Source organism: Paenibacillus sepulcri (assembly GCF_042647105.1).
GTDB classification, from domain to species: Bacteria; Bacillota; Bacilli; order Paenibacillales; family Paenibacillaceae; genus Paenibacillus_Z; species Paenibacillus_Z sepulcri.
This window is the reverse complement of sequence record NZ_JBHRUP010000002.1, coordinates 346,029-403,699: the sequence shown is the minus strand read 5'-3', so window position 1 is coordinate 403,699 and position 57,671 is coordinate 346,029. Positions and strand designations below refer to the sequence as shown.

42 protein-coding genes and 2 pseudogenes (2 of these 44 cut by a window edge) are annotated in these 57,671 nt (G+C 51.4%); 16 read left to right on the top strand and 28 right to left on the bottom strand.

What is annotated here, in order from left to right; genetic code table 11:
• Positions 1–895, bottom strand: the 5' portion of a protein-coding gene (locus tag ACFOLF_RS36785) for an acyltransferase family protein (protein WP_210040052.1). The gene continues 230 nt to the left of window position 1, outside the view; the window shows 895 of its 1,125 coding nt (coding positions 1–895); its start codon is at positions 893–895; its stop codon lies beyond the left edge, outside the window.
• Between the two features lie 213 nt (positions 896–1,108).
• Here ACFOLF_RS36785 and ACFOLF_RS36780 point away from each other — a divergent pair, with 213 nt between their 5' ends.
• Positions 1,109–1,759 (top strand): response regulator transcription factor, encoded by a 651-nt coding sequence (locus tag ACFOLF_RS36780; RefSeq protein ID WP_210040053.1) that lies wholly within the window; start codon positions 1,109–1,111, stop codon positions 1,757–1,759.
• Positions 1,760–1,792: 33 nt separating this feature from the next.
• Here ACFOLF_RS36780 and ACFOLF_RS36775 read toward each other — a convergent pair whose 3' ends face one another.
• Positions 1,793–3,742 (bottom strand): sensor histidine kinase, encoded by a 1,950-nt coding sequence (locus tag ACFOLF_RS36775; protein ID WP_379113259.1) that lies wholly within the window; start codon positions 3,740–3,742, stop codon positions 1,793–1,795.
• 439 nt (positions 3,743–4,181) lie between these two features.
• Between ACFOLF_RS36775 and ACFOLF_RS36770 the strand changes: the two genes are divergently transcribed.
• The 3 genes from ACFOLF_RS36770 to ACFOLF_RS36760 are packed head-to-tail and all read left to right on the top strand — an operon-like array spanning position 4,182 to position 7,685.
• Positions 4,182–5,000: a sugar phosphate isomerase/epimerase family protein gene (locus tag ACFOLF_RS36770; protein ID WP_210040055.1), complete on the top strand. Its 819-nt coding sequence runs from the start codon at positions 4,182–4,184 to the stop codon at positions 4,998–5,000.
• 20 nt (positions 5,001–5,020) lie between these two features.
• On the top strand, positions 5,021–6,595 hold the full coding sequence (locus ACFOLF_RS36765) for an FAD-dependent oxidoreductase (RefSeq protein ID WP_210040056.1): 1,575 nt from the start codon (positions 5,021–5,023) through the stop codon (positions 6,593–6,595).
• Between the two features lie 22 nt (positions 6,596–6,617).
• A complete protein-coding gene (locus ACFOLF_RS36760; RefSeq protein ID WP_379113167.1) occupies positions 6,618–7,685 on the top strand; it encodes a Gfo/Idh/MocA family protein in 1,068 nt (355 codons plus the stop codon).
• Positions 7,686–7,878: 193 nt separating this feature from the next.
• Here the strand turns inward: ACFOLF_RS36760 and ACFOLF_RS36755 are convergent, their stop codons facing one another.
• The 8 genes from ACFOLF_RS36755 to ACFOLF_RS36720 all read right to left on the bottom strand — a co-directional run bounded on the left by ACFOLF_RS36755 (position 7,879) and on the right by ACFOLF_RS36720 (position 23,350).
• Positions 7,879–12,738 carry an S-layer homology domain-containing protein gene (locus ACFOLF_RS36755; protein WP_210040297.1) on the bottom strand — a complete coding sequence of 1,620 codons (4,860 nt, stop codon included), beginning with the start codon at positions 12,736–12,738 and terminating at the stop codon, positions 7,879–7,881.
• A gap of 99 nt (positions 12,739–12,837) precedes the next feature.
• The gene (locus ACFOLF_RS36750) at positions 12,838–14,346 is read right to left on the bottom strand and encodes an extracellular solute-binding protein (protein WP_210040057.1); all 1,509 of its coding nucleotides are present in this window, start codon (positions 14,344–14,346) and stop codon (positions 12,838–12,840) included.
• A gap of 130 nt (positions 14,347–14,476) precedes the next feature.
• Entirely contained in the window at positions 14,477–15,400 is a 924-nt protein-coding gene (locus tag ACFOLF_RS36745) for a carbohydrate ABC transporter permease (protein ID WP_210040058.1), read from the bottom strand.
• An 18-nt stretch (positions 15,401–15,418) separates the two neighbouring features.
• Positions 15,419–16,375 carry an ABC transporter permease gene (locus ACFOLF_RS36740; RefSeq protein WP_210040059.1) on the bottom strand — a complete coding sequence of 319 codons (957 nt, stop codon included), beginning with the start codon at positions 16,373–16,375 and terminating at the stop codon, positions 15,419–15,421.
• Between the two features lie 188 nt (positions 16,376–16,563).
• Complete coding sequence (locus tag ACFOLF_RS36735; RefSeq protein WP_210040060.1) at positions 16,564–18,177, bottom strand: response regulator; 1,614 nt, start codon at positions 18,175–18,177, stop codon at positions 16,564–16,566.
• A 53-nt stretch (positions 18,178–18,230) separates the two neighbouring features.
• Positions 18,231–20,015, bottom strand: a complete 1,785-nt coding sequence (locus ACFOLF_RS36730; protein ID WP_210040061.1) for a cache domain-containing sensor histidine kinase — start codon at positions 20,013–20,015, stop codon at positions 18,231–18,233.
• Positions 20,008–21,504, bottom strand: a complete 1,497-nt coding sequence (locus tag ACFOLF_RS36725; protein WP_210040298.1) for an extracellular solute-binding protein — start codon at positions 21,502–21,504, stop codon at positions 20,008–20,010. The genes ACFOLF_RS36730 and ACFOLF_RS36725 overlap by 8 nt, the downstream gene beginning before the upstream one ends.
• Positions 21,505–21,937: 433 nt before the next feature.
• The gene (locus ACFOLF_RS36720; protein WP_210040062.1) at positions 21,938–23,350 is read right to left on the bottom strand and encodes an MDR family MFS transporter; all 1,413 of its coding nucleotides are present in this window, start codon (positions 23,348–23,350) and stop codon (positions 21,938–21,940) included.
• Positions 23,351–23,554: 204 nt separating this feature from the next.
• On the opposite strand from ACFOLF_RS36720, the gene ACFOLF_RS36715 reads away from it, so the two are divergent.
• Entirely contained in the window at positions 23,555–23,935 is a 381-nt protein-coding gene (locus ACFOLF_RS36715; RefSeq protein ID WP_379113169.1) for a winged helix-turn-helix transcriptional regulator, read from the top strand.
• A gap of 111 nt (positions 23,936–24,046) precedes the next feature.
• Here the strand turns inward: ACFOLF_RS36715 and ACFOLF_RS36710 are convergent, their stop codons facing one another.
• From ACFOLF_RS36710 to ACFOLF_RS36700, 3 genes and pseudogenes are all read right to left on the bottom strand, one after another.
• Positions 24,047–24,475, bottom strand: a complete 429-nt coding sequence (locus tag ACFOLF_RS36710; protein ID WP_210040063.1) for a GtrA family protein — start codon at positions 24,473–24,475, stop codon at positions 24,047–24,049.
• A 216-nt stretch (positions 24,476–24,691) separates the two neighbouring features.
• On the bottom strand, positions 24,692–25,660 hold the full coding sequence (locus tag ACFOLF_RS36705; RefSeq protein ID WP_210040064.1) for an SDR family NAD(P)-dependent oxidoreductase: 969 nt from the start codon (positions 25,658–25,660) through the stop codon (positions 24,692–24,694).
• Between the two features lie 123 nt (positions 25,661–25,783).
• A pseudogene (locus ACFOLF_RS36700) lies at positions 25,784–26,279 on the bottom strand (TetR/AcrR family transcriptional regulator).
• 135 nt (positions 26,280–26,414) lie between these two features.
• On the opposite strand from ACFOLF_RS36700, the gene ACFOLF_RS36695 reads away from it, so the two are divergent.
• The 7 genes from ACFOLF_RS36695 to phnE (ACFOLF_RS36665) all read left to right on the top strand — a co-directional run bounded on the left by ACFOLF_RS36695 (position 26,415) and on the right by phnE (ACFOLF_RS36665) (position 34,137).
• A complete protein-coding gene (locus ACFOLF_RS36695; protein WP_210040065.1) occupies positions 26,415–28,211 on the top strand; it encodes a helix-turn-helix domain-containing protein in 1,797 nt (598 codons plus the stop codon).
• Between the two features lie 310 nt (positions 28,212–28,521).
• The gene (locus ACFOLF_RS36690) at positions 28,522–29,535 is read left to right on the top strand and encodes an ABC transporter substrate-binding protein (protein ID WP_210040066.1); all 1,014 of its coding nucleotides are present in this window, start codon (positions 28,522–28,524) and stop codon (positions 29,533–29,535) included.
• A gap of 37 nt (positions 29,536–29,572) precedes the next feature.
• The gene (locus ACFOLF_RS36685; protein ID WP_210040067.1) at positions 29,573–30,334 is read left to right on the top strand and encodes an IucA/IucC family C-terminal-domain containing protein; all 762 of its coding nucleotides are present in this window, start codon (positions 29,573–29,575) and stop codon (positions 30,332–30,334) included.
• A 292-nt stretch (positions 30,335–30,626) separates the two neighbouring features.
• A complete protein-coding gene (locus ACFOLF_RS36680; protein WP_210040300.1) occupies positions 30,627–31,622 on the top strand; it encodes a phosphate/phosphite/phosphonate ABC transporter substrate-binding protein in 996 nt (331 codons plus the stop codon).
• 126 nt (positions 31,623–31,748) lie between these two features.
• A complete protein-coding gene (phnC, locus tag ACFOLF_RS36675; RefSeq protein ID WP_210040068.1) occupies positions 31,749–32,522 on the top strand; it encodes a phosphonate ABC transporter ATP-binding protein in 774 nt (257 codons plus the stop codon).
• On the top strand, positions 32,519–33,334 hold the full coding sequence (gene phnE / locus ACFOLF_RS36670; RefSeq protein WP_210040069.1) for a phosphonate ABC transporter, permease protein PhnE: 816 nt from the start codon (positions 32,519–32,521) through the stop codon (positions 33,332–33,334). Before phnC ends, phnE (ACFOLF_RS36670) begins: the two co-directional genes overlap by 4 nt.
• Positions 33,331–34,137 carry a phosphonate ABC transporter, permease protein PhnE gene (phnE, locus tag ACFOLF_RS36665; RefSeq protein ID WP_210040070.1) on the top strand — a complete coding sequence of 269 codons (807 nt, stop codon included), beginning with the start codon at positions 33,331–33,333 and terminating at the stop codon, positions 34,135–34,137. The genes phnE (ACFOLF_RS36670) and phnE (ACFOLF_RS36665) overlap by 4 nt, the downstream gene beginning before the upstream one ends.
• A gap of 162 nt (positions 34,138–34,299) precedes the next feature.
• Here phnE (ACFOLF_RS36665) and ACFOLF_RS36660 read toward each other — a convergent pair whose 3' ends face one another.
• Positions 34,300–37,593 (bottom strand): OmpL47-type beta-barrel domain-containing protein, encoded by a 3,294-nt coding sequence (locus ACFOLF_RS36660; RefSeq protein WP_210040071.1) that lies wholly within the window; start codon positions 37,591–37,593, stop codon positions 34,300–34,302.
• A 530-nt stretch (positions 37,594–38,123) separates the two neighbouring features.
• Positions 38,124–38,363 carry a spore germination protein gene (locus tag ACFOLF_RS36655; RefSeq protein ID WP_210040072.1) on the bottom strand — a complete coding sequence of 80 codons (240 nt, stop codon included), beginning with the start codon at positions 38,361–38,363 and terminating at the stop codon, positions 38,124–38,126.
• Positions 38,364–38,553: 190 nt separating this feature from the next.
• On the opposite strand from ACFOLF_RS36655, the gene ACFOLF_RS36650 reads away from it, so the two are divergent.
• Positions 38,554–40,092, top strand: a complete 1,539-nt coding sequence (locus tag ACFOLF_RS36650) for a multicopper oxidase family protein (RefSeq protein WP_379113171.1) — start codon at positions 38,554–38,556, stop codon at positions 40,090–40,092.
• 180 nt (positions 40,093–40,272) lie between these two features.
• On the opposite strand, the gene ACFOLF_RS36645 is transcribed toward ACFOLF_RS36650, so the two are convergent.
• The 3 genes and pseudogenes from ACFOLF_RS36645 to ACFOLF_RS36635 all read right to left on the bottom strand — a co-directional run.
• A complete protein-coding gene (locus ACFOLF_RS36645) occupies positions 40,273–43,857 on the bottom strand; it encodes a leucine-rich repeat protein (protein ID WP_210040073.1) in 3,585 nt (1,194 codons plus the stop codon).
• Between the two features lie 367 nt (positions 43,858–44,224).
• The gene (locus tag ACFOLF_RS36640; protein WP_210040074.1) at positions 44,225–45,664 is read right to left on the bottom strand and encodes an aldehyde dehydrogenase family protein; all 1,440 of its coding nucleotides are present in this window, start codon (positions 45,662–45,664) and stop codon (positions 44,225–44,227) included.
• Positions 45,665–45,806: 142 nt separating this feature from the next.
• A pseudogene (locus ACFOLF_RS36635) lies at positions 45,807–46,067 on the bottom strand (TetR/AcrR family transcriptional regulator); the annotation flags it as partial.
• Positions 46,068–46,294: 227 nt separating this feature from the next.
• Here ACFOLF_RS36635 and cdaS point away from each other — a divergent pair.
• The 3 genes from cdaS (at position 46,295) to wrbA (ending at position 48,310) form a co-directional block, all read left to right on the top strand.
• Entirely contained in the window at positions 46,295–46,912 is a 618-nt protein-coding gene (cdaS, locus tag ACFOLF_RS36630) for a sporulation-specific diadenylate cyclase CdaS (protein ID WP_210040076.1), read from the top strand.
• A 33-nt stretch (positions 46,913–46,945) separates the two neighbouring features.
• Positions 46,946–47,554, top strand: a complete 609-nt coding sequence (locus ACFOLF_RS36625) for a diadenylate cyclase (RefSeq protein WP_210040077.1) — start codon at positions 46,946–46,948, stop codon at positions 47,552–47,554.
• A 141-nt stretch (positions 47,555–47,695) separates the two neighbouring features.
• Positions 47,696–48,310, top strand: coding sequence for an NAD(P)H:quinone oxidoreductase (gene wrbA, locus ACFOLF_RS36620; protein ID WP_210040078.1), 615 nt, complete (start codon positions 47,696–47,698; stop codon positions 48,308–48,310).
• Between the two features lie 226 nt (positions 48,311–48,536).
• On the opposite strand, the gene rpmJ is transcribed toward wrbA, so the two are convergent.
• The 10 genes from rpmJ to ACFOLF_RS36570 all read right to left on the bottom strand — a co-directional run.
• Entirely contained in the window at positions 48,537–48,650 is a 114-nt protein-coding gene (gene rpmJ, locus ACFOLF_RS36615; protein ID WP_210040079.1) for a 50S ribosomal protein L36, read from the bottom strand.
• An 81-nt stretch (positions 48,651–48,731) separates the two neighbouring features.
• Positions 48,732–49,283 carry a flavodoxin family protein gene (locus ACFOLF_RS36610; protein ID WP_210040080.1) on the bottom strand — a complete coding sequence of 184 codons (552 nt, stop codon included), beginning with the start codon at positions 49,281–49,283 and terminating at the stop codon, positions 48,732–48,734.
• Between the two features lie 72 nt (positions 49,284–49,355).
• Positions 49,356–49,832, bottom strand: a complete 477-nt coding sequence (locus ACFOLF_RS36605; RefSeq protein WP_210040081.1) for a DinB family protein — start codon at positions 49,830–49,832, stop codon at positions 49,356–49,358.
• Between the two features lie 38 nt (positions 49,833–49,870).
• A complete protein-coding gene (locus tag ACFOLF_RS36600; protein WP_210040082.1) occupies positions 49,871–50,614 on the bottom strand; it encodes an SDR family oxidoreductase in 744 nt (247 codons plus the stop codon).
• Between the two features lie 317 nt (positions 50,615–50,931).
• Positions 50,932–51,774 (bottom strand): SDR family oxidoreductase, encoded by an 843-nt coding sequence (locus tag ACFOLF_RS36595; protein WP_210040083.1) that lies wholly within the window; start codon positions 51,772–51,774, stop codon positions 50,932–50,934.
• 323 nt (positions 51,775–52,097) lie between these two features.
• Positions 52,098–52,883, bottom strand: a complete 786-nt coding sequence (locus ACFOLF_RS36590) for a carbohydrate ABC transporter permease (RefSeq protein WP_379113261.1) — start codon at positions 52,881–52,883, stop codon at positions 52,098–52,100.
• A gap of 104 nt (positions 52,884–52,987) precedes the next feature.
• Positions 52,988–53,833, bottom strand: a complete 846-nt coding sequence (locus tag ACFOLF_RS36585) for a carbohydrate ABC transporter permease (protein WP_210040302.1) — start codon at positions 53,831–53,833, stop codon at positions 52,988–52,990.
• A 144-nt stretch (positions 53,834–53,977) separates the two neighbouring features.
• On the bottom strand, positions 53,978–55,300 hold the full coding sequence (locus tag ACFOLF_RS36580; RefSeq protein ID WP_210040085.1) for an ABC transporter substrate-binding protein: 1,323 nt from the start codon (positions 55,298–55,300) through the stop codon (positions 53,978–53,980).
• Between the two features lie 106 nt (positions 55,301–55,406).
• The gene (locus ACFOLF_RS36575; protein ID WP_210040086.1) at positions 55,407–56,588 is read right to left on the bottom strand and encodes a response regulator; all 1,182 of its coding nucleotides are present in this window, start codon (positions 56,586–56,588) and stop codon (positions 55,407–55,409) included.
• A 37-nt stretch (positions 56,589–56,625) separates the two neighbouring features.
• On the bottom strand, positions 56,626–57,671 hold the 3' portion of the coding sequence (locus ACFOLF_RS36570; protein WP_379113173.1) for an ABC transporter substrate-binding protein. Its footprint extends 226 nt past the window's final position; only the last 1,046 of its 1,272 coding nucleotides appear in the window; its start codon lies off the right edge, out of view; the stop codon is at positions 56,626–56,628.

Below are 57,671 nucleotides of genomic sequence, written 5' to 3'. Positions count from 1 at the left end.
GGAACCATACCAGAAGCACATAGGAGATCCCCAAACCAAGCAGCGGATCGATTATTGCATAAAAGGCCGCTTGCCAGCTCATTCCCCCCATGAATTGGGATATGTCGCCCTCCAATGCTCCTCCGAACGCCATCCCTGCAGGAAACAAGACGATCAGCAAAATGACGATCCCCCTCCACTTCCGGGCGGCGTTTTCGGTTAGCTGCTGCAGCCAATTTCCGCGACTGGCCGCAATGCCCGCCATGAACAAGCCGATATAGGCCGGAAAATATGCCAATTGCAAATGCATTACCTCGGTTCCAACGGGGTATGCCAAGCGCACGATAAAATTGACTGCCATGACAATTACGAGATATCCTGCAATAAGCCGCGGCGTTAGTTTGAGAGGTTTACGGAGAGGCTTGCCTGCGGTTATCTTACGAAAACCGGAATAGATGACGAAGAACAGCAGCAGCGCAACCAAATACCACAGCGGCCCTACTTCAAATTCAATCAAACCTCGAAGCGGATGAGGGATGATCTCCTCTTTCATATATATGCCCAATGAACCTTTATGCCCGTTCGCAACATATCCGAGAAGCGGAGCAATAACCAGCATATAGAACAACAACGGAATTCCGAACCGGAACAGGCGTGCCTTAAGGAATCTGCCTCCCCCTTGGCGGTCATAGGAAGCGGGGGTCACAAAACCGGAAATAAAAAAGAACAGTCCCATAAAAAACGATTGGTTGACAGCCGTAAATATCGTAAGCAGTGTATTTACCACAACATTGTCCTGATGCTCGTAATAAAACCAGCCTCCCGAACCGCCATAAGTAATTGCCGTATGGTGGAGTACGACCAGCACCGTCAAAAAAACTTTCAAGCGGTCCAGATAGATCAACCTCTTCTCCATTTTTGCATCCCCTTTCGTTCTCATGCACCAACAATAACACGGGAGTCATAGTAAGCTCACCGAAAGAAAGAGGAGAAACCGCGCAAATCGAGCTTCGGTACCGGGAGGCATTGCTTTCGGTCTCACTGCGGACGATTGCGGTGCCGCGGAGCTGCCGGTATAGTATAATAAAATCATTCATTCACTAGGAAAGTAGTTTGGGGGGAATCGATTGTGACCCATATTTTGTTGGTTGACGACCACCGGACCTTCTTGGCGGGAACGGCCATCATTCTCGAAAAAAACGGCTTTCGCGTGACGACCGCATCAAGCGGTGCATTTGCGGTGGATCTGATGGAACAATCTGTTTTTGATCTGTTCGTATTTGATCTGAAGCTGCCGGAGATGAACGGTTTCGAATTAACCGAAGCAGCTCTGCAGCGCCATCCGGAAGCGACTATCGTCATATTGACCGGTGAAGACATCTCGGAGCATTACGACAGGCTGATCGAGATTGGGGTAACCGGCATTCTGGAGAAATCTCTTGGCGAGAGGGAATTTATCGCCAGTCTTCAATTAGCTATCCAGCAATTAACGGTTCTGCCTGTCCATCTCGCCAGGCAGCTGAGAACCAAAGAAAGACGCCTCTCCGACCCAGGCGTGGATTCCGGGGGAGCGAACCGGACATTATCGGACAAAGAATTGGCCGTCTTGAAGCTGATTGCTCAGGGACATAAAAATAAAGACATTGCGGACCGGCTTTTCATGAGCCAGCGCAATGTCGAATATCTGATCTCGCATCTGTTCGGAAAATTGGGTGTGACCTCCCGGCAGGAGGCCGTGATGAAGGGCATCAAGCTGAAATGGCTGAACATGGACTTATAGCCTGTTTGCCGCTGCCCATAACGGCTCACCGCATCAGACCGGCACAGAACAATGGACCTTGACCCCTTGACCGGGCTCAGACTGCACCGACACTTCCCCTCCAACCATGTGAATCCGCTCCGCAATGCCCCTTAATCCAAACCGGTTCATGGAAGAAAAATCGATCCCGGTCTCCATGCCTTTGCCGTCATCCGCATACCGGATATATAAAGCGCTTTCCTTCTGTCCAACCTCCAATATGACCCGGGCCGCTTCCGAATGCTTGACCGCATTGTTAATCAGTTCCTGCACGACTCTGTAGACCGCCGTGGTTTGCTCGTCGCTGAGAGAAGCGGTTAACGGCAATGCATGGAATTCCAGCTGGAAATCAACCCGCAGCCGGGTTTTCTCCACCAGCCTGGAAACCGCGTGCAGCACGCCATGATCGGACAAAAACGACGGCATGAGCTCCCGGCATGTTTCCCGGATCATGAACTCGGCATTATCGAGACCCAGACGTATCTGCTCATTGTCCTCGTTCAGCCATTGTCCAGCGGGCATTCGATCAAAGGTACGGCGGATATGAAGCAATTCCTGCAGCACTTCGTCATGAAGGTCGGAGGCCAGACGCTTCCGTTCCTTCTCCGCTATTTGCATAAACAGCTTGGATAACCATGGCGACCGATCTGCCTGCCGCTGCTCCATTTCCCTTAGCCGGCTCTCAAGCAATTGAAAATATTCATAAAAGATCGATACGTATTTGGACATGAGCAATAAAGCGAACTTATCCCGTTCATCTACCAGGATCGGACCGCCATCTGACGAGCAAACGGCCAAATAAAGCCTTATCCCGTCAGTTCCGCCCGCCGATCCCAAAACCATCGCAGGAGCGACAATCGCCTCGCCAGCGGACATCCGGTTCCCTGTTGACCTCAGCATCCCGCCAATATCCTCTTCCCGGGAGGGAGGAGCAGCCTTTCCCTCGAATTGGACAAAATCTTTCGCTTCATCGTACTTTACCAGCATAAACGCATGCGGCTGGAAATATCGCTGCCCTTCCCGGATGACGCTCTGCTCCAAATCGGCGATCCGGTAAGTCCGAAGCAGTACGGTCAACAGTTGATCCAGCCGCTGCCGGGTATCAGCTTCCTGCTCCAGGGAGGTGTTTTTCGCTCGGAGCTCGTCGGCGATGGCTCTATTATCCTTAAGCGTCTGGATGAACCGGCGGAAAAACAGTATCCCAAACACGGTCAACAGCGCCAGCAGAGCCCAAGGGAATGTATCCTCCAGGCATTGCTCCCAATACACCAGACGGTATCCGAGATTGCGCCCGGCAATATCCTCCAGCAAATCTTTTCCCGGATCAGGCAGCAGGACCAGCGCAAACAAGACGAATCCGGACGCAATTAACCTTAGCTCCGCCTGATTCGCCTTGCTTCGCAGCAGGGTCAAAAATTGCGATATGCAGAGGGCCATGTTCAGGAAAACAAAACCCAGGAACAGCCGGCTCAGGACAATGAGCATAGAATCGCCGACAGGCAGCATCGAGGCTGCCGCAATGACGGCCCAAAGAAGTCCTCCCGCCCAGAGCAGCAGGCGGACGACGGGTCTATTTGAGGTTCCCAGCAGATAAGAGACAAAAGCGAAGGACAAGAACGCAACTCCGCTTTTGATGGCCAGCGAGTTGTATGGAATTTCCGGGAAAGGCCCGAACAACAACAATTTATCATCCCATTCCGCAAACAGCTGAAGCGACGTCAAGAACGAGATGAGCCCAAGATAAAGATAGCCGCGCTCCTGATTAAGAACGGCGAACATCGCCCAGAAGATGAACGCTACGAAAACAAACAGCAGGACGAATATGGCATCGTCCAGATGGTGGCGAAACTGGTTGAACACCTTCGCACCGCCGTCGAGCGGCTTCAACAGTGTATAATTGATCAGACCGTTCATCCCGAAGAGGAGGAGCGCCGCTCCTGATATCTTCGCCATCGTTTTCAGCATCGTCACGTCTGTTCTCCTTATGCCGATCCATATTCTCTATCCGCTTGCTGCCCATAATCGTCTGCTGTGAATCCGGAGCCTGCTAGTTTGTTCCAGATTATTCCTGCATATAAAACCTTCAGACGATGAATATGGAGAAAAGTTGCGGGTTACTCCAAATTTCCGGACGCAGCGGCAGCACAACGCCACTGCCTGATGACCCGTACAATCCCCCCTGCTTACCCCTACATGGCGTTTTTAACGATTTTCCTGTAATAACCGATTGTTAAGACTGCAAAAACGAAGTAAATCAAAACATACACAGCGATCATCAATAAACGCATCATTTTACCATAAAAGGTCATCCTCCTACCCTACTTTTTCATCCTGCCAGCTTCTACAATGAGAATAAGTCCGTACATGATTCATTGAATTGAATAAGAAGTGGAGGAATGCGAGGATGGAATTATCGTTGAGTATGTGGAGTGTCCACCGGACGGTGAGAGAACAAGGCTGGACCGTGATGGACTTCTTATCCTTCTGTTCCGGGGAAGGTATCAAGCGCGTGGAGCTGTTAAATGTGTTTTGGCAGGACTTAGAGCAGGAGCTCCCCCAGGTATTGAACTATATCCGGGACAATGGAATTACGGTGGTGAGCTACGCCGTAGCCAACGACTTTGTGCATGAATCAGCTGTGGAACGTTCAGCCGCATTAAAACAAATAACGGAGGCTTTTCCAACGGCCAACGTACTCGGCACCTCGATGATTCGGGTGTTTTCCGGCAATCTCAGCGGAAGCATCAATTATGAGACGGCGCTGGATTGGATTGTGGATGGGTTGTCTGAGGCCGCCCGGCAGGCAGAGCTTGCCGGAATGGTGCTTGGCCTCGAAAATCACGGCAAGCTGGCCGGCAGCGGTGAGCAGGTTCAGAAGATCATCGACCGTGTCGGTTCCCCCGCTCTTCGTTCCACCTTCGATACCGGCAATTTCCTTCTGGTCGGCGAGCATCCTACACATGCGCTTGAAGTGCTGCTGCCTCTTATTGCCCATGTTCATGTCAAGGATTTCTACCCAGATACAAACGGGCGGTACACGTCTCTTGGCGGCCAAGCCTATGAAGGAATTGCGCTGGGTAAAGGCGAGGTTGAGGTCAAGAAAATTGTGAACCGCTTGCGCGAGCATGGGTATCAGGGGGCCTTTGTCCTTGAATATGAAGGCTTGGGCAGTGAAGTGCAAGGAATCCTCGATAGCTTCGCGTATTTCAACTCTATCAAATAATCATAAGGGAGAATGGCAAAATGAAACGCGAATTCCATGCCGACATCATCATTATCGGAGGGGGAACCGGAGGCACCGCGGCTGCGCTGGCTGCGGCAAAATCGGGGAAAACCGTTATCATGACGGAAGAAACCTTGTGGATCGGCGGCCAATTGACGAGTCAGGCCGTGCCTCCCGACGAGCACCGGTGGATTGAATCATTTGGTTGTACGCGAAGTTATCGGCAGTTCCGTGACGGTATCCGTCAATATTACCGGCAGTTTTTTCCTCTCACTGCCGAGGCAATAGCGCTCCCCCATCTGAATCCTGGCAGCGGCATCGTCAGCCGCACTTCCCATGAACCGCGGGCGGCCGTTGCTGTCCTGCATGGTATGCTGGCCCCGTATATCCACAGCGGGCAGCTGCAGATTCTGTATCGTCATGTGCTTGTGGAAGCAGAGACAACGGGAGACCAGATCCGTTCGGTTACCGTAAAGTGCCTGGATACCGGCGATCAGCTGGTTTTGCTCGCTCCCATCTATGCGGATGCGACGGAATGCGGCGATTTGCTGCCCCTGGCCGGAATAGAGTATGTGACCGGAGCGGAATCCGCTGCCCAGACCGGTGAGCCCCATGCGGTGGAAGGCCCGGCGCAACCCATGAATATGCAGGGCTTCACCAGCTGTTTTGCGATGGATTACCGGGATGGCGAAGATTATACCATTGCCAAGCCTGAGCTTTATGAGTTTTGGCGGGATTACAAGCCCGATTTCTGGCCGGATCGGCTGCTGAGTCTGAGCGGAATAAAACCTTCCACTCTGGAGCCCATCCAATACGGGCTATTCGCGGATACCGATAAATTTCCCCTGTTTCTTTACCGTCAAATAGCGGATCACCGGCATTTTCGCGCAGGAACGTATCCAGGCTCGATATCGCTGGTGAACTGGCCGCAAAACGACTATTGGTTGGGGCCGATAATTGATGTCAGCGAAGAAGAGCGGGCCCGGCATTTGTATCAAGCCAAGCAGCTCAGCCTCTCTCTGCTCTATTGGCTGCAGACGGCTGCACCGCGGCCGGACGGCAAAGCGGGATATCCCGGACTTCGGTTGCGGCCTGATGTGGTTGGTACGGCAGATGGCTTGGCGATGTATCCCTATATTCGTGAATCCCGGCGAATACAGGCTCAATTCACCGTTCTTGAGCAGCATGTGGCCGCTGCATGCCGCACGGATGGCCAGGCCGAAAAGTTCCACGATTCAATCGGCATCGGCAGCTACCGCATTGATCTGCATCCGAGTACAGGCGGTCAGTCCTATATTGATATATCCTCTCTCCCCTTCCAGATTCCGCTTGGCAGCCTGATACCCAAACGGGTGAGCAATGTCTTGGCGGCAGGTAAAAACATTGGCGTAACCCATATTACCAATGGCTGCTACCGGCTGCATCCGGTGGAGTGGAATATCGGAGAAGCGGCAGGATATTGCGCCAGTTACTGCCTGGATCATAATGTCAATCCAACTGATATACGCAGCAGCGGGAAAGAGCTTGCGGACTTTCAAAACAGGCTGATTCAGGAAGGCATCGAGCTGGAATGGCCTTCCATTCACGCGGTCTGACCACTATAAGAATGAGGTGCTGATGATGAGCAATCCTATAAAAATTGGCGTGATAGGTGCCGGGACCATCTCGGAGATGCATTTGCGCTCCTATCATAATCACGCCGAAGCTGCACTCCATGCCATCTGCGACCTGCAGATCGGTCGCGCCCAGGCCAAAGCCGGGAAGTACAATATCCCCAACGTATATTCTGACTATAAGGAATTGCTGGCGGATCCCGAGATTGATGCTGTCAACATCTGCACCTGGAATAACTCCCACGCGGAGATCAGCATCGCCGCCCTGCAAGCAGGCAAGCATGTATTGGTGGAGAAGCCGCTCTGCAGGAACGTGCGGGAAGCCCTTGCCGTTCAGCAAGCGGTTCACGCTTCCGGCAAGATTCTTCAGGTCGGCTTCGTCCGCAGATACGCATCAAATACACGTATCGTCAAAGCCTTCATGGATGGCGGCGACATCGGACCCATCTATTATGCCAAAGCATCCTGTATCCGGAAATTGGGCAACCCCGGAGGGTGGTTCTCCGACCTGGAACGTTCCGGAGGCGGTCCTTTGATCGACGTTGGCGTTCATGTGATCGATTTATGCTGGTACCTCATGGGCAAGCCCAAGGTTAAGTCAATCAGCGGCAATACGTACAAGAAGCTGGGCAACCGCTCCAATGTCCAGAATCTGAAATCCTACAAAGCCGCGGATTACGACGCGGAGCATAATTCGGTGGAGGATATGGCCAATGCGCTTATCCGCTTTGATAACGGGGCATCTCTCCTGGTCGATGTCAGCTTCACGCTTCATGCCAAGGAGGATGAGCTGACGGTCAAGCTTTACGGGGAACAGGGCGGCGTAGAGCTTGAGCCGGAGCTCACGTTCATTACAGAGAAGCACAATACGATTTTGAACAGCACCCCTCAGATCGATAGCCTGACCTTTGACTTTGCAGCGGGCTTTCAGGATGAGATGAATTATTTCATTGAGGTTTGCCAAGGCAAAAAAACGACCTTAAGCCCCGTAGAGGACGGTGTGGAGATGATGAAGATCTTATGCGGCATTTATGAATCAAGCGAGCTGGGCCAAGAAATTTATTTCTCCTAGAACTTATGGATCGTATAAGGCCATAGAAAGAAGCATAAATAAGAAGAAGCGGCGTCCTTAAGCGGCGCTGTAAGTTTCTTCCCAAAAATATCAGAAAAGTATCGGCCAAATTTTTATACTTTCTGTTATTTAAAAAAAAGATGACTTCTGAATCATTCATCAGAAGTCATCTTTTTTCTCATCTTATCGTTATCTAACGGTTGATATACCCTGCGTGCTGGAGCATTCTCATCAGTACAACAGCGGCTTCGGCCCGTGTTGCTGAACCCTTGGGCACGAAGCCCGCAGCAGAGCGTCCTTCCATAATTCCCATATCGGTAACAGCAGCAACCGCTGATTCAGACCACGCTGAGATGGCTTCTCGATCCTGGTAGCGCTGCAGGGTCTCGAGCAGATTTCCTGCTTCTTGTTCCACTCCTGTCATTTGCAAAGCCCGCAGCAGCAGGACGCTTAATTGTTCGCGTGTTATCGGCTCATTGGGCCGGAACTCTTTGTCGTTGATGCCCTCTACAAGTCCCCTTGCGGCAGCGGTCCCTACTGCTCCTGCGTACCAGGCATCCCGGTTTACATCGCCGAATGTCGTTTGCTCCTCCCCATCTCTCCAGCCTAATGCGCGGACCAATAGCGTGGTGAATTGGGCACGGGTGATCGGCTCATTCGGCGTAAAATGAAGATCATCTGTCCCCTCGATGATTCGTTTGGAAGCCAGCAGACTTACCTCCTTGCTCGCCCAGTGGCCGCTCATATCATCAAATGTCTTCTCTGAGCTTGCCACAGAGAACAGACCCAGCTCGGATAATATCAACCGCACATCGGAATTCCCATCCTCTGCCTGTTCGACCAAAGCAGGAATGAAGAGGCTTTTCCCTTCTGCCGGGTCATGCGATAACGCTGACGTAAGAGAAGGATCGGCTTGCCCGGATAAATGAAAGGTAAATCCGGCTTTGGCGCCATCCAGGCTGGTAACATGCTGCTCTACGCCGCCTTGCTCCCATACCAGGCTGATATCAACGCTGTAGCCAAGCTTAGATGCCCCCTCCAGCCTGAGCCGGCGCTTGATTTGCTCCTCCTCCTCTTCGGGCAGCTTGCCGATTCTTATTTGGAGCATCTCTGCAGGTTTGGCTGCAGCCAGACCTGCCTGCAGTCCAGCCAGCGGCACTTCGAAGCGGCCCAGCGGAGAGCTGATGACCATTCTGCCTTTTGGCAGAGCCGCCAATGCTTTATCTAATCCGCTTACCGGGAGATTAATCAAGAGCACATCCTCCACCTCTTGAATGGAGTAATCCAATATCTGGTCAGAGATGTTCAACTGCTGCAGCTGTTCGATTTCCTTCAGCATAAGCTCCAGATTGACATCCACATCCGTCAGGAATTGCCCGTTTGATGCCGCTTCATACGTTGCCGACAAGCGTTCAGCCGAGGCTGCAGCCTTATCGGGTACGACTGGTGTATCTGGTGTATCTGGTGTATTTGGTGTATTTGGCGTTTCCGGTGTTTCTGGAGTCTCCGGTGTTTCCGGTGATTCTGGTGTTTCCGGTGTCTCCGGCACTGAACCATCGCCGCCCGGTGGCGAGTCCGTTCGAATGATCTCCAAGGTTTTGGTATTGGTTTTCAGCTCATCCACGTACACATCGATCGTTATCCCGTTGATCCCTACTGACAGCGGAATAGTGGCTGTGAAAGCACCGTTCTCCTCTACCGATGCGGATTGCCCGTTTAGTTTAACTGATGCTTCACCCGGACCCAGCACATCGACATGGCCTTCAATTTCCAATTGGCTGCTGCCGGTTTCCCGCCCTTCATCATCCTGCAATCCGCTCAGAACGGCGGCCCGCACCTGATCCCCTTCATCATAGGCATTAGCCACGAGCTGCCTGTTTGTTCGAATACCTGACGGGTCGAGTGTCGTAATGACGAATCCGCCAGACGGGATCACACTATTATTCATCTCCGGAACTCCCCAGCTCCAATTGATCGCCTGGTTCCGGTTAACCACCCGGGTTACCTCCCCGGAGTCGTTAACCACGACCTCAACGCCGAATTGGTTCGTTCCCGTGGAGTATCCGAATGCTTCTGTCAGCACATTGATATTTCCTTCAATCCGGTTGACATCATAATAATTGCCTTCCAGAAACGATTCAGGGCTGTCAGGCAGACTCATCCCCAATTGATAATCCTTGACATATTCTTCATCCCTGAGCGCAGCCGAAACCATCGGCCAGTTAACCTGAGAGGCGTCGAACAGCATTAGTCCATTCGTATTCTTAAGTCCCGCCTGGAATACCTCCCGCTGCATAGCCGGAATTTGCACATTAGTCAAAGCGATTCCTGCATACAGCGGAATTTCACCGTTAGTCGCTATATTGCCCAATGTAATGTATTTCTCGATTTCCTGACTTGTCGTTTGATAGGCGCCGATCATCAGGAAATCCAGGTACTCGATATAGGCTGTTTGATAATATTCCGGTGTATAAAGCGATTCATTGCCAATCCCCAGCCTGGGATCAAACCTAAAGTTGGTGCTGCCCCAGTTGACGCCGTTCAGATAATAGGTTTCGTACCAGGATCCCACATAGGAGGAGACCTGAATGCTTCTCCCTGTTGAGCTTTCATAGGATTCTATCAGGTCCTTCACTTCCTTGAAGAAGCTCTTGATTGTGCCGGAGCGAAACTCCCACCAATCCTGAATCAACGGTCCGTCCACCCGAACGTTTCCTGCAAATCCATAGACATCTGTTGGCCAATTCGCAAGCTGTTTGCCTCTGCTCTGCAGGAAGCTCTCGAATTTCGCCCGGGTCTCTTCGCTGAAGTCAGCTCCTTCATTATCATACCGGCTGCGGTCATGGACGACGCCGTCCACCTGATAATTTTTTATAATTTCTTCAAAGGTTTTGAGCTCGTATTCCCTTACCTCATCGTTGGCAGGATTGACAAAAGCCACCAACCCCTGCTTGGCACTCTCGCGGAGCCGCTTGATCTCTCCATTGTTCTCGGCGTAGTGAACCCGTTCCTCCCAACCCAGATGCTCATCCAGAACGGCGAATTCGTTATGGGCAATAGATCCTTCGGCGAATACATTCACGGCAGCATGGATTTTTAATCCCAGCTCGTGTCCATAGGTGATGAACTCCTGCAGCAAATCCAGATCCGGATTGGATCCGGCTTTCTCCGGAGCTGTGATTTCACTGACGTATGGGCGTCCTGTCAAGTCATTTTTCTTATATGAGGCATAACCCTCCACGCCCTTAACATCAAAGACAACGGAGGTGGTGCCATTATCCTTCGCTTTTTTCAGAAATTCATAAACCTGCTCTCTGGATTGCAGCTTTCTCGCGTTCGAAGCCTGATCCACCCACAGGATAACCTCTTTCTCCGATGTGAAATCCGGTCTGCTGAAGACAACCAGGTGGCGTAAATCCTGCTCGATCCCGTTCTTTTCTACTTTCACATCAATATAGTTCGTGCCTGGAGTCAGAATATGAGTATAAGAGAAGCTTCCGTCCATCTCGAAGGGGACTTGTGTTTCATTAACCGATAATACAGTAGCCTCTGGATCATCAATGTTAAGTATTTCTCCCGATATTATCGTTTGATTGTCGACTACCGTATACATCGGGTTGTTAGTCAGTGTCAGGCGGGCGATCAAGCCATTGCCGTTCATCACATCTCTGACAGGCACCACCTCGCCGTTCTTGCGCAGTTTGATGATATCTCCCACCTTGAAGTTAGTGGCCAAATAACGCTTGATATCATTACTGGTATAACTGTTATCCTGCGCCATCAGCACATAGCCGTCTTCCGGGATGAGCAATTCAGTCGGACCTGTCCACACAGGCGCGCCGCCGTTGACGGATGGGTTGACCACCTGCAGCACCCTGCTGCCCGCATCCACCTGAACCGCAACATTGTATTGAGGCACAGTAATGGCTTCGCCATAATCCCGAGTGAATAACGATATGACATTGCTGATTCCTGTTACATCGGTATCGATATAATCGAGCTTCTTGCGCGGACCTTCGATGGAGATGGTGATATCGGCCGGCGCCGCCTCCACCTCGATATAATCGCCGCTCTGCTGCGAATTATCGTAGGTAACAGCCAGCGAGATCAGGGCAAGCTCCGCTTCCGCTACCATTAGCTTGACTGCCAATGTATTGGCACCTGGGGCAAGGAACACGTTTAAACGAAAGCTGCCGCCTGCTGTAACCACCGTTTCCCTATCATTAATGGTCAGCTTCATATCCAGCTCCTCCGTATAATTGGACACATATCCGCTAACCTCGAAAACGGGTGCCGTCACAGTCGTACCTGATGGCGTCGATAGATGCAGCTCAGGTTCCAACCCCGGATCCGTGCCCGGATCGGGCTCTTGCCCGGGATCCGTGCCCGGATCGGGCTCTTGCCCGGGATCCGCGTCTGGATCAGGCTCTTGCCCGGGATCCGCGTCAGGATCAGGTTCTTGTCCCTGATCCGCATCCGGATTAGGCTCCTGCCCGGGATCCGCGTCAGGATCAGGCTCTTGCCCGGGGTCCGCATCCGGATCGGGCTCCTGCCCGGGGTCCGTGCCCGGGTCAGGCTCCTGCCCGGGGTCCGCATCCGGATCGGGCTCCTGCCCGGGATCTGTATCAGGATCGGGCTCCTGCCCGGGGTCCGTGCCCGGATCAGGCTCCTGCCCGGGGTCCCCATCCGGATCAGGCTCTTGCCCCGGATCCCCATCCGGATCAGGCTCTTGCCCGGGATCCCCATCTGGATCAGGCTCTTGCCCCGGATCTGTGTCCGGATCGGGCTCTTGCCCAGGGTCCGTGCCCGGATCAGGCTCTTGCCCCGGATCAGCGTCCGGATCAGGCACTTGCCCTGGATCCGCATCCTGCACCGGAACTTCCCCGGCTTCCGAGTCCTGCCCAGGCCCTTGCCCAGCTTCCGGCTCCTGGTCTGTAATAACCGACTCAACAGTTGGCTCTTCCGCTGCTGATGCAGGTACAACAATAGGTGCCAAGAAGGTAGCAAATATAGAGAGAATAAGGACAATCGGCAATCTTCTCAAGATCCTCATGTTCAAATGGTTTTCCACCCTTCTCATCAATCTTGCTCTGGCGATCCTTTCAGAAAAAAGCAGCTGCGCTTTTTGCAACTGCTTGATTCCAAAATCTTATTATTTCGTCGACTGGTACCATTCATTGGCGCTACTAACCATATCAGCGCCTCCCTCAGCGCGCCACTGAGCCAGGAATTGATCATAGCTGTCCAGAGGCTCCGAGCCGGCAATAAATTTCAGTACATTATCGTCCAGCAGCTTGTTCAGCTTCAGTGTGTTTTTGGATATCGCTTCGATAGGCGGAGCCAGGGACATAGGATCGACAACGACAATTCCTTCCGAGTTCTTCTGAAAATCTTCATAGTAGGCCTGGAGCACGGGGTCTTTCCGTACACGCGCCTGCCAATAAACAGGATAATTCTCTTCATCTACCCCGGTCATGAATGCGCTGGCATTGTTCAGATCATCGTTGAATTTAGGCAATATTGGATAATATTTTCCATCTTTGACCTCGTGATGGACGCCTTCGATACCGATCGCCATTCCCTTGAAGGTTTCCGGCTCAAGCTTGGCGTTCAACAGCTCCATAGCATCCTCTTTATGTTTGGAGGCTTTGGGAATGGCAATGAACCAGGTGGTATTGGCGACCGCTCCTATAGACGCTTTTCCCTCCTTGTTCTTTAAGTACGGGATGACGGATACAGTCGCATCAGGGAAATTCTTGCTGAGCGCATTAATCGTATTGCCTGCATTCCACCAGGCCAGTTTGTAGACGGCGGCCTGCCCGCCGGAAAATTTCTCAATGGCTTTGGCCGCTGTATTAAGAGGCATTTCCGTATCCACTAAACCCTCACTGTACAATTTGTTCATATAAGCGAGAAATTCCTTCATCTCCGGCTGCTCGGCTTTGTGGACAATTTTACCGTCCACTACCTTCCAGTCCGTGAGCACGCCAAAGGCTGCGGCGATATCCCCATAGATCGAATCTTTGCTGCCTGTAAGCGGAATGATCTTTTTCTTCTCCTTGATCGTCTTGAGCACCGTGTACAGTTCATCCGTATTGGAAGGGATTTCGAGGCCAAGCTCATCGAGCCAATCCTGCCTGATAACCAGCTCCTCCCCGATACTGACGCCTGCTCCCGCCTCCGGCAGCGCATAGATCTTGCCGTCAATCGTTGCGCTCCCCCATGATTCGGGCTTGATGGCCTGATTAATATAATTCCCATGTTCTTTAAGCAGCTCGTCAATCGGTTCAAGAGCTCCGGCTGTAGCCAGATTATAGAACTGGGCAGCGTTCAGCTTCATAAGGTCGAAGCTTTCATTGCCGGCCACCAGCAGATTCAGTTTTTCATCCGCATTCTCAGCAGGCAGCATTTCATATTCAATGTCATATCCCGTTTTTTCCTTGATGTATTGGCCGGTGTACTCTTTGTTTGGATCGAATAAGCTGTACTGCATAATCATGCGGAGACCCGGTTTCGTTCCTTCCTGCTGACTAGTAGTGTCCCCTTCGTTATTCCCTGCGGCGGGAGTTGCAGCGGGGTCTGAATTCGGAGAACCGCTGCAGCCGGCGACAGCTAAACTTAATCCGAGAATAAGGGCAAGGCGTGCTGATTTCTTCATCATGCTTGAACCTCCTTGAATGATAGACTCTTAAGTAATTAACGAATAACTTCTTCAGTATCGTCATCCCTGACTTCAACAGGCCAGCCAAGCTGCTATAGGAGCGGCATCACCATCCTTAAGCTAATCAGAATCAACCCTTGACTGAGCCTACCAGAACGCCTTTTACAAAATATTTTTGCAGGAAGGGGTAGACGAGCAGGATCGGAATCGTGGCCAACAGGATCGAAGACGCCTGGATGGATTGGGGAGTGGTATTCAATGCCGCATCCACATTATCCTTAAGAAACTCTCCTCCCGAGGACACGAACAACTCCTTCAAATACAGCTGCAGCGGCTTCAACGCCGGATTTGAAATGTAGATCATAGAGGTGAAATAATCGTTCCAGAAGGCGACGGCAAAGAACAAGGCAATCGTGGCAAGCACCGGCATCGACAGGGGAAGGATAATGGACGTTAATATCCGGATGTTTCCCGCTCCGTCCAGCTTGGCTGATTCCTCCAGCGATTCGGGCAGTCCTTCGAAATAGTTTTTGATAATCAGCATGTTGAAGACGTTCACCATTGCGGGCAGGAACAATACCGGGAACGTATTGACCAGATTCAGATTATTCATGAGCAGATAGGTGGGAATCAGCCCGCCGCTGAAGAGCATCGTGAAAATGAACATAAGCAGCAGCCATTTTCTGCCCCTTAGCCTGAGCTTGGATAACGGATAGGCTGTAATCGTAGTTAGAAGCAAGCTGAGTATCGTACCCGTTACTGTCAAGAGGACCGAAATCTTCAAGGAATTAAGAAACATCTCATCCTGCAGGACATAGCCGTAAGTGCCATACTGAAAGCCTACCGGCAGCAAGCCTACCCTCCCCGAAATCACTGCCTCTTCGCTGCTGAAGGATTTGGCGATCAGATTGACGAAGGGAAGCAGCGTCGTGATTCCCATCAGTACAAAAAAGATATAATTGAAGATGGCATAAGCCTTTTCCGCTAATGAGTTTTTAATCTCCCCGTTTTGGGCCGCTGCTCTTCCTTGTTTGACTGCCGAACGGCTGTTCATGCGCTTTCCTCCTCCTGTTTACCAGATTCCACGCTGCAGATATTTTCTGCTTAAGGCATTGCCGGTGATGACGAGCGTAAATGAAATCACAGCTTCGAACATGCCGACCGCCGTGGTGAAGCTGTAATCCTGATTGCCCAGACCCATCCGGTACACATAAGAGCCGATAACATCCGATACCTTGTATACGACTGGATTGTACATAACCAGAATCTGCTCGGTGCCTGCCTCCAGAATATTGCCAAGGCGTAAAATAAACATCAGGATGATGATAGGCGCGATCCCCGGCAAGGTGATATGCCACAGCTGCTTCAGCCGTCCTGCTCCATCGATTTTGGAAGCCTCGTAGAGCATGGGATCAATGTTGGAAAAAGCCGCCAGGTAGACAATGGTGCTCCATCCCGTCTCCTTCCACCCCGCTGAAGCGACCAGTACGCTGCGGAAATAGCTGTTGTCGAGAAAGAAAGAGATGGGCTCCAGATTCATGGCGGCCAGAAGCTTGTTTACAATTCCTCCGTTCGTCGACAAGAGGTCGATGAACAGTCCGCCGACAATGACCCATGACAAGAAGTGAGGCAGATAGATGACGGTCTGTACCGTTCGTTTGAAGAGGACATGACGCATCTCATTGAGCATCAGTGCGACGATGATGGGCAGAGGAAACAAAATGCCGATTTTCAGCAGGCTGATGATCACCGTATTTTTGAATACAAGGGCAAAATCAGGCGAGGTAAACAATTTCTCAAAATGCTTGCCTCCTACCCAGGGACTGTCAGCAAAGCCGGTGAAAATATTGAAATCCTTGAAGGCAATAATAATCCCGTACATTGGCGTATACTTGAACAGCAGAATAAACAAAATGCCAGGGACCAGCAATAAGTACAGATCCCATTCCCGCCATATATCCGACCACAGCCGCATCCAATAGCTCCGGCGGGGATGGGTTGGCGTCAGCTTATCTGTCGCAGGCTTCATATTAATCCCCCTTTTAAGTGGTGTTGTACTTCAAATTGTAGACTCCGATCACAACAATGAGTAGGCGAGTGTCATTACTATTTCTGGTAATCTGATGTTTAGTTTCTCGAAATTTTCGGACTGGCGCCGGCATCGAAAAAAAACCTGAACCCCTCTGTCGAAGAGGGATTCAGGTTTGTATCCGGCGTTTAAGGTTTACATTCGCCGGGGTTCACGCCCCAGTATTTGCGGAACACTTTGGTAAAATAACTGACGTCGCGATAGCCAACCAGGCGGGCAGCGTCATATACCTTTAGTCCTTCCTGCAAAATGGCTTTGGCCCGCTCCATCTTGCGCTCCAGCACATAGGCGGAGAAGGCAACCCCCATCTCCTGCTTGAACAGCCGGCTTAGATAAGATGAATTGACATACAGCCGATCTGCAACGGTATGCAGCGTTATTTCCTGGTCGATTTCCTGATCCAGTATCGTCAGAATCTCTCTTACCATTTGATTGCTGGTCGTCCTCCGTTGATTATGCCTGAAGGCGGTGATATGCCTCACAATGCGCGTTAACCATGACCAGGTCTGCACTTGTGTTTGAAGCAGCTTCAGATTTTGAAAATAGATGAAGTCATCCCCGACCACATTTCTGACCATCCAGCCTTGCTTCTGAATGATCCGGACAAACAAGCTGCTCAGATACAGCACCGCTTCATGCACTTCATCTGCCGATTCGAATTGTTTAGTCCCTTCCTTCCACAAACCGGCCAATGCTTCCATCGCTTTGTGCTCATCAGCGGTTTCCAGCGCGATTTCCAATGTCTTCTCCAGGCTTTGATGAGCCAACTGAGTATGCGGGCTGCGCTCAGGCACCTCCCGATACGGGATCGCAATATCAGGTCCGTACACCATCCGCTCCTGGAGTGCTCTGCATGCTTGCGCATACAGCAGCTCCATCTCCTCCAGGCTTCCTGCGGAGGAGCAGATGCCGGCGCTTGCTGTAAGCTTGAGCACAGCCTTCGTCTGGGATAACAGCTTGACGACCGCCGAATTAAAGAAAAGCATCGCTTCATTGGGAGACTGATCGGCTTCCGCGATGAACACGAGCAGCAGATGATGGTCGGCGTCCGTACTGACCCAGCAGGATGGATGGGATAATAACTCGTTTGCCATGCATTGCATCGTAAATTGCAGCAGCGGCCTGTCTTGAGGAGTGAACCGCAGGTGTTCATCGTCGGGGATCGGATCGAGATCGACAACGGCTACGGTGATCTGGTCGTCTTCCTTCAGTTCAATGTAGAAATCTTTGCTTTGCTTTAATGCCTCCAGGGGGGTAAGCTTTCCATTGACCCAGTTTTGAAAAAAGTTATTTTGCAGGATAGGCAGATGATCCTTCCACTTCTGCTCCAGCGCCGCCTTGTTCTGCCACTGCTCCCACTCTTCCTGGAGCTGCTTCCTGGCTTCGAGAACCGCCTCCAATATCTCGTCTTCGCCTGCCGGCTTCAGCAAATACCGGGAAACCCCATGCTCCATCGCATCCTGTGCGAAGGCGAAATTATCATGTCCGCTCAATATAATCATCTTCATAAAGGACTTCGTTTCCTGCTGCTCCTGCAGCCTGCGGACCAGGGTCAATCCATCCATCTCGGGCATCTGCACATCGATAATCATGATATCCGGTTTATTGCGCTTCACCAGCTGCAGCGCCTCCAGCCCGTTAGATGCCAGTCCTGTCAGGTCAATTCCATGTTCCTCCCATCGTATATTATGGGCCAGCGCATTGCGCAGGCGCGGTTCATCCTCCACAATCATCAAATTCATATGGATTCTTCCCCTTCCTTTTGTTTGTGGCAGCAGGGCTTAAGCCGGAAGATCTACCTGCAGCGGTCCAGGGGGATCGAGAGGGTGACAGTTGTCCCTTCTCCCTGAATACTGCGGATCGTCATTGCCGACTGCTTGCCATAATAGAGCTGCATTCTGGTATACACATTACGCAGGCCGAACAGATCCTTCACGTTTCCCTCATCCTGAGACAGGGAGGGAAAGCTGCGCAGCCCCATCCTCTTCAATTCGTTCTGAATGTAGTGAAGCCGCTTGCCCTCTATGCCGGAGCCATTATCTTGGATGCTGATGTTTAAGAACGGCTTGTCATCCACCCAGCTGCTGATGCTGAGCAGCCCTCCGCCGGATCTTCCCTCCATGCCGTGCAGTATGGCGTTCTCCACCAGCGGCTGAAGCATCAGCTTCAGAATCAGTGCGGCTTCGCACTCTTCCGCAATATGGTACTCCACCGTGAAATTGTCCAGAAAACGCAGCTGCTGGATCCGGATGTAATAATGGAGATGGACCAGGCTTTCCTCGATAGTGAACACTTCTTTGCCCTTATTCAAGCTCAGACGGAAGAACCTGGACAGGTTCATGACCATCTCGCTTATTTCCTCCGCATCGTAGTTTTTGGCCATCCAATAGATGGAATCCAGCGTGTTATATAAAAAATGCGGGTTGATCTGAGATTGCAGAAATTTGAGCTCTGTGGTGGTTAACCGCAGCTGCTGCTCGTAATGATCTTCGATGAGATGCTTCTGGTAAATCGTCATCTGATTAAACGAATCGATCAGAAATCCGAATTCATCCTTCCGTTTGTTCTCCAGCCTGATATCCAGCTTGCCGTTGCCGAGCTGCTTCATTCCGCGGGCCAGCCTGTGTACGGGGGAGGCGATGCCGCTGTATACCACCCACGATATACCAACAGCCAGAAGGATACTGATTACTATAATCGTATAGGTAAACATACGCAGCTGGTCGGTCTCCTCATACAATTCTTTCTTGGGCTGGACCAGAGTAAGCTGCCAGAGTGAATACTCAGAATCAATCGTAACGGCCATTTCGTTGTCCAAAATATGCTGTTCCTTCATGTTCTCTGAACTGCTGGTACCCGCTACCACCTCGCCCCTCTCATTCTGCAAATCAATCCGGGTGCTTGCCGTCGGGAGCAGCGTCTTGATGGCGCTCAGCAGCTTGTTCTTGTTAAAGGTCACAATCAAGAGATTGGATTTGCGGTCCGAATTGTACAAGTCCATGGAACGGACAAGAAATAGACTATCGGCATTCAACAAGCTGCCAAGCGTCATCCCCTCCGCAACATGCGCATCTGCCAGCATATAGCGAAGTCCCGTCCCGTTGCTCCGGGAAGCCTCCACCAGCCATTCCTGCTGAGGCTCCGATAAAATCCGGCGGCCTCCGAAATTAGTAGAGATGAGCATATGGGAAGCCTGGTGATAGATCGAAATTTCCGAGACAAATCGATTGACGGAAATCAAATTGGATAGCTGCTTGAGAATAAGCGAGAAGTCGAGGATCGATTCCGGCGACAGATTGGAGTCATTCTTGTTCAACAGTTCAATTAGGCTGGGATCGGCAGCAATAACGCTGGATATCTCCTCTACATTTTGCAAGGCGAGATCAATATAATCCATCGTGGAGGACAATGCGACCTGCGTTCGCTCAACCGCTTGCTCGTAGAGAATGTCCCTTGACTTCTCGATGGCAAACAAACTGACAACAACCAGCGGAAGCAGGATAAGAAGAAAATAGCCGGTAAGACGAGTCTGTATATTTCTGGAATAACGTTCTGCGATCCAGCGCAGCATTTTATTCATCCCATTCCCTGCCCCTTTCGCCATCCCTTTGTTTCCTGTACCATTCATTCACCTCTTTGGTTATCTCGTCCCCTCCCTGCTGCCTCCACTGCTCCACAAATGAGTCAAACGCTTCCAGGGGCTGAATCCCCATAATGATTTGGATTAATCCCTCCTGCAGATCGCCCAGCTGTTTGTCGTATTGGCTCATGGCCGGTGTGGGGATGCCGTAAAATTCATTTTCGATGAGATTCTGTTCAATCGTCTGCAGATTGTCATACAGATGAAAATCGCCAAGCGAGTCGAGCCTTTCCTTGAATAATTCAGGATCCGGCACGTCCACTAATGATTGATAGATCCCTCTGTACAGATGCTTGTCATGCATGGCAAAATCCGTTACCATCCGCCCGTTCTCCATCGTCCAGATCTGATTCTCAAATCCCAGCTTCAGGTTCTTGTAGTCGCCTGCTATAAAATCAAGCATCCTGATAACCAGCTCCGGATGTTTCGTCCCCACAGGGATGACGTTGTAACCGCGTATATTATCCTGATTTTTTATTCCCTTCTCTCCATGGATACCTGTAGGATAATCCAGGGCAATCCACTCCGCATCCGGATCTTTTTTCATATTGGCGGCAATCGGACCGCGGGTGTCGTACCAGGTCGCCGAGAACAGCCCAACCTTGCCATTCTCTACCTTCTCATATAAGTTGTTATGCAAATTTAAGGGAAACTCGCGATCGAGCAGCCCCTCTTGGTACAAACGGGCGAGAAAGGCAAGCGCTTTCCGGGTTTCCGGCATAATGCTGCCATTCACGAGCTGACCATCCCTCTCGAACCAGGAGTCCAGCTGCGTGCCGAATGCCCCGAAGAAAGGGGCAGACCGGCTCATGTCGGTCATCAGGGTCAGTCCCACTGTATCTGCTTTGCCGTTGCCATCGGGATCATCCCTGGTGAAAGCTCTAATAACGTTGTAATATTCCTCCAATGTGACAGGCGGCTTCATCCCCACCCGATCGAGCCAATCCTTGCGGGCGTACATAATCTCATTGCCAATGACCTCGTTCAAGCTGGGGATGGCATAGATTTTCCCGTTGTATCGCACTCTGTCCCATACCTCATCCTTAATTTTCTTCTTGAGATTGGGTCCGTATTGATCAATCAGCCCATCGAGGGGGATAAAGCTTCCCTGCTTGGCATAATGATTAAACCAGACAGGATCGTAGGTATGGAGCAAATCCGGCAAATTGCCTGACGACATAATGACATCCAGCTTCTCCTCATAGACTTCCGGAGGAGGTGTGGTTACCTTGATATCCAAATCATTCTTGGTCTCGATATAGCTCAAATATGGATTGTCGTTCTCATCCATTCCATCGGGAAAGGTCATGCCGAGGCTGCTAATGACAATGGATATGGCAGATTCGTCTTGAGCAGCAGGCTTATTCTTTCCTGTCTGGCCAGATAATTCACAGCCGGTGCACATATAACACACAGCGGCTGCGAGCATTGAAGACAATAAGATTTTCCACTGGACGGTCCTGATCCCGCATCTCCTTAACTTTGTTGCAGAGGCACTTGCTCGAGTCTTATCTTCCAGCATCGTTCTTCACTCCTTCCAATTAATAGGATACAGACAGCGGTTCTGAACAAGGGTCAACGGCAGCATCTTTCCAAACGATAATTCGACGAAAGGAAAATATCCCCTTCTTTCTTTTTACAAACGTTGATCTTTCCCCCGCTCTTTATGGCAGGTTTACTGACCATCAAGATTCGATTCGCTATCGTTGATGTTACAGCTTTGAAGCTGGAGTTATGCAACCGGTTTTTTGTTAACCAAAACAAAAAAACTCAAGCGGCGTTCTGCTTGAGTTTCACAGCTGTCATGATACATGGATGGATATGATGCAGCCACTATAGGTCCACCGGCTAATCATCGGGACTCATTTCATATTTTGCGGCAGTTTCGCTTCTGGCTTGCGCATCATAAATCCCAGAATGATTCCGAGAATTGTCACAACCATCACAACGATATAAGTTGTACTAAAAGCATCTGAAATCGAAGAGACCTGAGTCAGAGAACCGGAACCCGTATTCTCCGATAGTTTGCTTGATAATAATGTCGCAAAGCCTGCTATGCCAAAAGACCCCATCACCTGCTGTGAAGCGCTCGTGAGCGAAGTTACGCGACTGATCAATTCTTGCGGTGCCACTTTCATGATGTAGGCATTCAGCGACATACCGAACAGCGCCTGCCCAGCGCCAGACAGCAGCAAGGGTACAATCATTTGCCACTCATTGCCCTCTGCGGACAGATTTGATAACAGATATGCGCCCAGACTTAGGATCGCCATTCCTATAATAACCAAAGGTTTCACACCGAACCGGTCGAACAGACGTCCACCTGCTTGGATGAAGACCACGGATACGAGAGCCTGCGGAAGCAGAAGCAGACCTGTATCGAAGGCGCTATAACCTTTGACTTGCTGAAGGAAAACGGGATTCAAAAACAGAATGCCGTAGAAGGCAATCGATGTTATCCACAGAAGAATAATCGCACTTGTGAAGGCGTAAGTGCGAAAAACGCGCAGTTCAAGCAGTGGCTCCTTGAGGCGAAGTTCAACCATGATAAAAATCAGTAAAGCTGCTGTACCAATGGAAAGTCCGGTTATGGTTTGGTAGGAAGTCCAACCTGAATCTCCCCCTTGGTTGACACCGTAGACCAAGGCAGCAAACGCGAGCGGACCGAATATCATCCCAAGAATATCAAGTCTGGGCGCAACTTGTTGCACGAGATTAGGCAGATAACGCAGACCAATCCAGATACCGAGGACTCCCACTGGGACATTGACCCAGAATATAAACTGCCAGCTGGCGTATTCCACCAGCCAGCCGCCAAGAACAGGGCCAATTGCCGGAGCGATCAGGACAGGAACGCCCATCATTGCCATCACGGTGCCGACCTTATCTGGCGGGCTGATGCGAAAGATCATTGTCATGCCGATCGGCATAACAATGCCACCGCCCAATCCTTGAAGCACGCGGAATAAAATAAATTGCTCCACATTTACGGCAAACACACAGAGAATAGAAGTGATGGAGAACATCACGATTGCTATCAGAAACATGCGCTTTGCGCCGAACCGATCGGATAGCCACCCGGCCAATGGAATAATGGCTGCTTCTGCCAGGATATAACCGGTAATGGACCATTGCACAACGGGCAGTGAGCTGTTGAAGGTTTCAACCAAGTTAGGAACCGCTACATTGAGTGCTGTCATATTTAATAACACCATGAACATTCCGACAATAATCGCAACCAGTGGACCAATAATGGCTTTTACCGTATTCGACATGGTAAAGTCCCCTTTATTAAATTAGTTTTCATCTCAAAATACACATTAGCCAAAAAGGCCTCAGCCAGACTTCTACCTCCATCCTGTTGATTGCTTGTAATGTTGCAATTATAATTACTTTAGATCAATTATAAAAGTAGGCAATTTTTTTTGACATTGTCTTGAATTATAGACTTACTTACATTTAGTTAGGGGGATGACGGAATGAGTATGCTTTCTGAAAAAGATGAAATCTATCAAGATTGCACGATGACAATAGGCGAAGTTTTGGAAATTATCGGGGTCAAGCGGGCGTTCCTCGTGATCGGTGAGCTGCATGGAGGACCACAACGGTTTAATCGCTTGCGAAGAAGTTTAGGCGGCATCAGTACCCAATCCTTGACGGATATCCTGAGACATTTAGAGCATAACGGCATCATTGATCGACACGTTTTACCTACAGCTCCTGTTGCCGTAGAGTATTCCTTAACGGAACAAGGCAGGAAATTTGAGCATGTGCTTAACGAAATGCACAAATGGGGTCAAGCCTGGAAAAAGCAGCGGTATGACATGGAGCAAGCCAGCCTCTCTTCCAGCGAAGAATAGGCGGACTTACAGCTTTGAAGCTGCCGTTATCCAGCATGTTTTTGTTAACCAAAACAAAAAAACTCAAGCGGTATTCCGCTTGAGTTCACATTCATTTATAGCGTGCTGTTATTACTTATATACCAGATATCTCATAAAAAAGAAGCTGCAGGTTGAAGACAGAAGCATGGACAACCCCTTCGATGTATTGTCGATGATCCACGAGGGAATAGCATAATGCCCCAGCATTCGGGCAGATATCACAAATACGAGATTGCTGATGACCAAGCTTACAGCAGCCTGGGCGAAAAATTTTATTTTTTCCTTCGTTGAGTATGAGGCTTCATTCTTGAAGGTTATTCGTGAATTCCAGTAATAACTGTTCAGAACGGCCAGCCCATAAGCAAAGGTATTGATGAGCGTGAGCTCCAGCACCGTGTGTCCATGCCAAATCCACAGCAGCAGATTTAATGCAAGCAAGTCGAGTGCCCCGTTGCAAACCCCGATAATACCAAACCTGGTAAATTGATTGACTGCCTCCTGCGCCTTGGAAAGTGTCATTTGAAACTTCCTTACATCTCGAATTTTCAGCATCTTTTATAAACAAGCCGAATAAAGGATGGGAAGCTTCTTACCCCGTCTTAAGGCGGAGGCTCCCTATCCTTATCCTATACGAGATCCCGGCTATGTGTAAAGGCGAATCCCGCTCTTCACTCTGCCACGCCTTCCTCCCGCTTGATGGAATCGCCTGTATTGCTATTGGTTAATCAATTACCGTTATGCAAGGGATGATTGGCTCTCCTGCAATGCCATTATTGTCGTGGTCAAGCCTTCCTGGAACGGCGTCGCGGTGATAGGCCCGATTAACCGTTTGAATTTGTCTCCGCTCAGCGTCAGCGGCTCTTCGGTTAAATAAAGCATCTCCACAACTTCTTTCATGACGGGCACGCCCATGCCCAGCAGCGATAAACCTAATTTTTTCAGAGGAATGACCGGTTTAACACGGCCGCTAGCCGCCTGCGCAATCCGTACGATCTCTCGTCCCGATATGAGCCCGGCTCCCGGTATATTCCAGTTCTGGCCGTAAGCAAAATCTTTGTCCGCCAGCTTGGCAACCATGGCGGCCGCATCCGGCAAGTAGATGAATTCACGTGGAACACGCATGTTGCCGACGAAAAAAGCCATTTTACCGATAGCGATGGCCTCCAGGGTTGAACCCAGATACGAAGCCTCGTTAGCTGTTGGTCCATAATAATCAGGCAAGCGGACAATCATGACCTTGGACCTGCTCCACCGCTTGCTGAACAGCATCCGTTCATAGTCCATGCGGACTTTTCCTTTTTTCGTATGCGGCTGCTTGGGATGCTCTTCTGTCACAAGATCCATCTGTTTTCTCCCATAAGGATAGATTCCGTCAATCGCGACCACTTTAATCGCAAGCCTCTCTGCCGCCTCCATCACCGATTCGCCCAGCGGAATCAGCTTGCTTGCCATCTCGTGATAAGGAACGTTCGCGCAATGGAACAATACGTCCGCGCCGTCTGCTTGAGCTGCAATATCGTCAGGGCGCATTGCGTCCCCTACGGCAAGCGTCAAATGCGCGGGATTGCCAAGCTTATCGGCAAACCGTTCCAATTTCTCGCGTGAACGCCCAAAGGCAATCGTTCGTATCCCCCGTTTGACCAGCTCCTCCGTAATCGCTGCTCCCGTCCCGCCCGTTGCGCCAATTACTATTGCTTTTTCCATTATAATTTCCTCTTTTCTATGGTTTAGTTATTGGTCAATCACTAACTTGAATTCATCATATCATTCAGTTATTGATTGGTCAATCACTAAAATAGAGTTTTTTTTGCTTAAAGATTTCGTCCATTAGGTTTCTTTAAGTTCGGGCAAACTAATCGTATCCGCAATATTGCATAACATTCCTCTTGCGAGAAATAACATCGTTTTTTCTTCGGGATTCGCAATTTCTGCCTTGCGGAATGCATTCAGCACGATTTGACGGACTTCCCGAAATCCATGGCGCATGGTTTCCCGAATGGATTCTTCCTGGATCGTCTGTGCCTGCATCTGAAGAAGCACCTCATTGCGGTATTCTTCAAGAATTTTTACATAAGCGTTAATAAGATCCGTTTCGAGTTTCTCGGCAGAAGCGGATTCTACCACCAGGCGGAAAGATTCAATAACACGTGACCACGAAACCTCCAGTGCATTCATAAGCAGCTCTTCTTTCGTCGGGAAGAAACGAAAAATATAAGGCTGCGATATAGTCGCCCGCTCAGCGACCTGTGATGTAGTCGCCCTGTAATCAACCGGTTTCGGCAAATACTTCGATTGCGGCCGATTGTCCATCGCCAAGCTTCACTCCCCTCGTGTCGGGGGTCTTTGATGTGAATACTTTCTTTACCCCTATCTCATCCGTTTTATTGTATAATAACAATGATATTGATTATCATTATTATTCATCCTCCATCCCCTCTTCAGGAGTTGATAGCCTATTATGATTGTGGAAGACCATCTTTTACTTTGGAACCATGCAGCGTTGAAAATAATGGAGGTGAAGCGTACCGAGCTGCCGATCGGCGGGCAGCTGTACGCATCCCGGCTCCCAGCAAGCACTTTGCTTTACACGATACAAGGCCGTGCCCGGCTGCTGCTGAACGGAGAGGAGCAGCTTGTGGAGAACGGATATGTTTGCCACGCCGGCAAAGACACAGTTCTTGCTATTACGGATATCGCCGAACATTTGGAATATTATATGATTCAGTATAAAGCCGCTCTGCCGCTGCCATGCAGTCAGGATCTGCTTCAGCTGCTGGACCGCACGGAACCGTTTGATATCCAATATGGTTTTGCGGCCATTCATGCAACCCCCCTGTTCGCTGCCTTGTCCCGCATGGAGCAGGAATGGAACCAGCCTGGAGCGATGGCGAAGCTGCGGGTGAAATCGTTATTTTATCAGTTCGTTTGCGAGCTGATGGAGCAATTGCAGCATGATGGACTGGAGCAGGCTTCACCCGATTTGGTGCTGCATGCAGCAAGATACATGGATAATAACTATGCCCAGCCGATCACAGCAGACACACTTGCGGCGCTCTTGAATTGCAGCTCCCGGACGATCCAGCGGTTGTTCAAAAAGCGGCTGGCGCTTGGGCCGATCGACTATCTGCTGCAGGTGCGCATGGACAAGGCCAAGGAACTGCTCCTGGATACGAATGCAGGGCTCAAGGATATCGCCGAAGCAGTCGGTTATGTGGACAGCTACTATTTCAGCCGGTTATTTAAACGTTCTACGGGCGTTTCACCTAGCACGTATCGGGATTGGATGCTGCAGTCCAGAGAAGATGAACCGGATAATAATGAAGTGATCAAGCTTCAGCCGGCGGCAGACCGCAATGAAAAGAAGGCATGGACAGATCCGCTGGATACTGCGATCCGCCGCTCATTTCGTACGGTCATTCATCTTAAAGGCGAGCTTGCGCTTCAGCGGCAGCCTGGGAAAATTGCCGTGCTGGACCCCCAGTTTATGGACCATATGCTGGCATTGGGAGAACAGCCGGCCGGAAGCGTCATGGTGAGCGGGGATCCAAGCAGCTTTCCCGAGTATCTGATCGGCAAGCAGCACGCGCTCCGGACCTTGGGGACGAAGGATGAACCCGATATGGAAGCACTTCGTGCTTTGGCTCCCGATCTGATCATTTGCACCGAGTTCCAGAGGAATATTTATGCAAGCCTCGCGCAAATAGCGCCGACCATCATGTTTGAGCGGAACCGCGACTGGAGAGAAACCTTGCGAATCATCGGGCGTATTACGGGCAAGGAACTGGAGGCGGAGCAGGTTCTGGAGCAGTACAAACATAAAGTCGGCAGGCTGAAATCGGTTCTGGCAGCGAAGCTGCATGGACAGTCGGTAACCGTAATTCGTCCGCGGGATAACAATATAAGGCTGCATACAAGCGCTCACCGTACGGCGGCGATTTTATACAGCGATCTGGGGCTGCATCCGCCGAAGCAAGCCGTACAGCGCAAACGGACCAGCTCCATGATTTCGTTGGAGGGGCTGCCGGAGCTGGACGCCGACCATTATTTTGTTTTGACCGACAACAAATTTCAAACATGGTCGGATGAGATTCAGAATACGACTACCTGGAAAAGTCTGCGGGCCGTGCAGCAGCATCACGTTTATCACGCCAAAGTGAGCATGTGGATTGCCTATTACGGCCCTATTGCGATGAATCGGGTGGTGGACCAGGTGGCGGAAGTGTTTCTCAATGCAAAACAGCCTGTTTTGTCGTAAAGCGCAAGCTATAACGGGCGATGCGTCAATTCGCTTCTTATACAAACACTGTTGAATCCGGATCCGCCGATCCTCAACAGTGTTTTTTTGTAATAGAAGAAAGGTTAACTCTCCCTCATACTTGTTTATATTTCACGGGTCGAAGGAACTTGCCGCGCTCTCGGAGAACGGCAACAGCCGCATCTTCTCGTGTCGCCATAATCCATTGCGGTTGTCGCAAGCATCCATTGCTGAGGACAGCCTGAGTCGTTATAGTGTTGTAAGTGATGTTGAATATCATTATCAATTAGAAAACGGAGGGGCTTGTTGTATGTATCGGAAAATCAATTTTGTATGGACCATTAGCTTGTTGGCAGCTTTGGTTATGTTCCTGGGGGCGTGCTCGAGCAGTACCAATCAAGGCGGCAATAATACTGGAGAAGCTGCGGCGAATCAAACGCAATCCAATACTGACGGGGCTGGAAACACCAACGCCCCAGCGGAGCCCGCACCGGCGGCACCGGTGACCATTCAGGGTCTACGGGGCGAGATCACACTCGATAAGGTACCGGAGAAAATCGTCGTGCTGGACGTCCAGTATGCGGATCAAATGCTGGCACTGGGCAAGCAGCCGCTTGGCAGCGTAGTGGCCGAAACCGACAATGCGCTCCCTGAATATTTAGGCGAAAAGATGAACAATGTCACATTAGTCGGAACATATGTGGAACCGAATCTGGAAGCAATCATCGGACTCCAGCCGGATCTCATTATCGCGACTGAGTTCCATGACAAGATCTATGACGATTTACAGAAAGTCGCACCGACGCTTGTGCTGGAGCGCAACGAGGATTGGCGGACTGTACTGTTGAAATTCGGGCAAATTTTGCATCAGCCGGAAGAGGCGCAGAAGCTGGTTGATGATTACAAACAGAAAGTGAGCGACCTGAAGACCGTATTGGCCGACAAATTGAAAGACCAAACGGTCGCTCTGATCCGGCCCAGGGATAAAATGATTCGTCTGCATACGACATCGCATCGAACCGCACAAATTTTATACGATGACCTGGGTCTGACTCCTCCCAAAATGGCAGTCAACAGCACAGATACAAGCACGATGATTTCGCTTGAAGTTATGCCGGAGCTCGCTGCCGATCACATGTTTCTGCTCCAGGACGATACAAATAAGGAACTGACGGCAGAATTTCAAAACACTTCAATCTGGAAAAATCTCGGTGCAGTGACGTCGAGCCACGTCTATGTGGAGAATACAGCGCAGTGGATCGGTTATTATGGGCCAATTGCCATCAATTTGGTTGTCGATCAGATTGCTGATGCGCTTAACTAAGTCCGTTTGAGCCTGGAATCCAAAAGGGGGAATGAACATGCAGTCCCGGCTCACGCAGGAGGAATGGAATTACTTGAGCGGACATTTTGGCATGTGTGAGCATGCCCCGACCCGTCATAGGAATTCGGTGAGAGTGTCGGACCTGCTCGATGAAGCGAGATGCTCCGATTATCTGGATCTATTGACTGTGCAGCTGCAGTCCCCCTCGCGGATGATTACAGCTTCGCAGTTTATGAAAAGATATGCCTTCTTAACCGCCGCTCCGCTGCTGTACGCCATGTCCGCGTACAACAGGGGGCTGGATTTATCGGCCGGGAACTGCTTGCTCGAATCGACCCCTGGCCTCTCCTGGCTGGAGCTTGTCAGTCTCGACGATGTCAATGCGGCGATGCCCGAAGCAAGCGAACGGCATGCTTGGCGCGATACGGTAATTCAAAGTTATTTCGCCGGTAATCTGGGCAAACTCATACAGGTCATGTCTGGCGTGGCCAAGGTGCCCAAACCGATTTTATGGGAGAATGCCGCGGTTCGTGTGTTTTCGCTCTACGAGAAACGAATCCGCGCAAGCGGGGATCAGCAGGAGCAAGCCCGCGGCCGGGCAGACTTTCAATACCTGATTCAGCAGGCTCCTGGCGCCCTGTTCGGGGAAAAACAAAATCCGCTGAGCCCCTTTTATGGCAAACCGGTTTCCTCGACTGTCACTGATACGCCTATGCGGGTCCGCAAAACCTGCTGCTTCTACTATGAGGTCTCCAGTGTCGAAGAATACTGCTCTAACTGTCCGAAGGTGAAAAACTAACGGGTGCAAGTATTTGTTCATCGCTTAACAGCATATGCATTATAAAATCAGCGCCGCCCGGTGAACCGGGCGGCGCTTTGCTTGTCGGTCAGCCGTGCTTCCCTGCTATAGCTGCCGAGTTGGTCTGATTGCATCCGGCCCCCCTCCCATCCCTCTTGGCAATAGTCCCCCCGGTTATTTTCCAACATTTACAAACCCTTCTTCTGGCGATTACCAACAGTTAATAAAAGTATTTTATAGTAGACAAGTGTAAGAAAAAAAGTAAATATCTGGAGGGTTTGAATTGAGAAAAATGCATGTTCTTGCTTTTCCGCTGCTGCTGTCCGCGTTATTGCTTAGCGCCTGCGGCGCCAACAACGGCACCGCCGACAATAATGGCGGCAACTCCGCAGCGCCTGCGGTGACGAACGAAGAGACTTCTGCCCCTGCCGATACGACTGAAGCAAGCAAGTCAGCCGAAGGCTATGTTCCCGAAACGCTGACCGTTCAATTCGTTCCTTCGCAGAACGCCGATACGCTGGAGGCGAAGGCGAAACCGCTGGAGAAGCTGCTGGGCGACAAATTGGGCATCCCGGTAAAAGTGAGTGTGTCCACCAACTACAACACGATTATTGAGGCTATGGCTTCCAAGCAGGTAGACGTGGGATTCCTCCCCCCTACCGCTTACGTCATTGCCAAAGACAAAGGGGCGGCCAATATTATTTTGCAGGCGCAGCGTTTCGGCGTTGACGACAACACCGGCGCTCCGACGGCCGAACTGGTTGATTTCTACAAGTCGATGATCATCGTCAAGGCGGATTCTGATATCAAAGAAGTAAAGGATCTGAAGGGCAAACGTATCGCCTATCAGGATGTCACTTCGTCGGCCGGTTACGTGTGGCCGGCAGGCAAGCTGATGGATAACGGCATCGATCCGCTGAGCGACGTAACGCCGGTTACGGTGAAAGGCCATGACCAGGGCGTAATTGCTTTGCTGAACGGGGATGTGGACGCTGCCGCTATTTTTCAGGATGCGCGCAATACCGTGTTGAAGGACTATCCGGATGTATTCAAGGATACCCGCGTCCTGGCTTTCACCGAGCCGATACCGAACGACACCGTAACGGTCCGCTCCGATATGAACGCGGACTGGACGGCGAAAATTCAGCAGGCGTTCATCGATATCGGCACCGATCCGGAAGGCCACAACATTATTAAGGAGATCTATACGCACGAAGGCTATGTCAAATCCGACGACAGCGTATTCGAGATTGTCCGCCAATATGGGGAAAAAGTGAAAACCGAGTAAGCTCTCCCGCCTCTTGCGGCAAGCCGGTTCTGCACCCGGCTGGACAAGCCAGTACGTTCGCTTACGGCGCGCGTGCTGGCTTGTCCCATTGTTACGACTCTCTAACGAAAAGGAAGGAACTTAAGCATGATAGAGCTGCGCAACGTGTACAAGACATATCCGAACGCGACAAAGGGACTAAACGGCATCAATCTGACCTTCGGCAAAGGCGAGTTCGTCGCGGTTGTCGGGCTGTCCGGGGCAGGCAAATCCACCCTTCTCCGCTCGATCAACCGGCTGCACGATATTTCCGGAGGCGACATCCTGATCGACGGCAGTTCGATCACGCAGGCGAGCGGCAAGCAGCTGCGGATGATCCGCCGCGATATCGGCATGATATTCCAGAGCTTTAATCTGGTCAAGCGCTCGACCGTCCTCCGCAACGTGCTGGCCGGCCGGGTTGGCTACCATTCCACGCTGCGGACCATTCTTGGCCGCTTCCCGGAGCATGACGTCAACCTGGCCTTCAAGGCGCTGGAGAGAGTCAATATTGTGGAGAAGGCCTATTCCCGGGCGGACGAGCTGTCAGGGGGACAGCAGCAGCGCGTTGCGATTGCCCGTGTCCTTGCGCAGGAAGCGAAAATTATTTTGGCCGATGAGCCTGTTGCCTCCCTCGACCCGCTGACGACGAAGCAGGTCATGGACGATTTGAAAAAAATCAATCAGGAGCTTGGCATTACGACGATCGTTAACCTTCACTTTATCGATCTGGCCCGGGAATATGCAACGCGGATTGTCGGGCTCCGGGCAGGCGAAGTCGTCTTCGACGGGCCCGTATCGGAAGCGACGGATGAAAGGTTCGCCGCAATTTACGGCAGACCCATTATGACGGACGAGCTGCTCGGGGAGCTTGTCGTATGAGCCTGCAGGCGAATGTGAAAGCAAGCGCACAACCCCGTGCAGAGCGTCCGAAGCCGCCCCGAAGATATAAGCATTACTTGACGGCGGCAGTCGTGCTGGCGGCGTTGTGGGGAAGCGCCGCGAGGACCGAAGCGACGATTGGCGAGCTTGTCAAAGGCCTGCCGAATATGCTGGATCTGCTTCGCGAAATGTTTCCGCCGAGATGGTCGTATTTCGATAATATTGTGGCTGCCATGCTGGAGACGATACGCATGGCAGTTATCGGCACGACGATCGGCGCCGTTCTGGCCGTTCCTGTCGCCCTGCTATGCGCAAGCAATATCGCCGGAACCGGGTGGCTCTTCTACCCGATCCGCTTCCTGCTTAGTCTGGTCCGCACCATTCCGGATTTGCTGCTTGCGGCGATCTTTGTTGCCATTTTCGGCATCGGTCCCGTGCCGGGCATCCTGGCTCTCGCCGTTTTCTCGCTGGGCCTGATCGCCAAGCTGACCTATGAGGCGCTCGAAGGAATCGACCGCGGACCGCTGGAAGCGATGACCGCCGTTGGCGCTAACCGCTCGCAGCGTATCATGTACAGCGTCGTGCCGCAGATTCAGGCGCATTTTGTCTCGTTTACGCTGTATACCTTCGAGATTAACGTTCGGGCTGCTGCGGTACTTGGGCTCGTCGGTGCCGGAGGGATCGGCCATTACTACGATGTAACGCTCGGCTTCCTGGAATATGACAAGACTTGCGTTATTATTCTTTTCACATTGGCTGTCGTGCTGCTGATCGATTATGCGAGCACCAAGCTGAGGGAGAAGCTGCTATGACGACGAAAACAGAAGCACAACGACTCCGCAAACCGCGACGCAGCCGATATCGCTGGCTTATCTATGCGGCGCTTGCGGCCGTCTATATATGGGCTTTCACCGGTATTCCGTTCACGGGGATCAAGGAGACGGCCTGGCAGATTACGAAGTCGATCACGACCGGCATATTCTCGCCGGACTGGGACTTCGTCTATTTGCCCGATGGCGAGGATCTGCTGCGCGGTCTGCTGGATACGCTCGCGATATCCGTCCTGGGCACTTTTATCTCCACCGTGATCTGCATTCCGTTCGCATTCTGGGCGGCTGCCAATATGAGCCAATACAAGACAGTGTCCGGCACGGGGAAAATCATTCTCAGCTTCATCCGGACCTTTCCCGAGATTGTCATGGCGATCCTGTTCATCAAGGCGGTCGGGCCCGGCTCCTTCGCAGGCGCTCTGGCGCTTGGCTTGCATTCGGTCGGGATGCTGGGCAAGCTGTTCGCCGACGAGATCGAGAGTATCGACGGCGGTCCGGTGGAAGCGCTGATTGCGACGGGCGCCAATCGGCTCCAATTGCTATGGTTCGCTGTCATTCCACAGGTACTTCCGGGCTTCCTGTCCTATACGCTGTACCGGTTCGAGATCAATTTGCGCTCCGCCACGATACTGGGGGTCATCGGTGCCGGCGGCATCGGCACACCGCTTATCTTTGCACTCAGTACGCGCAACTGGGACCGCGTCGGCATCATTCTGCTTGGCATCGTAATCATGATCACGATCATCGATTATCTCTCCGGGGCAATCCGGAAGAAACTGGTTTAAGAGAAGAAACCGTTCGTTCCGCCTGCTGCGGAACGGACGGTTTCTTTAGCTCGGCGTCTAATGGGATGCTCTTTGATGTACCTCGTGGCGTGCTCCCACTGCGCCGCGCAGGCATCTAATCTTACTCGCCTTTAAGGAGGCAGTATTTCCGCACGCTGCGCGCTACCTTACGACGACGGTAATCGCCTCGCTTGTTGTCTCGCCTGCGGCGTTGACAAGCTCGCTGCGGTACGTATACGTTCCCGCAGTACGCCCGTCAATCGCTGTCACGGCATGCTGTGCGTTCGGCGTGTGCTCCTCCAGCTGCTGCGAATCGATAAGTCTGTCATTTTCATACAGCCGGTACCCGGCCGCATTCGTTCCCCACCACAGATTCATCGTTACGTTATATTTGCCGTCTCCGTCCCAATTGTCCTGCGACAGCACCGGCTTGCCGGGGGACGCATCCGTCACGGTCACGACCAGCGTATCGCTCATCGTCGTTCCGTAGGCGTTGCCAAGCTCCGCTGTATAACGGTAAGTCCCGTTCGCCTTGCCGGCAATATCGGTATTCACGGTTTGCGCGGCTGGCGTCCTGTCCGTCAGATTCTGCGTGCTGATCAGCTCACCGTTCTCGTACAGCTTGAATATGGTGCCGTTATTCCCCCACCATACATTCATCGTAACCGTATAGCTGCCGTCCCGGAGGCCCGTATCATAACCGTTGTTGCTCGACAGCACCGGCTTGCCTGGAACGCCCGTCGCCAGTGGCTTGCCTGTAACCTGGAAGGGATGGCTGGCAGCCGAGACGTTTCCTGCGGCATCCACAACGCTGTAGCTTACCGAGTGAGCGCCCACCCCCAGCTCCGATGCCTGTACCGTCTCCCCGCTCGCAATCTCTGTGCCGTCCAGCAGCAGCTGCTCTGAGATTATTCCGGAGAGCCCGTCGGATGAAACCAATTCAAAGGTCAGAACAGCTGTTTCAAGCACATCGCCTACAGCCTGCCCCGACTGGGTCAGTTCAGCGGCAGGAAGCGTCTTATCCACGTTCACCTGAATGAATTTCGCCTCTTCCGCGTTGCCGGCCGCATCCGTAGAGAAATAGCCGACCGTATGCCGCGCTTCCTCTGTGACGGTGAACGGACCCGCATAGGCGGTGTATGCACCGCCGTCAACGGCATATTGCGTCGTTATGGTTCCGGCCGTGTCATCTGCAGCGGTTAACGCAACTTCCACATCCTGATTCACCCATCCTTCGGCGTTAGGAGCCGCGGAAAGCGCAGCCGATGTCGTCGGCGCTTCCGTATCCGACTGCACCGCTGTGAAGTCGCCGAGTCCTCTTGGCTTCAACTGGTAGAGCCCTCTGAAAATAGCCGAGACGCCCGTTACATTTACCACAGCTCCTTCCTGATACGGAAAATCGGCAAGCGCAACTCCCGTCCGCACATCGACGCGCACATGATTGCTGACTCCGCCGTTCACCGCGTCGAATTCAAAAGAACCCGCAGGCGTTGCGCTGATGATATTGCGGATCGTCACATCCTGCAGCTGAAGCAGCTGCCCTTGATTGGCATCGCTCACCGCTTCCGCCATGACCGGGCCAGGCAGCGGTGCCGTGCCCGTCTTCTCGATTGCAATCAAATCCGCAAGCTCAAGCTCGGTATTATAAACGGCAAGAGGCGCCGTAATCTTCACGACATCGCCCAGATGATAGCCGCTGGCGCTTTGGAACACATAGATGCCGCCGGTCTCATCCTGAAGATAGAAGGCTTGTCCGCCAAAAGCACCCGGCTCGGTCGTGATCACTCCCTCCACCGTAACGGTCGATCCTTCCGCCTTCATACGGGCTTCTGCTATGGTGACCGCTGCCGGAATCGGTCCTTCCTCCTCCGGCAGCGGCTCCGCAGGCACGTTTGCCAGTGTCACGGTCTGCGTGAGCAGGTTCGTGCCGTTCTGTCTGAGGCGGAGGTTCGCCGTTCCGTTCGTCCCCGGCTTGATCCGGACCGTCAGGTCCTTGAAAGCATGCCCCCTGCTGTCAGAGGTCAAGCTGAAAGCGGCGCTGTAGCCATAAGCTGCCGGCCATGTGCCGTCTTCATTCCGGATAAGAGCTACCTGCGCGCCGCCGGTCAAATAAATGCCCGCGCCGAAGCCCGATACCGTGGTATTGGCAGGCAGATTATCTGCGGCTACGCGAATTTGAAAATCGGCCGCGTTCGGCAGCTGCGCCTGATGGACGAAGCTGTACGCGGCATTCGCGCTGCTAGCAGGTCCGCCGTAGGAACCCGGCTTGAAGGTCGAACGGTCATGCCATTTATACCCGGCCGCCGGGGCGGACCAAGGCTCCGGCTGCGGCTCCGTAGATGCTGCGGGAGACTCGGTCGGCAGCAGCGCCGTTGGCTGGTCGAGCTGCAGGCCGCTTACTTGCTCCAGGCTCGTATAGCTCTCCTTCTCGGACAGCCAATTGATCAAATTCACAAGCAGCAGGCCGTCATCCTGTTCCTTGAAGCCGTCGTATGTCGTTTTCCTTGCGCCTGTCTCCTCGCGCAGATATTTCGGAGTGGCGTCCTCGACCGGCGACGAATCGCCGATAAATGCGGCTTTGCCGGCACCGGCCTTGGAGACGGCAACATAAGGCCCTTCTTCAATCCCTCCGCCGTTATAGACCCCTTGGTCGACGGCGCTTCCCCAGGACTCGTTCGTTTCGGGAACGTAGACGATCCCTTTGGCTTTGGACGGATCAATGATGGCGAGTGTCGAGCCGGCATGCATGGCCACGCCCGACACGCCTTCCGTAATGCCGAATGCCTGCCCGGACTGGACGATCTGATTCGCCGTTATATCGCCAAGCGCATTGTAGCGGAACCGGACGCCGAAATTGTCCGCCAGCCAATCGGAGCCGGCGATATTTTGCATGGCGGCCGAGCTTCTTTCTTCCGCGGTCATCCCCTTGGCCGGATCTTCCCAGGCACCGCGCCGGTATCCGTTTATTGCCTCCGAGCCGTCCCAGCGGTTCTTGTTGCGGTCCGCGTTATAATGGTCGCCGATAAAGAAGATGCTTCCGCCTTCCTGGATATACTGCTCCATGGCGTCCTGCTCGCTCGTCTTGAACGGAATGTTCGGCTCCGCGATAACGAACACGTCGTAATCCTTCAAATCATTATAAGTAAAAGCGGCAGACTTGCGCAGTTCCTTTACATAGTAGCCGTCGTTTGCCAGCGCTTGGCCAAAATCCGAAAAGCCCCCGTCAATCACCCAGTCCGCCGCTCCCGCCGTTTGGGCGTGCGTGTTGTCGAAAAGAACCTTTTTGCCTGCATTCTCGTTGACGATCTTCGCTTCAATGAAAGGCGCCGGGTCGCCCGGACCCTCGGCATAGGCCGGCTGGAGCCCGCCTGTGAATCCCGCAAACAACGGCAGTACCAGAGCCGTCAGCAAGGCGGCCTTTACCCATTTTCCATTTCTCCACGCAAGATTTCCCATTAAAGTCCCTCCTCATATGAAATCTAGTATTTCGCCCATATTCTACCATACGCATAAGAACACCGGTGATAGGGTTTTGTAAATATATAGAGCGTTTTTCAGAAAATGAAAGGGACAGCGGACACGCACCGGAAAGGGAATCCGGCATACAAATAAAGCCAGCCGGCATGAAATATGGAGCCAAAAATAAAAAAAACCGCGATTTACGCGGATCCATAACAAAAACAGATTATTGTCCCCCGTCATCAAAAGCTAATGTGTGAACGATTGATTTTCATAGATGACGTCCTATGTAAAATTACCGGCAGACACATGCCGCCAAGGAGGCTGAAATAAGCCTCCTCAAGCGAAAGGTCCCGGGACTGACAGGCTTTAATAACGGGATCGGCCTGGAATTCTTGCCCATGACATCCTGGGAACGGCCAACCTGCTCAAGGGTAAATGCCAATGATACGGCGCGAACCGGACAATGAGAAGCTCCAAAGAAATCGGGAAAGGCATGTTTCTCTCTTCAGAGCGGCCAGTCAGACTCAAATAGCATTCACACCGTTGGCAATATCGTTCTGTACGCTGTCCTGGAAATCAGGGTCGTTCGTATTCGTGGCACTGAGCGCATTGTTCGAGTTGGCAAGGCTGCCTGTTAAAAATGAACCGGCTCCGGCATATGTTTTTGACGTGCTGGATGGAGACGATTGGATACAATCGCCGAACTGGACGATGGAACTCGATCCGACGCTGACAATTTTGGCAAAACCGACAATAGCGGGCATTACAAGATCACTCCTTCTTCAACTGTGTTTTTACATCGTATGCGGCATTTGCCTATAGGTTCCGGACCTCTGTGCAAAGGTATTATCCGGCAAGCCGCCATACCAGCCGGTTTATAGCCAGCATAAAGAGCAAGCTCCCATTCATAAACTTACTCCGTGGATCTTGAATGCAAGGAGGTCTCCCTTTTACATGCCCGAAAAGATAAATCTGCAAAAATTCGTAGATGAGCTGCCCGTTCCCTATACGTTATCCCCCAGGAAGCAAAGCAGCAATCATTCCTATTACGAAGTGATTATGAAGGAGTTTTCCCAGAAGCTGCACAGGGATCTTCCGCCAACCCGTCTATGGGGGTACGAAGGAACATTTCCTGGTCCTACGTTCGATGTGATGAAGAATGAGACTGTATTGGTCAAATGGATCAATGACCTGCCGGGCAAGCACTTTCTTCCCGTTGATACCACGATTCACGGTTCCGAATCAACGCTTCCGGAAGGAAGAAGCGTTGTACATTTACATGGAGGAAGAACGCCAGCCCATAGCGATGGTTACCCCGAGGCATGGTTCACGAGAAATTTCGAACAAACGGGACCTCTATTTGAGCGGGAGGTGTATATCTATCCAAATATTGAGCGGGCCACAGCTTTATGGTATCACGACCACACAATAGGAATGACAAGATTGAATGTCTATGCGGGACTCGTGGGTTATTATCTCATTCGCGACAAGCACGAGCAATCGCTTAATCTTCCTCAAGGAAAATATGAAATTCCACTTATCATTGTGGACCGATCGTTCAATCCCGACGGATCGCTTTACTATCCCGCCAGGCCGGATCAGGATGATGCAGGTCTCCCATCTCCTTCTCTAGTCCCTCCATTTGATGCGGATACGATACTGGTAAACGGAAAAGTCTACCCCTATTTGAACGTTGAGCCACGAAAATACCGGTTTCGGATTTTGAACGCATCCAATAGTCGAATCCTTACATTAAAATTGGACAACAACCAGCCTTTTTTTCAAATTGGCACGGATAGCGGCCTGCTTGAGACAATGATCGTCATCCATGAATTTATCCTTTTGAGCGCCGAGCGTATGGACGTGATCATCGATTTTTCCTATTGCTGCGGCCAATCCATCATTCTCAAAAATGTTACCAGCAATGCCTCAGCCGAAACCACGGAGGTTATGCAATTCAGAGTCGCCCAACCGTTAACTAGCGCAGATACCAGTTCTCTTCCATTTTACATGGGAGAATTTATAAGACTATCAAGAAGTATGGCCAAGAGAACAAGAGATTTGGTGCTTATCCGAATTCAGGACCAGTATGGAAGATCCTTGAATTTATTGGACGGTAAAATGTGGATAGATCGCATATCCGAAAAAATTGAAGTGAATACTGTCGAAATATGGAGGTTCATTAATATCATTAATGATGATCCTCACCCGATCCATCTTCATTTGGTTGACTTTCAAATCCTTGACCGTCAGCCTTTTGATGTCGCTCATTTTGAAGAAACAGGAAACCTTATATTCCCGGGACCTCCGGATCCTCCTGAACCTTATGAAACAGGATTGAAAGATACCGTTCGAGCTCCTTATGGCTATATTACTTCCATAATAGTCCGTTTTGGACCTTTTACCGGGCGTTATGTGTGGCATTGCCATATGCTGGAGCATGAGGATTATGAAATGATGCGGCCCATGGAGATTTTTGAAACACCGGACTAAAGACAACAACAGGAGACTAGTTTCCATTACATCCATTCGTCATCCTGCATCGCCACCCGGATGACAAGAACATCTGTCCATTGCAGGTATCTTCTTCTCTGCTCTACTGCGCGAATACTCCAATCAAAAACAACCTTCGCCGTCCTGAGGACAGCGAAGGTTGTTTGAGTTGCTGACTTATTAAATAAAATGTAAATATTGCAGCATCCGCTTCAGTATGACGGCGCTCTGCGCCCGGGTTGCTTGCGCCTGCGGATCGAATGCCGCACCGGTCGTCCCTTGGACAATCCCTGTCCCGGAGAGCTGCGCAATCGCATCCGCCGCCCAGTCCGAAATGTCTGCGGCGTCGGCAAACGGCTCCAGTGCGCCGGCATTCGTCTGCGGCGTTTGCCCGGCGAACGCCAACGCTCTGGCGATCATCACGGACATCTGCTCACGGGTGATACTGGCGTTGGGCCGAAAAGTCCCGTCCTCAAAGCCGTCGATCAAGCCGGCTTGCAGCGCAGTTTCTGCTGCTCCGGCATACCAGTCCTCCGCCTTCACGTCCGTGAAAGGCTCTTCTCCACTGGCCTCGGGCAGCCCGAGTGCGCGCACGAGCAGCGCTGCGAATTCGGCGCGGGACACCTTGGCGTTCGGAGCGAATCCGCCGTCCGGCTGTCCTGCGACGATCCGCTTGTTCGCCAGCAGCTCGATCTCCTCCTGCGCCCAATGCCCCTGCACATCAGGGAAAGATTCGTCCGACTGAATGACCGTATACAGGCCGTCCACAGGGGAATGAATGATTACCGTCGGCGGTTCGCCCCTCGAGAATACGGAAGGCGCAAAATGCAGACCGCCCTTCGCATCGATCCATACCGCTGTCGTCTTATCAGGATCGGCTGCCGCGGGCAGCCTGATCGTCCGCTCGGCATAGATGCCGCTCCAGCCAGTAATGGCCTGGCCGTCCGCATCCAGCCCATAAGAAATCGGATGCACAAGCAGCGGAGTCGCGCCTGCCTTGTCGATGACTTGCTTCATGGCAGCGCTCGACGCATCGGACGCTTCTGCGATCGCAGCTGTCAGGATCGCCCCTTCGGGCAGTTCGCCAATAGCGCTTAGCGGAATACGCAGACTGTTCCCGTTCACGGTTATCAGCAGCTGCGCTTCCGGTTGGCTGTTTAGCACGCTTAGAAGCAGCGCTGCCGGCAAGCTTATCTTGACCGCCGGACCGAGCCCGTCGGTCTTAAGCTCTGTTTCCGCCTGATCGGCGAAGGCTCCGGCCAATTGCTCAGCTGTCGGGAAGAGCCGGATCACGGTCTGGCCGTCGGCGGATGCCTCCTTCGTGAATCGCACCGCTGTACTTACGCCGTCCAGCATAATGGTTGCTGTCGGTTCGGTTGCGGGACCCGATGGGCCGGTATAAATGGGTCCGCCGGGTGTATCGTCCCCATCTTCTTCATCCGGATCGGGTGACGATGTATCGATGCCGGTGACGGCAATTTCGCTCACCGCTTCATTGCCTGCCTTGTCCCTGGCATAGACGGTATAAGTGCCGTTCGCTGAGACGATGAACTGCTGCGCGGCCAGAATATCGGTACCGGCTTCAGCTGCAAAATCGGCGCTGCTATGGCTTCCCGGCATCCAGTTCAGCTCGGTCAGCGTGTTGCCCGCCGACACTCCATATACGCTCGCCGTCACCGTTACACCTGCCGATGAACTGCCGCCTTCTCCAGCGGCCAGGGCAATAACAGGCGGAACGGACACGATATGCAGCCCCTTCATATCCGGTGCCTGATACGCCAGCGAAGCTGCCCCGCCGCCATTGGCACGCGTTATGCTTGCGCCGTTCGGAAGCTCCATCTGCGGGGAAATGGCAATGCCATCCTCATCCGCAAATCCTCCGGGAACGTCATATTCGAAGGACAGCTCGGTCAATGGCGTGCCGCGTTCCCCCGTATAAGAGGCATAAACCGTCTCGGTACCGCTGCCGCTGCCGATTGCGAGCGGAATGGCCGGCGAACCCGTCACGGTCACTTCATATCCATAGACCACCGTAAAGCGTAGGATGTCATAGGCGCCATACAGACCATCCGCTGGCGCTGTCAGCACAAGTCCCACCCAAGCGGCTTCAAAATGCGCCAGAGCGTTATTCAACGCGGCGGCTGCCGCATCCAGCTGATCCTGGGTTTGATTCCCGTCATCGTCAGCAATACCCTGCGCCACGTTGATTGCGTCTTGCAGCGCGGCGCGGGCTGCGCTGGACGCTTCACCGACATCCGTGCCTTCCGGATGCTCGGTCAACGCCTGATCCGCTGCTGCTATGACCGCCTCCAATGCTGCGGCATCGCCTGCCAGGATAATGGCATCCCCGAATGTATCGATCGCCGCATTCAACGCGGCGGCTGCCGCATCCAGCTGATTCTGGGTTTGATTCCCGTCATCGTCAGCAATACCCTGCGCCACGTTGATTGCGTCTTGCAGCGCGGCACGGGCTGCGCTGGACGCTTCACCGACATCCGTGCCTTCCGGATGCTCGGTCAACGCCTGATCCGCTGCCGCTATGACCGTTTCCAATGCTGCGGCATCGCCAGCCAGGGTAATGGCATCCCCGAATGTATCGATCGCCGCATTCAACGCGGCGGCTGCCGCATCCAGCTGATCCTGGGTTTGATTCCCGGCATCGTCAGCGATATCCTGCGCCACGTCGATTGCGTCTTGCAGCGCGGCGCGGGCTGCGCTGGACGCTTCACCGACATCCGTGCCTTCGGGATGCTCAGTCAACGCCTGATCCGCTAACGCGATTGCCGCTTCCAATGCTGCGGCATCGGCCGGAGGCGGAATGATCGCGTCGGTGAACACATCGATCGCCGCATTCAACAAGGCTGCGGGAGGTTCCAAATCGGTGGATACGGTTGTGCCCGTGATCCCGTCGACGAAAAGTCTGGCATCAGCGAGCGCATCCTTCAAGCCGTCATGAATGAGCGCTGGCACCTGCCCTTCATTTGTGCCTGGCATATGGTCTGATAACAGCTGTTTCGCCGCGTCCATCGCTGCAAACAACACGGTCCCGTCCACAAATGTATACCCCTTGCTCCTTGCATAATTTTGCACAGCGGATCTCGCGGAACCAAAAATTTTCAGATCTGCCGCAATGGTCTGATTGTTGTTGAACGCGAGGTTATCGATAACTGTTGATTCATTCAACAGCGTTACGCTGGTCAGAAGATTATAACGGAAAGCATAACCTCCTATACTCGTCACGCCGTCCGGAATAACCACGCTTGTAAGCTGGTTGCCTCTAAATGCAAAATCGCTGATGCTAGTTAAGCTGTCCGGGATATTCACGCGGGTAATGAGATTGTTCGAGAAAACCTCCTGGCCAACACTCGTCACACTGTCCGGAATGTCGACGCTTGTCAGCAGATTATCCTTGAAGGCTCTTTCGCCGATACTCGTCACGCCGTCCGGGATGTCTATGCTGGTAAGGAAATTAAAACCGAATGCATCATTGCCAATGCTCTTCAGACTGTCCGGAAAGACGACGCTCGTAAGATCGATGATATAAAATGCAGTGTCCCCAATCGCGGTGACCGGTACTCCTCCCAAGGTATCGGGAATGATGATATCCACAACAGCTCCTCTCGGGAAATCAGTAATCGTTGCGCCATCGCCGTCAATGGTGTACGAATAATCGCTCTCCTCGGCCGCATTTGCATAGTGCACCTGCGATAATGATGCCCAGAACATTACCAGAGCGAGCAGCATGCTTAAAGCTGATTTCCTCATTTTTTGCTTCCTTTCCTTCCATGGATAATTGATGTACGAATTGTCTGGCACGATCAGGAGATGGAGCTCCCGAAGCTGCGCGCAGCAGCTTGTGTTCCATGTTCCAAACACAGGTGAATGGTTGCCGACGCGGAAGCCAGACGACCGCCATTTGTAATTGTAGCAAAGGCCAATAAAAGAATAATGAAAGATCATCTCCCAAACTGCCGCGCAACATCAAGAATCCGCAGGTTTGCTAGGAACTTAAAAAAAATTTTGGAATAAAACGAAGGCAGCTCCGGGCTTATTTGCCCGGAGCTGTCTTTTATACGAATGGCTCAACATATGGTCGTCAAACCGTTTCCTTCACTGCAAGGTCAGGGTTCGCTTACTCCGGCGATCCGGCTTCTTCATATCCGGATATCGCTTTGGTTTCAAGATACTCTTCCAGCCCATATACGCCAAATTCCCTGCCGATTCCGGATTGTTTGAAACCGCCGAATGGTGCACTCATGTCACCCATGACCCCATTAATCATGACCGTTCCAGACTCGATTTGAGAGGCGATTTGACTAGCTTTTTTCAGATTGGTCGAACTGATATAGGCTGCCAGTCCATATATAGTGTCATTGGCAATCTCAACAGCCTCTTCCTCCGTTTTATAGGTAAGAATGGATAAGACCGGACCGAATATTTCTTCCTTCGCAATGGTCATATTACGGGTAACCTTGGCAAAGATGGTTGGTTTGACAAAATATCCATGCTCCAGTCCTTCAGGATGTCCTTCTCCTCCGGCCACTAATTCGGCGCCTTCCTCAATGCCGAGTCTGATATAGCGTTGAACATTGTCATATTGCTTTTGGGTGACTACCGGGCCGATAGCCGTATCCGCCTCCCGGGGATCGCCTACCTTGAATGAATGGAGAGCAGCCTTGGCCATCGCTTTAACTTCTTCAAGACGATGCTCGGGTACAATGAGCCGTGTCCCGGCCATACAGGTTTGACCATTGTTCCCAAAACAGAGCATGAGCGCCAGCGGGACGGCATGGTTCAAATCGGCATCATCAAGCATAATATTCGGTGATTTTCCACCCAATTCCAGCGTGACTCTTTTCATTGTATCTACGGCACCCCTGGCAATGATTTTACCGACTTGAGTAGATCCTGTGAAGGAAATCATTGCAATATCGGGATGCCGGGTAATTTCAGCTCCGACCACCGCTCCGGTCCCGGTTACGATATTGATTACTCCTGCCGGAATATTGGCTTCATGCAAGCATTCGGTTATCAGCCGCGTCTGGATCGCGCTTAGCTCGCTGGGCTTGATTACTGCCGTACAACCTGCTGCGATAGCAGCTGCCAGCTTGGAGGTAATATAGGTGTAATTGGCATTCCAGGGCGTAATCATGCCGACCACGCCAAGCGGTTCGAGGACAACTTTCGCTGTTCCGATTTGTTTGGTGAATTCAAATTCCTCCACCGTTTCCTTGGTGAGAAGAAAATTTTTCGCCGAGATATCGGTAAAGGAAGGGGCTGCCATGGCAGTACTTCCGTATTCTTCAATAAAGGCCTGATTCAATTCCTCTGTTCTGGCCAGCACGGCATCATGCAGTCTTTGCAGCATTTGGGCGCGTTCTTCCACCGAAGTATTTTTGAAGGTTTTAAACGCTTTTTTGGCAGCGGCAATGGCATCCCTGGTATCCTGCTCATTAGCAAGCGTTACCTTGCCTATGATTTCTTTGGTCGAAGGATTAATAAGGTCCTGTATTTCGGTTCCATGCGGCTTCACGAACTGTCCATTGATATATAGTTGATCGATTATTTTCATTTTGAATGCCTCCATATTCTCATTTTTGTGACAAGGGTTATCCGACTTAGCAGCTATGCCATATAGGAGAAGCATCACCTCCCTTCCAATATTTATATAATAATCGAACGTTCAGTTATATTTCAATAAAATAAATCCTTCGTCAAGCTCTGACAGCATCCCAGCTCATCCGGATAATTTGTTGAAGATGATCCTCATTGACCTCGAATTGTCCTTTGAAATGGGCTTTGGCCAGCGCTGTAACAGGAAAGTAACAGTAAGACAAAATAAAAGCCATTTGTAATGGTTTCAATTGCCCTTCCTCAACATATCGAAACAAAGGAATAAACATCGACGAAGTGTCCTTCAGATCTAATTTATCCAACAATGGCGAGGTCAAGAACTGCTCCAGGAACATAAAATACTCTCTGTTATCTAACCTGTTTCATTCAGAAGTTCAATCGCGGCCTGAAAGATTGCTTCGTTTTTAATATCGTCCTTGTGTCTCATAGCTGTATAATAAACGAACGTTCGAGTATTTTCAATTCTAAAAACATATGGTCGACGTTCCCCTGGCAGCTGTCTATTACTAGAAATAATTATTGCCATCAACGGGAATAACTAAAAAATAGTAAAGGAGGCTAAACAGCAATGGAATACACTGGGGGAGGGCTTTCACCACAGCAGAATGATGTTAAGGAACAGTTCATCAGCATCTCCGAAAATCTATCCCAATTAATTGCCTCATTGAATCAAGAGGACATTGACATTCTGAATGATCTTAGACATCTTTCTAAAAGATTCTCGGATTCGGGAAAGATGGCATCCGCGTATTACTTAAGCTGCCTGCTGGCTCCTTATACAAATAAGTTTAACGAAATTTTCGAAGCCGTCCGCAAGCTCAGCTCCAAACGGCAAGGAGCTCTTATTGTCATCCAAAGGGAAGATCCGCTTGACGAATGGATTACCCCGGGAGTGCCTATCCATGCCGAATTTTCCGGTTCGCTTCTGGATTCCATTTTCCCGGTTGGCAGCCCCCTGCATGATGGAGCTGTATTGATCCGTTACGATATTATTGTATCGGCTGCCAACATCCTCCCGCTCACTAAAAAAACATATAAAAAAAAGTTAGGAACACGCCATCGCGCTGCAATCGGATTGTCAGAGCGGACGGACGCATTAATCGTCGTGGTATCCGAGGAAACGGGAAGAGAATCATTTTCCTATAAAGGTGCTCTTTACCCCTTTCAGCTCCCGGAATCAAAATAAGCTTAAATCCCTGTCAGGCGGAGGGTTTTACATATGGATATTGCCAATAGCGACTTTTCTCTTCTGCGGACTGAATTAATAAAAAAGCTGACCCGGATTGAGGAAATACTGAAAAATGTTATTTTCACCTTTGAGCAGGATCGTGTTCAACTTCTAAGCGATATTGATGATATCTCCAAAAGGTTTTCCGAATCGGTATCGGTTGCGTCCACCTATTTTTTGAACAGCATTCTGTCTGAATACACAAATCACTATAAGGAAATATCCTTTGCCATGCATCATTTGAGTTCCAAACGGCAAGGAGCGCTTATCGTCATTCAAAGAGAAGACCTTATTGCTCCTCTAATAAGTCAAGGCACACCCATATTCGCAAAGATCTCCACTCCGCTGCTGGAGTCCATTTTCCTTCCGGAGAGCCCTTTGCATGCTGGTGCGGTGTTGATTCAAGGCGATATGATTATATCCGCTGCCAATGTTCTTCCCCTTACGGATCAAATTTTCTGGGATCGGTCATTCAATGCCCGCGAGCTTGCCGCGATCGGACTATCGGAACGCTCCGATGCGTTAATTTTGCTCGTTTTCGACAACGGGTTAACGTCCTTTTGTTTAGATGGACATCTATACCCATTCTCGACGACATAGTAACTTGTTCACCATACAGAAACAGGCTATTCTTCATTTGGGGATATTTGTGCGGTCCGGCGCGAATAATAGGGGATGGCATCTAAACCTTGAGAAGATGAAGATTCAGCGAATATGGTCTGGAAGGGGCAAATAAAAGGTATGGCACATGTACATCTGGCGGTTGTCTACTACAGCTCTACGGGTACGAACTATCAACTCGCGCAGTGGGCTGCAGAAGGAGGGAAGCTTGCGGGGGCAGACGTCAAGCTTTTCAAGGTACCGGAATTTGCGCCCCAATCAGAGATTGACGCTAACCCGGATTGGAAAGCGCATGTCGAAGCGACCAAGGATGTCCCCACTGTATCTCCGGATGATATCGTGGCAGCAGATGCCATAATTTTCAGCACCCCCACACGTTTCGGAAATATTGCGGCACAGATGAAACAATTTTTGGACTCCACAGGCGGCATTTGGTTTCAAGGAAAAATAGTCAACAAGGTAGTAAGCGCGATGACCTCCGCACAAAACCCGCATGGCGGTCAGGAAGCTACCATACTCGCTCTGTATACGACAATGTATCATTGGGGAGCCATCGTCGTAGCGCCTGGTTATACGAATCAATCCCTGTTTGATGCAGGAGGCAATCCCTATGGTACAAGTGTGACGGTCGACCAGCAAGGAAAAATTGTCGAAGATGCCAAAGCCGCCGTCATTCATCAAGCCAAACGGGTCGTGACGATCGCTTCGGCGCTAAAGAAAGGATTCCAGGCCTAAACTCCCATAATCGCTTGTTATCCGAATTGTATAAATAGACTTCCAATAATTTCTTCCAAATTATGCATGAAGTTCAGAAGAGTACCATCGGATTCATTCGTTTGAACAAAAAAATGACCAGCTCCTATAATCGGAACTGGTCATTATTGTGAAGAAGCGCTTGATCCTCAAGGACTTTCTTGCAGCCTGATTTGGTTCTGCATAGGTGAGCAAATGACCAGGAACATTACCCTTGCTTCTGTTTATGCTTTGGATTTTCACAAATGACCATAACCTCGCCATCGCGGCGAATAACTCTGCATTTTTCACAAATAGGCTTAACCGAGGGTCTGACTTTCATTGTAGTTACCTCCCAACTTCAACCATTCGCAAGTGTCCGGGAGAACCCGGCATCCTCATGCTTTCCAATCGGCATTGCGTTTTATGCGCCTGCGAGATAATGGTTCAGTTTTCCCCGTAATTCCTCGAGAGCAATAAGAGCTGCCGCATCGTGCAGAATGTCATCCGGTCTGTTTCCCTTACCAAGCAGATGACCCGCAAACGTTATGCCGGCAAAATCAAAAATATATTGGAATTGCTGGATTAACGGCAGTCCTTTCAAATGAGGTTCATCGTCCCCAATCGCGATAACAAAGGCCTTTTTGGCGGATAAAGCAGCTCTGAAACCCGCTCTGTTCTCCAGCAGCGATTGGGACCAGCGGTCAACAAAGGTTTTCATGACTCCTGACATTCCATACCAGTAGACAGGTGTCGCAAACACAATAATGTCCTGTTTCAAAACCTGTTCCATTAACATAAGGTAATCATCGTCCGGGAACGATTCCCTCTCGGAATGACGATAATCGTTAATCGGTTGGATGTTATAGTCGGATAAATATAATTTAATCGCATCCAAACCTTTTACCAACTGACCTGCCAATCTGTCGGTATTTCCGTTTTTGCGAGAGCTTCCGAGAAGAACAGCAATTCCCATTGATCATTATCCCCCTGCATCTAAAATAGCCTTACTATGCCTAATGGCATTGGCGAACATCCTCTTGTTCTGTCATTTTATCACCCTTTCTTCTCGATTTACAAATGATTCGATCTGTTCTTTATGTTGATCGTCGTGTAAAACAAATTCCTGAATAAGGAATGCAAGAGAATAGTTCAAGTGCGCATGATATAAATCATCGGGCATCTCCAATAGCTGGGCGACAAGATGTTCTCTGGTTCGAATGACTTCATCGATCAAGGCCGATTGTGTAATTCCCGATTTGGCATACTGGGATGCTTTTTGATTATAGGTCTCAATATCTGGAAATGTGATGTTTTTCCCTTTTCTCACGGCGGGAAGAATCTGCGAGATTATATGGTTATCCCAATTCAAAATATGCGAAACAATTTCGCTAACCGACCATTTCCCTTCCGAAATCGGTTTTGTCCATAAATCGTCATCCAATTTGTTTAATCCAGCAATCCAGGAAGTAAAAGCTTTAAAGCTTAATATATCATGATGTTCAGGAATAAAAACCGCCCCCATTCTTGTTCCAAATAGCTTTGCATCTCAAAGGCGACCGATTAAGATGGCTGCGCGGTCGGTCTGATGACAATTTCATTCACTCCCGTATCGGCCGGTTCATTAATCGCAAAGGCAATCGCTCTTGCTATACTGTCGGGAGAAATCGCAATGTCGCTCATTTGGCTCACTATGGCTTTAATTTCAGGGCTGCTGATCGCATGGGTCAGCTCCGTATCCGTAAAACCGGGGGAGACAATCGTGGTGCGGATATTGGATGCCGGCGATTCTTCCTGGCGCAGCCCTTCCGTAATGGCTCTGACCGCAAATTTGGTGCTGCTGTATACAGCAGAGGTTGGGGATACATGATAACCGGCAACCGATGAAATGTTAATGATATGGCCTGATTTTTGTTCCCTCATAGCTGGCAGAACGGCGGCAATCCCGTATAAAACGCCTTTGATATTGACATCGATCATTTGGTCCCATTCGTGGACCTTTAATTCATTCAGCTGAGAAAGAGGCATAATTCCGGCATTATTGACAAGCACATCGATGCGTCCATATTGCTTTAATACAAATCGGGCCAATTCCTGCATGTCCTCCGAAGAAGCCACATTGGTTGCTAAATATACAGCATCTCCGCCCTTTTTTTCAATATCGCTTACGATCTTCTGCAAACGTTCTTCTCTTCTCGCTGCCAATACGATCTTTGCACCGTATTTAGCCAATAACTCCGCCGCAGCTTGTCCGATCCCGCTGGATGCTCCCGTTATAATGATGACCTTTGACTTTACGTTTTCCATAGCTGTCTCTCCTCGTACCTGATTTGTGATTACATACATACTATACAATTCATAATATGACGACAGTATGTCATATTATCCGAATAGCGAAAAAGGCTGTGAGTAGTTAGCATGGATGGGAGTGAAAAATTTTATGCATAAGCATGAGAGGCTCGCCCTATTAGGGGCAAGGAGCCTTGGAAGGGACGGCAAAGAAGGATGCACAAGCCATGTTGACTTGTACATCCTTCCTCTGTAAGCGTAACGCCATGGATAAGTTGTCTGCTGTCCATAGGAGGGCATCAGGCCGGATTTTGGGATGAGTCCACCGCTTCCCGTCAATGGTCCACGGGGAAGTCTGTCGAGAATGCGAGATCTCTCTGCGCTTCCAGAGCCGCGAGCCGTTCGGTAAGCGCCTTGTGAATCGCATTGTATGAGTCGCTGCCGAGCACGATCCGCTCCGGAGCCGGATTCTGATCGACGCTGTCGATCATGATCTTGGCCATCTTGGCAGGATCGCCAATCGGAAGATGCGTGGAGCCCTCAATGAATCGCCGGGTCATGCTGGCAGGGCTTGCGTCATAGGCATCGATTTTCGTACCGATCCTGGCGCTGCCGTATCTGAACTCCGTGCGCGCGCCGCCAGGCTCGACGATGGTGACACCGATATTGAAGGGTGCAACATCCTTCATCGTTGATTCGATGAAGCCTTCGATTCCCCACTTGCTTGCGTGATACAGGGACGCGCCTGGATTGGTCGCCTGGCCGCCATAGGTAGAGAGCTGGATTATGCGGCCCCCGCCTTGCGCGCGCAAATATGGAAGTGCGGCGCGGACCACCTGGATCGATCCGATCAGGTTGGTGTTCAGATGGTGGAGGATTTCCTCATCCGTCAGCTCCTCAGCCGCGCCGAAGAGTCCATAACCGGCGTTGTTGACCACAACGTCGATCTTACCGAGTTCGGCGAATGCCTGGTTCACAGCCTGATGGATAGCTGGCGTATCGGTTACATCGAGATGGGCGAGCCACAGTTGGTCGCCGTATTTGGCTTTGAGATCGTTCATGGCTTCCATCCTGCGGACGGTGCCGGCGACACGATCGCCGCGGGCAAGAAGCTGCTCGGTCATGTGGCGGCCGAAGCCGCTGGTTACGCCGGTAATCAGCCAGGTCCGTTGTGTCATCGGTTCATTCCTTCTCTCTTTGGGTTCAGCCATTATAATAACTAACTGGTTAGTGATAATATAAACTGATCTAACCATTTAGTCAATGGTATTATGTGCCCCGGAATGATTATGTCATGAATGAATATGTCCAGGGAGACTGCTTTGATGCGGAACGCTTGAACGACCCGATTTACCAGCAAGAATCCACTATATGGTGCTCCCCGTCCGCAATGCCGTCAGAGTTCAGCGCGTGCTCAAACAGGCTGCCCGGTAAAATCAGGCAGCCTGTTTGCACGATTGTATTAAGGTCCATCCTTCGCATGATTGATTCCTTAAGATGATTAATCCTTGACCGAGCCCTGCATCAAACCTGCGATGAATTGGCGGCTGAAGAGGGAGAAAACGATGATCAACGGCACCGTCGCCATCAGTGTGGCGGCCATTACCATGGAATAATCGGTACTGTACACGCCGTTCATGGAGGCGATGAGCATCTGGATCGTAAATTTGTCCTGAACCGATATGACGACAAGCGGCCACAGATAGTCGTTCCACGAGCCCAGAAACGTAATGATCCCCAAGGTGGCAAGCGCCGGCCGGAGGATTGGCAGCGCCACGCGCCAATACAAGTCAAATGTCCGGCATCCGTCGATCCGTCCTGCGTTGATCAGCTCATCGTGGATGACGGAATGCGTATACTGCCTCATCCAGAAGATGCCGAACGCATTGGCCACACCCGGAATAATGAGCGCCTTCAATTCGTTGATCCAGCCCAGCTTCTGCATAATGATGAACTGCGGGATAAGGCCGAGCTGCTGCGGGATCATCATTGTCATAAGCAGAAACAGGAACAGGATGCCCTTCCCGGGGAATTCGAATTTCGCGAAAACGAAGCCCGCCATGGAGCAGAAGAACAGGACAAGCAGCGTATGGGAAACCGCTACAATCAGGCTGTTGGCGAATGACTGGAAGAAACCGACGTTATCCAGCACTTTCTGAATATTTACCAGGAGCTGATCGCTTGGCAGCAGTCTCGGCGGGAACCGGAACATATCAGACGTTGTTGCCGTGGACATGACAATTAGCCAATAGAACGGAAACAGCGATAGAATGGCACCCAGGAACATGCCTGTGTAGATGCCGATCAGACCGAAGCTGAACTTCCTTCCCGTTCTGACGGAGGATATCGTGGTCTTCGGCAGCCGGTTTGCAGCCGGAGCTTTTGCATCCATCACACGCTCTCTCCCCTCGAAATGAATTTCCAGTTCAGGAAGGAGAAGATGCCGATCAGGAGGAACAGCACCCATGCGATTGCCGACGAGTAGCCGAACAACTGGTTGCCGAACGCCTGGTTATACAGATACAGCACCAGCGTCAGCCCTCCCTTCGTCGCTCCGCCGGTATTGCCGACCAGAATCGCCGGCTCGGTGAACAGCTGCATGCCGCCGATGGTCGACAGGATGACGGTGAACAGGATGATCGGCTTCAGGAGCGGCAGCGTTATCCGGAAAAACTGCTGTGTGCGGCTTGCGCCGTCGATTGTTGCCGCTTCGTACAGATCGTTTGGCACTGCCTGCAGACCGGCCAGATAGATGATTGCGTTATAGCCCGTCCAGCGCCAGATGACCATCAGGGCAATCGCGGCTTTCACCCAGAATGTATCGTTGATCCAATCGATTCTCGGAATCCCCATGATGCCGAGCAGTCCATTGATCAGGCCGAATTGCGTGCCGAAAAAAGAACCGAAGATAATCGCAACGGCAACGATAGACGTAATATTCGGCAGGAAAAATACGGCGCGGAAGAAGTCTTTAAACCGCATGAAAGCCGCATTGAGCAGGAATGCGGACACCAGCGCAAGGAACAGCTGCGGCAGCGTAGAAAGAAACCAGATGACAAACGTATTCCCGACCGACTTCCAGAAGTCGGGATCGTCGGACAGCAGATTTTTGAAATTCCGAAAGCCCACATACTCCATCGTGCCAAGCCCGTCCCATGCATGGAACGAGAGATAAAGCGAGAACAGGATCGGGAACAGGCCGAATATGAGAAATAGAATAAAGAACGGTGAAATCATCAGATAGGAAGCCAAATAGGATCTGAATCCTTTCACGTCCCCACCTCCTTAACCCTACTATCTTTTTCAGGGATTCCCCCGAAAGCGGCGGCTATGGAAGAACAAGCAGGAGCTTGCCGCCCGCTTTCGGGGGAATGGATAACCTTATTTGTTCTTGAGCTTTGTCTTGGCTTTCTCGACGAGCTCCCAGAATTCTTTCTCGGGATCCTCGGACTTGCCGACCGTGACCGCCTGCATCCCGTCGTTGATGATATCTTCCACCGTTTGATAATTCGGTCCTTTACGCTGCACCTTCACATCTTTCGAGACTTCTGCAAACAATACGCCAAGCTTTTGCCCGCCCCAGAAATCGAAGCCCTGCTCAGTAAACGTCTTATCGCCGTAGACCGAAGGCGTTGAAGGGAAGTTTCCGGAGATTTTGGCCACTTCCAGCTGCTGCTCTGGGGAAAGCATCCATTTTATGGCCTCGTAAGCTTGCTCGGCATATTTGCTCTGCTTGGGAATGAGCAGGAACGAGCCTCCCATGTTGCCGGTGCCTTCCGGAATTTTCGCGGCACGCCAGTTGCCTTTCGTATCGGGCGCGCGCGTCTCGACATGTCCGCGTCCCCAAGCCGCCGAAATATAGGTGGCGATTTTCCCCGAATTAAGCGCTGCGGAATATTCCTGCAGAGCGTTCTTCTGGTCATAAGTGCCGGCAATGCCCATATCGCGGGCTTTGATATAATACTCCAGCGCCTTCTTGATCTGCGGATTTTGATCGATAATCATATTGTCGTCTTTATCAAAATACAGCTCATCGCCCTGGTCGCGGATCGCGCCGTACAGCTCATACGGGTTGGACAGCATGTCTACGCCCGTCTTTTCCTTCAGCGTTCTTCCCGCCTCAAGGAATTCATCCCAGTTCGAGATCTTCGCGGAGACATCTTCCGGAGCGGAAGGCAGTCCCGCTTTCTCGAACAGATCCGCCCGATAGTAAAGCACCATAGGACCGATGTCCGTCGGCAAGCCAAGCTGCTTGTCTCCGACGATGGACTGGTTCCATTTCCACTCGAGGTATTCATCCTTCAAATCGGATGCGCCGAACTCGTTCAAGTCATAGAACTTGTCGGGATATTTCAGAAACTGGTCCAGCTGCGAGATATCGATCATTGCGATATCCGGACCTCCCGAGTCGGCGGACATTGCGGTCAGAAGCTTCTTGTGCGCGTCTTCCCATTTGTAAATCTGCGGGACGATTTCAATATCCGGATGCAGCTTGTTGAATTCCGGAATGATTTTCTCGAAGGACGCTCCCTGCCAAAACCACATTTGCAGCTTGACCTTCTTGCTGCTGTCGCCTCCTGTGCTGCCGGGCGAAGCATCTGTTCGATTGTTGACGCTGTCACCGCTTCCTCCGCAAGCGCTGAGTACCAGCATCAGCGGTAGTACAATCAACAAGAGTGTTTTGAAATACCTTGTTCCCTTCATCACTGATTCTCCCTTCTTCTGGTAGGACCGCCTAAAGTAAGCCCTTACATATAGTGTACGGTCAGCCCCATTCCGGGGATAGATGAGTAATCTTCGTTTTCTGGTACTAATGTTGGGAAAGTGACGCACACAGACGGTAATCGTTCGGCGACATGCCCTCCGCCATTTTAAAAATGCGGCTGAAATACGCAGGGTCCCGGTATCCCGCCTGTTCGCATACCTCGTAAATTTTAAGATTGCTTTCGCGGAGAAGCCGTTTCGCCTGCATCAGGCGGTGATGGGTCAAATACTGGGAATAGGTCATGCCTGTCTCCTGATGAAATAGATTGCTTAGGTAATTGGCATTGACTTGATGCGTCTGGGCGAAATCGGCAAGCTGCGCGCTGCCTGCATATTCCTTGTGAATATAGGCAATCAAGCTTCGGACAATGGGAGCCAGCCGTTCACTTGCTCCGCGCCTCGACAGCTCGGTAAATCCCAGGTTAACCACGCAGCGCACATACATCATACCGATATCTCCGATGTCGCTGCTGTGACCGCCATATCCTGTCTTGATCGGAATGCGCAGCTTTTCCTGAATCCACAGCACCGTCTCGTTCACCAGTTCCTCCCATAACGCCCGGTCGAATCGGGCTGTGAACAGTACAATGGTAATCAAACGTTCCTCAAGGCAGACCACCGGCACGCCCAGCTTGCCGAACGCTTCATATGCGCTGTTCCTGATGAAATACCGGACGGACGGTTCTCCCAGCGATTGAAGATCCCTGGTGGAGAAGGAAACGAGCGATATCTGCTCAAAGGGTGGAATCAGGTTCTCGTCGAATTTGGGCAGCGGCAGGTCATGAAGCAGGTCGTGGATGCGCTTCTCGAGCAGCGCACTGCTGCGGATCGTATCCACCTGATGGACATGATAGCGCTCGCGGTATTTCGCATACGCAGCATCGAACACGTCCAGCAGCTTCTGCTTGGACAGCGGCTTGAGCAAATACCCCGCAACCTGATGCTCCATGGCCTTCAAGGCGTAGTCGAATTCCGCATGACCGGTTAATATATACAATTGAGAATTCGGGAACCGGTCCTTCACCCTCCCTGCCAGCTCCAGTCCGTCCATCCTTGGCATGCGGATGTCGGTAATGATCAGCTGCACTTCATGCTGATCCAGCAGCTTCAGCGCTTCCTCCCCATCGCCTGCTTCCAGGACGTTGTCCACGCCTGTGAGCTGCGACAGCATCCGGCACACAGGTATCCGCACATTCGGTTCATCGTCAACAACCAATATCGTAAACACGGCCATCTCTCCCGCTGTAAAGGTATATTTTATCCATCTAATTGCTGCTGCCCGTTCCGCTGCCAATCTCCTCCATGACCGATTCCCACATAAGATCCGGGTCTGCTCCTTCAGTCTCCACTCGCTGCAGCGCATCGCGGATGAGCCGGTCCGTAATGGTCATATCCGCATCCTCAAACCCGCCTTTATAACGCAGTGCGGTATAGGAATAGATTTGGCCGGTCGGCGCGTTGTTAAAAAAAGGATCGTGAATCCCGATGAATTCGGAGGATGCGTAGGATTCCGGGGTTGACGGAAAGTTTCCGTTCTGGATAAAATTATCGAGCTGCCGTGGCGGGGCAGTCAGCCACCGGGCAAGTTCATACGCCTCTTGCGGATAACGGCTTGCGGCGGGCACGGCTATGAATGTCCCGTCCCAGTTGGATGGTTCGCCGGGAGGCCGTGCCAAGTCCCACTTGCCGGCAGTCGCAGGCGCATTCTTCTTCATCAGTCCATGCACCCAGGATGGTCCCAGAACGGCGGCGAACCGTCCGTTCACCGCTCCGCTTGCCCAGACTTGCGTCTGGGATTGCAGCCCCGCGCTCAAACCGAGCTTATGGAACCGGATCGTCCGGTCCCACGCTTCCTTGAACCGGGCAACGGATTCATTTCCGGATTTATCTGAATGCGGCTGTACGTATTGATTCAAATAGGAAAGATAAATATTGGTCAAATTGTCGAACAGCGGGATGCCCGACTTCTCTTTGAGCGCGATCCCAAGCCGCTCCAGATCGTCCCAGCTGCCAAGCATGGCTGTAATTTCCGTGCGGCCTGCGGGCAAGCCTGCGGCTGCAAACAAATCAAAGCGGTAGGCAAGAGCGACAGGACCGATGTCGGCCGGAAGCGCAAACAAAAAGCTGCCGTCATCACTCTCCGCCTGCCTCCACTTCCAATCCAGGTAGTGGACATGCTCATCGCCGTACTCATATAAGTTATGGAAATATGCGGGAAAATTCTTCATCTGGTTTATTTGCGACGAATCCAGAAGGACGAGATCGGGCGAATCGGACCGGGTTGCGAAGGCGATCATCAGGTTCGGTTGAA

Bases quoted from the DNA above. Each gene is read 5' to 3' on its own strand.
- phnC (WP_210040068.1), top strand. From the start codon at position 31,749: ATGATAGAGCTGCGCAACGTGTACAAGACATATCCGAACGCGACAAAG.
- ACFOLF_RS36765 (WP_210040056.1), top strand. From the start codon at position 5,021: ATGAAACGCGAATTCCATGCCGACATCATCATTATCGGAGGGGGAACC.
- ACFOLF_RS36600 (WP_210040082.1), bottom strand. From the start codon at position 50,614: ATGGAAAACGTAAAGTCAAAGGTCATCATTATAACGGGAGCATCCAGC.
- ACFOLF_RS36705 (WP_210040064.1), bottom strand. From the start codon at position 25,660: ATGGAAAAAGCAATAGTAATTGGCGCAACGGGCGGGACGGGAGCAGCG.
- ACFOLF_RS36735 (WP_210040060.1), bottom strand. From the start codon at position 18,177: ATGAATTTGATGATTGTGGAGGATGAACCGCGCCTGCGCAATGCGCTG.
- ACFOLF_RS36745 (WP_210040058.1), bottom strand. From the start codon at position 15,400: ATGAACAGCCGTTCGGCAGTCAAACAAGGAAGAGCAGCGGCCCAAAAC.
- ACFOLF_RS36730 (WP_210040061.1), bottom strand. From the start codon at position 20,015: ATGAATAAAATGCTGCGCTGGATCGCAGAACGTTATTCCAGAAATATA.
- ACFOLF_RS36585 (WP_210040302.1), bottom strand. From the start codon at position 53,833: ATGATTTCACCGTTCTTTATTCTATTTCTCATATTCGGCCTGTTCCCG.
- ACFOLF_RS36605 (WP_210040081.1), bottom strand. From the start codon at position 49,832: ATGGGGGCGGTTTTTATTCCTGAACATCATGATATATTAAGCTTTAAA.
- ACFOLF_RS36775 (WP_379113259.1), bottom strand. From the start codon at position 3,742: ATGCTGAAAACGATGGCGAAGATATCAGGAGCGGCGCTCCTCCTCTTC.
- ACFOLF_RS36625 (WP_210040077.1), top strand. From the start codon at position 46,946: ATGGATATTGCCAATAGCGACTTTTCTCTTCTGCGGACTGAATTAATA.
- ACFOLF_RS36655 (WP_210040072.1), bottom strand. From the start codon at position 38,363: ATGCCCGCTATTGTCGGTTTTGCCAAAATTGTCAGCGTCGGATCGAGT.
- ACFOLF_RS36720 (WP_210040062.1), bottom strand. From the start codon at position 23,350: ATGTCGAATACGGTAAAAGCCATTATTGGTCCACTGGTTGCGATTATT.
- ACFOLF_RS36650 (WP_379113171.1), top strand. From the start codon at position 38,554: ATGCCCGAAAAGATAAATCTGCAAAAATTCGTAGATGAGCTGCCCGTT.
- ACFOLF_RS36660 (WP_210040071.1), bottom strand. From the start codon at position 37,593: ATGGGAAATCTTGCGTGGAGAAATGGAAAATGGGTAAAGGCCGCCTTG.
- ACFOLF_RS36610 (WP_210040080.1), bottom strand. From the start codon at position 49,283: ATGGGAATTGCTGTTCTTCTCGGAAGCTCTCGCAAAAACGGAAATACC.
- ACFOLF_RS36770 (WP_210040055.1), top strand. From the start codon at position 4,182: ATGGAATTATCGTTGAGTATGTGGAGTGTCCACCGGACGGTGAGAGAA.
- rpmJ (WP_210040079.1), bottom strand. From the start codon at position 48,650: ATGAAAGTCAGACCCTCGGTTAAGCCTATTTGTGAAAAATGCAGAGTT.
- cdaS (WP_210040076.1), top strand. From the start codon at position 46,295: ATGGAATACACTGGGGGAGGGCTTTCACCACAGCAGAATGATGTTAAG.
- phnE (WP_210040069.1), top strand. From the start codon at position 32,519: ATGAGCCTGCAGGCGAATGTGAAAGCAAGCGCACAACCCCGTGCAGAG.
- ACFOLF_RS36645 (WP_210040073.1), bottom strand. From the start codon at position 43,857: ATGAGGAAATCAGCTTTAAGCATGCTGCTCGCTCTGGTAATGTTCTGG.
- ACFOLF_RS36680 (WP_210040300.1), top strand. From the start codon at position 30,627: ATGCATGTTCTTGCTTTTCCGCTGCTGCTGTCCGCGTTATTGCTTAGC.
- ACFOLF_RS36760 (WP_379113167.1), top strand. From the start codon at position 6,618: ATGATGAGCAATCCTATAAAAATTGGCGTGATAGGTGCCGGGACCATC.
- ACFOLF_RS36590 (WP_379113261.1), bottom strand. From the start codon at position 52,883: ATGTTCCTGGGTGCCATTCTATCGCTGTTTCCGTTCTATTGGCTAATT.
- ACFOLF_RS36685 (WP_210040067.1), top strand. From the start codon at position 29,573: ATGCAGTCCCGGCTCACGCAGGAGGAATGGAATTACTTGAGCGGACAT.
- ACFOLF_RS36715 (WP_379113169.1), top strand. From the start codon at position 23,555: ATGAGTATGCTTTCTGAAAAAGATGAAATCTATCAAGATTGCACGATG.
- ACFOLF_RS36640 (WP_210040074.1), bottom strand. From the start codon at position 45,664: ATGAAAATAATCGATCAACTATATATCAATGGACAGTTCGTGAAGCCG.
- ACFOLF_RS36725 (WP_210040298.1), bottom strand. From the start codon at position 21,504: ATGCTCGCAGCCGCTGTGTGTTATATGTGCACCGGCTGTGAATTATCT.
- wrbA (WP_210040078.1), top strand. From the start codon at position 47,696: ATGGCACATGTACATCTGGCGGTTGTCTACTACAGCTCTACGGGTACG.
- ACFOLF_RS36755 (WP_210040297.1), bottom strand. From the start codon at position 12,738: ATGAGGATCTTGAGAAGATTGCCGATTGTCCTTATTCTCTCTATATTT.
- ACFOLF_RS36595 (WP_210040083.1), bottom strand. From the start codon at position 51,774: ATGACACAACGGACCTGGCTGATTACCGGCGTAACCAGCGGCTTCGGC.
- ACFOLF_RS36690 (WP_210040066.1), top strand. From the start codon at position 28,522: ATGTATCGGAAAATCAATTTTGTATGGACCATTAGCTTGTTGGCAGCT.
- ACFOLF_RS36750 (WP_210040057.1), bottom strand. From the start codon at position 14,346: ATGATGAAGAAATCAGCACGCCTTGCCCTTATTCTCGGATTAAGTTTA.
- phnE (WP_210040070.1), top strand. From the start codon at position 33,331: ATGACGACGAAAACAGAAGCACAACGACTCCGCAAACCGCGACGCAGC.
- ACFOLF_RS36710 (WP_210040063.1), bottom strand. From the start codon at position 24,475: ATGACACTTTCCAAGGCGCAGGAGGCAGTCAATCAATTTACCAGGTTT.
- ACFOLF_RS36740 (WP_210040059.1), bottom strand. From the start codon at position 16,375: ATGAAGCCTGCGACAGATAAGCTGACGCCAACCCATCCCCGCCGGAGC.
- ACFOLF_RS36580 (WP_210040085.1), bottom strand. From the start codon at position 55,300: ATGAAGGGAACAAGGTATTTCAAAACACTCTTGTTGATTGTACTACCG.
- ACFOLF_RS36695 (WP_210040065.1), top strand. From the start codon at position 26,415: ATGATTGTGGAAGACCATCTTTTACTTTGGAACCATGCAGCGTTGAAA.